The organism is Pseudomonas cremoris, from assembly GCF_014230465.1.
In genome coordinates, this window is record NZ_JAAXCY010000002.1 from 631,088 (window position 1) to 688,758 (window position 57,671).

A 57,671-nucleotide genomic window follows, 5' to 3' on the forward strand; every position below is an offset into this window, starting at 1 on the left:
CGCTAACCGGAACGAAAATTCGCTAATCCTAGCTAACATAAACCTTTGATTTCCCGGCTAATCCGCGCTAACGTGTTGATTCTAAACGTCGACTTTTAGGACTCCGAAGGCAGGGGTCGTGGGTTCGAATCCCGCCGGGTGCACCAGATACGATGAAAAAGCCCCAGGTCTAAAGACCTGGGGCTTTTTTGTGGGTGTCATTTCACTGCTGCACCAACGCCTCCAACCTCGCCGGCAAATCCTCCTCCGGGAAGCGCTCATGCAACACCAGCAGCTTTTCATCCGCCAGCCTCACCTGCCCGGCCTCACGCAGCCTCACAATCTCCTGCAACCCTTCCTCCAACGAAGGCAACGCCACCGGCGCTCGCTTGCTCAGCTTGGCGCTGGGCTGATCTGCCGTCGAGCCCATGACCTGCGCGCTCTCGGCGTGGGGAGCAACGGCAAGGCGGGCTACCGGGGCGGGAGCGGACATCATCGGCGGGGCCGGGCGGGCGGCCTCTTCGTGGAGCGCGGAGAAGGTGGCTGTGGATATCTCCGGTTGCGGCACAGGCGAGCGCGTCACTACGCCGATCATCAGTGCCAAACCGGCCACGGTGGCGAATGCCATTTGCCAGCGCGGGCGTTGGCAGGCTTGCAGCCAGCGTTGCCACACGCTCGGCTGCGGGGCCGGGGCTTCGCGGTGGGCGGTGGCGAGGATGAAGGCGTCGAGGGACGCGGGCGGTTCGCCGGTGGTGTGTTGACGATAGTGCTGAAGCAACACGTCCTCAGGATCTGGCGTATGTCGAGAGTCAGTCATGCGGGTATCTCCTCGGCCAGCAGGCGACGCAGTTTCTGCTGGGCATAACGCAGGCGGCTTTTTACGGTTTCCAGCGGGGCGCCGATGAGGGCGGCGATTTGCGGCACTTCGAGGTCGCCGTGCAAGCGCAGCAGGAAGACTTCGCGCTGGTCTTCGGGCAAGTCTTGCAGCGCGGCGTCGAGCCGCGCCTGGTCGCGGCTCAGGCTCAGTTGCTGCTCGGGGCCGGCGCTGTCATCGGGCTGGGCGTGGAGTTGCTCGTCGTAGCTGTCGTGCAGGGGGTTGTGGATGCCGTGCTTGCGCCAGTAATCGATGAGACGGTTGCGGGCAATCTGGAATAGCCACGTACGAAAACTCGCGCGGCCCTGTGGCTGGGTGGTACTGCGGATCAGGCTGAGCCAGGTCTCCTGGTAGATTTCCTCGGCCAGTTCGGCTTTGTTGCTCAGGGACACGAGGAAACGGTACAGGCCTTGGCGGTGCCTTGCGTACAAGGCTTCGAACGCGGCGCTGTCGCCGGTTCGATAGCGGGCCAGCAGCGATTCGTCGCTGGGTAGGTCATCTGGAACGGCCATGTGGGTGGCGGACTCCTTTCGGGGGATCGTTGTTGCGTTCAGCATCAGTGCTTGAGGCTCTGGGCCAGCTCCACCAGTTGCACAAACTCATTGCGCAGCCCGAACGGGTCATCACCTCGGGCCGAGCGGGCCAGTGCGGCGGTGTCGCGCAAACTCATGCTGCCAGTGTAGCGGCCATCGCTCTTGAGCTGTTGGGCGAAGGCTGCCACGGCTGCGGCAAAGCGCAGATCGTCGCTAGGTTTGCGCGTTACATCGCTGATGGGACGCTCGATCAACTGGCTGTCACCGCCCGTCGCAGGCTTGAAACGCACACGCAGCATCGCCAACTCGCCGGCTTTTTCCTCGGCCGCAGACGCGGCAGCGTAACGCAAAGGTTCCAACCACCCCTTCTCGCCCTTCGGCACGATTTCGTACAGCGCAGTGACCGTATGCCCTGCACCGATTTCACCCGCGTCGACTTTGTCGTTATTAAAATCCTCACGCTTCAATGCACGGTTTTCATAACCAAGCAGGCGATATTCACTGACCCGTGCCGGGTTGAATTCCACCTGCAACTTCACATCCCGCGCCACCACCGCCAGGGTCGAGCTGAGCTGGTCCACCAACACCTTGCGGGCTTCGCGCAGGTTGTCGATATAGGCGTAGTTGCCGTCGCCGGCATCGGCCAGCTGCTCCATCAAGTGTTCGTTGTAGTTATCCACACCGAAGCCCAGGGTCGTCAGCGATACGCCGCTTTTGCGCTGGTCCATGGCCATCTGCTTAAGGCTGTCGAAGTCGCTGACGCCCACGTTGAAGTCACCGTCGGTGGCCAGCAGGATGCGGTTGATGCCTTTGTCGATAAAGCCTTCACGGGCCATCTGGTAAGCCAGCTCGATGCCCGATGCACCTGCAGTCGAGCCGCCGGCGGTGAGTTGGTCGATGGCGTTGCGGATCTTGGTCTTGTCGCGGCCCGAGGTGGGTGTGAGCACCACTCGCGACTCACCGGCGTACACCACCAGCGAAACACGGTCCTGATCGCGCAACTGATCCACCAGCAATTTCAGCGTACTTTTCACCAGCGGCAAGCCTTCGCGACGGTCCATGGAGCCGGACACATCCACCAGGAATACCAGGTTGGCCGGCGCCAGGTCCGCCACGGCGCGGTCGGACGCCTTGATGCCGATACGCAGCAATTGGGTGTGCGGGTTCCACGGCGTAGCGGCGACTTCGGTGGTCACGCCAAAAGGCGAGCCATCGGTAGGCAACGCGTAGCTGTAGGGAAAGTAGTTGACCATTTCTTCCAGTCGCACAGCGCCCTCGGGCGGCAGGCGGCCTTGGTTGAGGAAGCGTCTTACGTTCGCGTAGCTGCCTGTGTCGACGTCGACGCTGAACGTGGACACCGGCGTTTCGGCCACGCAATGCACTGGGTTGTCGGGCAGGTTTTTGTATTGCTCACGCGGTTCGCTGCGATACGCCATGGCCGCCGATTCCTGCATCACCAGGCGCGTGGTCATCGGTGCAGGTAACGGCATGCGCTTGCTCAGCGCACCGTACACCGGTTCGCTTTGCAGCTCGGAAACTGGCGCAGCCTCGGACGGCTTGGCCACATCGCGGGAAGAAGACAGCCCACACCCGGCCAGCGCCACCAGCAAGGTAACGGCAAAGCCCTGGGCAGCAGGACGCAGGAAGAGCAAAGGACGGGACATGGCTGAACCTCGTGAATGAATAATCCGTTCACAAGGTCAGACGCAGTGGGTGGCATCTTCGGGTTAATTTGAAGGTCATGTCGGATAACCGGCTGGTGTAATTCAAATAGACGCTACAACCTCATCACCAATGCGCCTGTACCGCGGCTTTAGAAACAAATGACCCATTTCGTCAAACGCTCACCGCAAAAAGCCTTCTACAAATCTCCCGGTTGAAACACTTATCGAGAAATACTTTTGCCGTTGGCTGTGAGCACTTAACCCGACAACTTACTTCGTGCGAAGAAGAGGTTGCCCAATGTAATACCTGCAGGATAACCAATCCGAAAAAGCTGCCAGTGGATATTCGAAACATGAGGATTCAACCAGCAACACCTGTTTTTCATTCGATCCCTGAAGTCGGAATTTTGTCGCAAGACGTCCCCCCGTCTTCCCACCAACGGCCCCGCTATAAGCGGTTCATTCCACCGCGCACTAGCCACCCGTTTACACGCCCCTGGCGTCAGCCTCCGCCGCAGATTAGTCCGATGGACCAACGTACCGGCAAGACGCAACGCGATGGAAAGGGGAATGACCCTACTCAGCGCCCCGATGACCCGCATATCGCTAGAATCAATAAGCGCTCATTTGACATGCAACGCGCGATTAATCAACTCACACAAGGCGCCGGGACATGGCAAGACAGCAACAGAAACAACAAAACCGAAATTGCCTATTCGTTCAACAACGGTGGTTTCAATGAACGGCAAAAATCGGAGGCTCGCCGTTCCATTGAGTCTTGGTCTGACGTGGCTAACTTACGGTTCACCGAAAACGGTGGCCCTGCGGAAGGCCGCTTGACGTTCGCGATATCCAACCGAGAAAGGTCCGCTTACGGCACATATCCCACACCCGGCCATCACGGCGGTGGCAGAACCGTTTACAACCCGAACTTTGCACATAGACACGTCATCACCCACGAAATCGGGCACGCCCTCGGCCTGAGCCATCCTGGTCGATACAACGGCAGTGCAAGTGATGGCCAGCGTGTTTATGCACAAGATTCAAAAGCTCACACGGTGATGAGCTACTTCGAAGATAACAGCAGTGGCAAGACGCTCAATGCCACACCTAAAGCGCCAATGATGGATGACATTAGCGCAATCCAAAAGAAGTACGGCGCCAATCGCGAGATCCGCAAGGAAGATAATACCTACGGCTTTAACTCCAATACCCGTCGGGACTACTACACCCTTAACAGCGGGCGGGACAACGCCACATTCTGTGTATGGGATGGCGCCGGCAACGACACGCTGGATTTCTCCGGTTACCGTGCCAACCAGGTTATCAATCTAAGAGCCGGATCGTTTTCTGACGTTGGCGGCCTTAAAGGCAATGTTTCCATCGCCCGCGATTGCAGCATTGAAAATGCCATCGGAGGAACTGCCAATGATGTTCTGATCGGCAACGACAGCGACAATCGTCTTACCGGAGGCCTGGGCGGCGACCGGCAGCGGGGAGGACCGGGGGCAGATACTTTTGTCTACAACAGCGCCCGCGATTCGACTCCGGAAAATCCCGATGTTCTCATGGATTTCGCCAGTGGCACGGACAAGATCGATGTGGCTCGTACGATGCAAGAGGCAACAATCTCCAGCCTCGCATTCGTGAGTACCTTTACAGGCAAATCAGGGGATACGGTGCTCACCTATGACGAAAAAAGCGGCATGGGCTCCGTGGCGATTGACCTCACGGGCAGTGGCAAGGCCGACTTTCTGATCAAGACCCACGGAAAGATCAAACCAGAAGATATTGTGACCGGCTTAACAACACCCTCCCCGCGTCGCGTCACTGAAACTGTCACTCTGCCCGTCAGCCCTACAACGGAGAAGGCTCGCTTTACCTTCGAAAGCACAAGCGACTCGACCTATGACAATGCGCGCGTGTTAACAGACTTTGTCAGCGGCACCGATAAGATTGATCTCTCTGCAGTGATGAAAGAGGCCAACACCCCTTTCACTCATGTAGAGGCCTACACCGGCCGAATTGGCGACACCGTAGTGAAATATAATCAACGCAGCGGTCGCTATTTTATCGGCGTTGACCTGACAGGGAATCGCAGTACAGATTTTCTGATCAAAAGCACACGCCCAATCCGCCCTCAAGACATCGTGGGTCTCACGCACCCGCTTGGCAAATACATGCTTTGAGCAAGCAGGCCTTTGTAGACGACAGGCGTCAACAAAGGCCTTTGCTATGACCATCAACCGTCAATCGGTACCGTATTTCGGATTACGTGGACCGTACAGAATCCCGGTGCGTTGCCCTGGCGACAGCAAGCGCGCACTGGTGATGCCGGCAATCGGATGCGCCGCATCGGTGGAGCTGTTGATCACCTGCTTGACCGCCGCAGTGATCAGCATGCCGATCAGGCCGCCGCTGTTGTTGTTGCCTTCCTCGCTGGAGGCGCGCGCCGAACCGGTCCACAAGGTGGTGCCGGTACGCAGGTCGACCAGTTTGGCCGAGGCCGTCACCGCAGTGTCGCTGGAGATCAGCATGTACTTGGTGCCGTACTCGGTGACGGTGATGTACAGCGCCGCGTCCGCACCGAAGATGTCATGCAGTTTGGTCGGCGGCACGGCCTGGATGTCGTTGGCGGTGGTCAAGCCGTTTTGGCGGAAGGTTTCGTCCACCAGGGCAATCGGCAACACGTAGTAGCCGGCTTCGGCCAACGGGTAGGTCACTTGCGACACCAGGCTGTAGGACGCCTGCACTTCAGGCGATTCATTGAGCGGCGGCAATACCAGGATCGACTTTGGCCGCGCCTGTTTGTACGCGGTGTAGTCGATAGTCTTGGGCGCGGCGCAACCGCCGAGCAAGGCCAGGGCCAGCAAGGCGCCGGTGAGTTTCAATAGGCTCATTTAGTGGCGACTCCGGTCTTGGCGTTTTTCAGCAAGAAGTCCATGTACGAGGCGGACTCGGGAAACAGCGCCTTCTCGGTGCGGAACTCCTGCACCATCTGGTCATCCTTGCCCATGCTCAGGTACAGCATGCCCAGATGGGCGTGGTAGCCCGGCGGGGCCTTGCGACCACTGGCGTTGATCTTCTGCAGATCGCGCTCCAATGCCTCGACCTGCGCTTCCTTGGGCTCACCCTTGAAGTACTCATACACCTGCGGCTGGTAGCTTTCCCATTGATACAGGGGCTGGGGCGCCGTATGGCACCCGGCGACTACTGCGGTTGCTGTCAGCAACAGCGCCAACTTGACTGCCTTGCTCATCCTTGTACTGCTCCTTTAGAGGCTGCTGATCAGTTGCGCGGGTTCCAGGCGCCGGCGTTGATGCCGTCGACAAGGCGGTTGATGGCTTCGCGCATGGCCAGGTCGAGGACCTTGCCATTGAGGGTGGAGTCGTAGCTGGCGGTGCCGCCAAAGCCGACCACTTCACGGTTGGACAGCGCGTATTCACCGGCACCCTGGGTGGAATACACCACTTCAGAGGTGCTGATGTTGACGATATTCAACGCGACTTTGGCGTAGGCCACTTGGGTCTTGCCACGGCCGAGGATGCCAAACAGCTGGCGGTCGCCGGTTTCTTTGCGGCCGAACTCGGTTACGTCGCCGGTCACTACGTAGTCAGCGCCCTTGAGCTTCTGCACGGTGCCTTTGATCGCGGCTTCCTGGGAGATTTCGCCCATGTTGTCGCGGTCCAGCACGCTGAAGCGATTGGTCTGCTGCAGGTGAGTGATCAAGATGGTCTTGGCCTGGCCGCCGAGGCGGTCGACGCCGTCGGAGAAGATGCCGCGCATGTAGCTGGAGCGGTTATCGAACTTGCCCACGGCAATCGGCACGCGTACGCCCGAATAAGCCACGTTGGCGCTGGCAACTTGTTCCACCGGCAACGCGCGGTTGCTCTCCGTGGCGCAACCGGCCACGGTCAACAGCGCTGCGGCGGTGAGGCCCGACAGCAGGATTTTGGACAGTGTTTTCACGCGGTGCTCCTGGGGTGAGAGATCGGATGCAGCAGGTATCGCTAGCGGGAGGGGATATCCCGCAGGTCGTCGATGATGTAGCGGCTAAGCCCGCCAGTGAAATGTCGCTCGACACTGGCGTTGCCGGAGTTGGTGATGATGCCGCCGATGGTCCGCCATTGCTGCGCTTGGCCGGCCCAGTTGTTGGGCACCAGGCCTGAGCGGTCCTGGGCGAAGTGCAGCACTTCGGTCCCGGCTTTCTTGACCCTGACCTTGTAGCCGAAATCGATGCTTTGCAGGATGGTGCCGTCATCAATCACCAGGGTCGAGAGACCGCCGTTGGAGTCGATGATATGGCGCACATAGACGATATCTACCTCCAGCAAGTAGTCGGCGCTTTCCTTGCTGGTGGCGTAACGCTTGGCCTTGAGCAAACGGTCGACCAGATCGACACCGAGTTCTTTGCGAACCTTGTCGTCGGGCATGAAATGCTTACTTTTGCCGCCCACCTCCACATTGAACGTGTCGACCCAGTAAGTAGCCGTCTTGGGAATAGTGACCGGTGCCGGTGAGATGTAATACGCCGGCTTGGAGGCGCAGCCCGCCATGAGGCCAGCGATGAGGAATACGGCAAACGCACGCATGTCTGATTTCGTCCCTGAAAAGTATCGTGTTTTAAACAATCGCGGCATTTTACGGAGTTGAGAGGGCTTCTCAAGGGGTTTGAGGGGCCTGCCCGAATGTTTCATCTACGCCTGGCGGCGCCGGCAGCACGATAAACGCCATCAATCCGCAGCCAACCGCACCAATGAAAAACGCCGATATCAGCGGTAAGGCATTGTCAGCAAACCAAAAACCCTCACTTTTGCGCAGCACCACAGAGGCCAGCCAGGTGATCCACAAGAAAGCGACGGTCCCGCCGCTCAACGCGATAATTTTGTAAGCCCGACGGCCCTTCCTGAAGGCACACAACGTGACGAACAGTGCAAAACCCAACGCAGGCACCAAGTAAACCAACTGCGCCAGCACGGGCGTCGAGAAAAACACCATCCAGAGCTCAAGCCCGACCACCTCGCCAAGCGCGCGCGGGTTACTGAACAGTTGCGCCAGCGTGGCCACAAAGACCACCGGGCTTGCTACCACGCCCACGGCCAACGGGGTAAACCAGAAGGCGAAGAACACTTTCAGATAGGGGTATTTGCTCGGATTCATCACGCGGGGCACTTTGATTCAGCAGGCTGGATATACGTATCGAACTGGGAATATTGGCCGCGACTGTACTCCTGTGTTCTCCAGCTCGAAACCCAGCCGAGGGTGCTTTTCAAATATAAAAATGACTCGCTCAAGTTCCGCGCCAGCAGGTCGAAACAGTGACTTGGTTCGTTCAAAACGCCCCTGATTTTTGTAGTGAGCGGGCTTGCCCCGCTCACTACAGGTCAGGGAAACCGGGTGCCGATTCGCGAGCGATCTTCGGAAAACCAGATCCCCGTCACTTTGCCCACCACGTCCTCGACCGCCACTTGCCCCATGAAGCGGCTGTCGTTGCTGTTATAGCGGTTATCGCCCAGCAGATAGACATGCCCGGGTTCGACCTTGACCGGTGCAAGCGTCATGGACGCCGGGCATTCCACCCGGTCTGCGGGTGCATGGAACAACCCGAGGTTTTCGCCGTTGCGGATCAGCTCACCGTTGACGATGGCCAAGGTATCGCCGCCAACACCCGCCACACGCTTGATCGCCTCGGTACCGTTCCAGCGGTACACCACGATATCGCCAACCTGGGGCGTACCGGGCTTGAGATCGGTCACGATGTAGTCACCTACCGACACCGTCGGCGACATTGAGCCAGTCGGGATGTAGTAGTTCTTGAACCCCATCAGCGGCCCCCGCAGCACCTCCATCAAAACGAAGGTGATCACGATCAGCACACCCACGTACAGCGCATGGAAACGTTTACGCGGCACATCCGGCGGGCCGTTGTAGCGACGGGCCAACACTGCCGACACGATCGCCGACGCAAGCTTGACCGTGACAATAAACCCGAAGAGAACGTAGAGCCCGACGGGCGATGCACTCAGACCAGACACACCGAGCAGCACCACGCCGGTGTACATGAATGCAGCGACCCAAATCGCCCATTTGATGCGGCCCACGTAGACCAGGCCCCAGCCCGCCACCAGGCAGGACATCAGAAAGGCTTGCAGGGAGAGTTTTGCGGGTTTCATTGACCGTCCTTGATAAATCGATTGAAGGCCTCAGTGCATCAAGGCTGTTGTTAACACAGATCACTGATGATCCGGTTCATGTAAGGTTTTGTTTTCCCCCATACTTGCCTCGTAGGCGAATTGAGTCGTCACCTTGCCTGTTGGATCGATTGCCAACACGAATTTCTTCCAATCACCGCCGGTGTGCGACGTCATCAACCCATGCAATGTATGGACGAGGCTGGAGGCTTCATCCTCAGGGTCGTCCAGCAGTTCGCTGACAAACAAACCGTCTCGGACAAATGAAAATTTTGAGCCCACAGACCATCCACCGTCGTAGACCTCATATTCAAATTCACAGCGCATCTCGTCGTACTGCCCAGACGCTGAGTCATGCATGATTTGTGTGAGCGCGCTCAACAGTTCGACTTGTTGCTCAATACTCATGGGCCGACCTCCCTATCACCCACCAAACGCCAGAAAAAACCCCAACAGGTATATAAAAAAAGCGACCGCCGCCAGAGACGCTCGCGCCACAGCAGGGGCATCAATTGCCTTGAGCAGTCGCGCATAAGGCTTGGCGTGAAGCAATGCGTCCCCGATGACCCGCTCGGGCTCCTGGGACGCAATGACACGGTCCAGGAGAACATCCTGTCCACCCTCGCCAATCAAGGCAACCAAACGCAGCCACTGCGCGCGGGACAGAAAGAGCAAGCGCCAAACCCACCAGCCAGAAACACCAGATGTAATGGTTCACATCCGTCAGTTCGAAACGCCAGTCCCGACACGTCTGAAGCGCGTTCTCGGCGCAAAATTCATCAGCGACGGCGTTGGATAATTCCCATGCATCCAGGACACCGGGAAAATAAGCGGCCATCTCAGCAACATTGTCTCCCCGCGAGTAGGTTCTCACCGCTGCGCGCAAATTGTCTTTTGCGAAGTCGAATGCAAATTGCGCCCGATACGCAGGGTTGGCCGAAGGTTCTGCCAGGGTTTTGCTGGCACGCTCTATCCACTGCAGGTCCTTGGCCTTGCGGTCGCTCCAGTACTGCTCATCTCCCAACGTTGCGCGAATCATGGATGAACCCATTTCAAGCAGAATTTAAAGATCCAAAAACCGTTACCCGCCCGACTGAACTCACCGGATCAATTGCATCCAGTAATCATATGTTTCTCTAAGTCGACCAGCTGCCTTTGATCCATCTGCAATACCACTCGCAAAGGCATGCGCGACCCGCACGGGGTTGGTGGGAAGCTTGCCCGACTCAGAAATAACCGGCTGACCGTAATCGGCTTGTTTCTTGTTGCCTTTCAATTGATGCCAACCCAGTTGCGGGTTATTTCTAACGGCCACTTCGCCGTAGTACATGCCAACTGCCACAGCCAGGGCTTTTTCTTCGTCGGACATATCACGCACCGCTGCATCCTTTGCGGTTTGAGCGCTGTGGGATATCCGCGCCACGTCGTGAATCCGCGCGGCAAACCATTCGCCCAGCATATCCAGCGACTCTGGAGAGAAATCCGCGCTCCACTGCTCGTACCCCGGTGTCTGCCAAACCGCCTGAATCAGATCGTCAAGGCAGTAGGGTTTATTGAGCATAAACCCCTCGTAGAAGCTCTTGAGTTCCTGGGCCCCCATAGATGCAAACGCTGCGCTGACGGGCGTATAGGCCGTGGTAAATGTCATGTTCAATGCACCTTTATCTTAATGCCCGCATCGGACAACGCTTTTTCAAGTGCTGGCGCCGGGCCTACACGTCCGGTAATAGGGCTTCTGAAAAAATTCCATGTTACGTCATTGACCAAACCTCGTTGTATCAACTCCGCATCCTTGGCCACTTGCAGGGCGGTATTGGCATCGAGTGATGTGTAGCCCACCTTGGACTCATGCGCCTTGGCGCCTGGGGCCAACTGGTCGACAAACCGAGGCCCCAGACTCGTATCGAAAAAGGCTTGGGACTGGCCGCCCAACGGCTTGAGTGCATCCTCTCCAACCTTGCCTGTTGAACCAATTTCGGACGGCGGATTAGGTGAAACGATGCGCGTTGAGCGCTCTGCCGTCAGTGTGTAGTAGTTGCCATTAGCGGCCAGGTAAATCTGATTGCCAGTGGCATCCTGCGTACCGGTGGCTTTGTAGACCCCGCCACCGGGGCCAGTCACGCTGCCATCATTTGCCTGGGTATAGCCCTTGGGAACATCAAAGCTCGCGTCGTTGGCTGCCGGCTTTGTGCTTCCCACAACCTTGGTTTCCCCGGACACCAAGGCCGTCGTCGGTACTTTAGAACCGGCTCCCAAGCCCTTCAATCCATAGCCCCCGGCAAGCACCCCGACCACGGTTTGTAGTGTCATGGCCAAGTCATAGCGCTGTTCCATCTCTGCGCGCGTCAGACCAGAGCCTTCCGTCAGGTTGTTCAACACGACATCACGCAGAATGTGCTCAGCGCTCAGGCCGCGTAGGGCCGCCTCCGCATTTTTTGCATCTGCCGGGTAAAGCTCTTTGTAGAGCAAGCGCACAGCGACGGACTCGTCGTATTGAGCCAGGGCTTTCTGCGCAGGCCCGATCAGGTTGCTGCAGGCGGTACTGGACAGATTGCCGGGCGTACAGGCTGCCTTGATCGCGCTATCGCGGCTTTTGTCGGTCAGGTCTAGTTGTACGAGTTCTTCTTTTTCTGCGTCGGTGATGGTGCCCTGGGCTTGCTTGTACCGAAGCGAGAACTTGCGCTTGGCCTCCGGAACGCTCAGGTAGTTATTTTCAACTGCGTTTTTCCCGGTTTGAGCCGCTGCGACCGCATCCAACGCCCCCTTACCGCTCAACGACCCAGAAAGCCCAGCCGCCAATGTAGAGAGGCTCGAGATGGTTTGTTTTTGCGCTGGCGTCAGGTTATCGCTGCTGACATTCCCATACAGGTTCTCTTTGATCAGTCGCGCGGTTTCCTCTGCTGCCAAAGCCCCCGCCGCCCCCGCCAACGCCGAGTTTCCACCGGCACGCGCCAGCACCGCACCCAACACGGCGTGAGCCATCAGGTTGGCATTTGGATCACCCTCGGTCATCTGCTTGACGGTCTGCGCCAGATACGGCGCCGCAGCGCCCGCCATGGCTCCACCGATGCTGCCGCCCATGGCCGCTTGCACCACCGCAGTCACCGCCTGGCTGGCCTTCTGGAAGCTACTGCCAACGCCATAATCCTCTTGGGCGCGCTGGCTGATCTGGGCCTGGGTTGGGCTGGCGACGCCTTCGTCGATCAGCTTCTGCTTCGTCGCTTTGCTGATGTCGCTGTTTTCGTCGTTGGCTGCCTTGATCCGCGCTGCCGCGATGGCGTCGCCGATGCCTTTGGTCAACTCCATGGAGCTTTTGATCAGGTCCATGCGTTCCTGCATGGCTTTTTGATCGGGCTTGTCGAGATGCTCGTTGGCATTCGCCGTGTCGCGGTTCAGGCCGACCAGGTCACCGGCGCCTTCGGGGTTGCGCACCACGATCGTGCCTTCGCTGACGGCACTTCGGGTGTAGCTGTGGTCCGAGTCGTTGAGTGCCATGCCGTACAGCGCTCCCGGCGACAGGGTGCCTACACCACCGCTGTAAGTCCCGGAGACGCTCACGCCCGCCGACTGGCTCTTGATCTCGCTCTTGTTCTTGATGTCGCTGACCAACAGCCGGTCGGTCAACAGCAGGTTCTTGTCGGCCGTGGCCTCGCTGGCAATCACCGCCCCTTGCAGGGTGGTGTTCTTGGCCACATCGATGGTGTAGCCGCCGGTACCGGCAAAGAAACCGCTCTGGTCGGTGACAGCCTGGTAATCGCTGTTCATCTTCGACGCCGCAAGGTTTGCAGACGCCGAGACAGTGGAGCCGTAGCAGAACGGCGGTATGCAGATGCTTGCGCCGAAGCCCGCGCTGTCCTGCTTGCTCTTGGACGTGTCGGTGTCCTGGCGGGACAGGACAGTGAGATTGCCGCCGATATCCGCATCGATGCGATCAGCCCGTACCTGGGCGCCGGCCAGGGTAGTGTCCTGGCCGCTGCGTAACAGCAGCGAGCGGGCGTCCACGGTGGTGTTCACCTGGGTCACCGATCCGCCCGAGCCCAGGTTCTTGGCCGTTTGCGCACCAAGGTCCAGGGTGAAGCCGTTTTGCTCGCCAATGTTGAAGCTGGCACCGATGGCCGTCCTGTTGCGCGAACCATCGTTTTTGCGGTCGGTGGTGTCCTGTGCGCTTTGCATCAAGATGTTGTTTTTCGCGGACAACAGCAGGCTGTCGGCTTTCAACGAACTGCCGGTGATATTCAAGTCACCCAAGGTGCCAGGCGCGTCGCCCGCTGCCACGATCGACAGGTTTTCCCCGGCATTGAGGCTGCTCTGGTGCGCCGTCTGCGCCGTGTATTCGCTGCTGCTTTTGGTCCGGGTGTTGGCCAGTTCGGTGCCGATCTTGATCAGTGAGCCGTTACCGGCGGAGCCACCGGTCTTGTCCTTGAAGCCGGTACTCTGCTTGGCGACCTCTCCTGCCTGATTATTGAGGTTGTACAACGACAGTGCCGCCTGGGCGATTTTCACGGCCTTGAGCCGCGGGTCATCGGAGCTGCGCGCCGCCTCGGCAGCGTCGCGGATGCTGTTGGCGGTATCGACCACGGTGCCGGCGATCACACGGCCAACGGCCAGGCTTTTGGAGCTGTCCTGGCTGGTCTGGCGGGCGGTTTCCATACCGGACGTAATGGTCACGTTGGCACCGGTGAGCGCCATGTTTTTGGTGCTCACCAGATCACTGGCCACCACCGTCAACTCACGCCCCGCCGTCAGCGACACATTGCCTGCACTGGAGCCAATGGTGCTGCCGGTCAAGGTCATTTCATTGGCCGTGCCGTTGTGTTTCGAGCTGTTGATGTACAGCTTCTGATTGCCGGTAAGGTCATCCAGGCCGAGGCTGTTGCCGGTCAACACGCCAGTGAGGTCGCGGTTTTTTTCCTTGTGCATGTCGGTGCGGGCGAAGGTGTTTTGCGCCGCATCGATGGTCAGGTCGCGGCCTGCTTGCACGGCGAGGTCGCCGGTGCTGACCAACGCCGAACCGGTCACGGTGGCATCACGCTTGGCCGCCACGGTGACGGTTTCACCGGAGACCATGCTGCCCATCGCGGTGGTGCGCTTTTCGTCGACCTGGTCTTGGACCTTGCTCGACTTGAGCCCGCCCCAACTGCTTTTGCTTTCCTTGCGTTCATGGCGCGCACTGTCGGAATTGCTCACCGCCAGAATGCTCACGTCCTGGCCCGCGACCAACTGGGTCGCACCCTTGTCGGCGGTGACGGAACTGCCTGCCAGCAGCAAGTTTTCACCGGCCATCAGCGTGCTGTGGGTGCCCGCACTGACCAGGCTGCCGACATGGTTCACTGCCTCGGTTTCATCCAGGCGGAATTTCTTGCCCTGGGAGGTTTTTTTGGTCTTGCTGAAGAAGCTGTAGTCCTGGTCTGCGGCAGTCTCAAGGTTGAGGTTCTTGCCGGCCACCAGGTATGCCTCGTTGCCAGCGTTGACGTGGCTGGCCACCAGTTGCAAGTCCTGCCCGGCGCTCAGGGTGGCGTCGCCACCGGCCTTGATCACGCTGGACACTTGCTGCACGTGGTCCTCGATGATTTTGACTTTCTTCGAGTCGTACGCCGAATGCTGTTCGTTGGCGCCTGCGACAGCGTTGAGATTGCCGGTGGCAATCAACTGGATATCGCGCTTGGCTTCAACCTGGCTGGCAACAACACTGATGTCGCGTCCGGCCACCACATGCAGGTCACGACCCGCATCGATGACCGAGCCCTGCTGAGCGACAGTGGCGTAGCGGATGCTTGTGCCGACGTTACCGCTGTCCAGGGTTTTCGAGGCCGTGAGGTTGACGTCACCCGCCGCTTGGACGGTGGTGTCGGCGCCACTTTTAAGCACGCCGCCGACGTTGTTGATAGCGCCCCCGGCTTTCAGGGCCAGCGCGCTGGCTGACTCGATGCGGGCGGCGCTGTCGCCAAAGTCCTTGCGCTCGGTGCGATAGCCGCTGGCGCTCTCATGAGTGGTCACCGTGCGTTCGTTGAGCAGGTCGGCTCCGGCCGCGAGGTTGACGGCGCCGCCGGCGATCACGCCACCGGCGCGGTTGCTCAGGTTGTTGCCGGCCAACAAATCGAGGCGGTTGTCGGCTTGCATCAAGCCGCTGTTGCTCAGGTTACCGGCGACGTTCGCCAGCAGGCTGCCACTGGCGCGCAAGGTGCCGGCATTGTTGAGGTTACTGCCGGTGATCAAGTTCACATCGGTGCCGGAAATCAGCGCGCCATTGGGGCCCAGGCGATTGTTGGCCTGGGCCATGTACAGCACCGGCACCAGCACTTGTTGGCCGGCGACGGTGGCGTTTTCCAGCCACACAATGTCGTGGGTCAGGGCCGCGACCTGCTCGGCGGTGAGGCTGACGCCTACCGACAGGTTGAGGGCATCCTTGCTGCCGATGGCGTTGTCCATCAGGTGCTTGAACAGCTCGGCGTCGCTGGTCTGGCCGTCGATGAAGCGTTGGCCCGTGCGGGCGAGTACGGCCTGCTGGATCAGGCGTTGTTCGTAGAAGCCATCGCCCAAGCGACGCTGGGCGGTCTCAGGGTCGTAGCCGAGCTTGGTCAGCATGTAATCCGAGCTCAGGAACTGACGCATGTCGGTGAGCAGCGGGTTGGTCTCAATCAGGTATTTGTGTGGGTTGGCCGCAAACTGGCTGGTGGGCACACCGTTCACGCCCTTACCGTCATTGAGGTGGAACAACCCGTTCTCCCCCGTCGGCAGGTCGAAGCCGGGCAGGCTCAGTGGGTTGACTTGTTGCTGGGCCACGTCTGGCGGTAGTTGCGGGTTGAGCGCGACCTGGGTCGAATAACCCGGCGCGTTGGTGTTGGCGCCGCTGCCGACATAGGTGTAGCCCGGGCGCACGACGCTGTTATCGATCCCGGCCTGGGCCTTGACGTCCACCGCGCCGCCCGCCTGGATAACGGCGGCGTAACGTTGGTCGGAAGGTGCCAGTTCGGTGATTTTGCGCGAGCCCCACTCGCGTTCGGTCGTACCGATGAACGCTGCGAGTGCGCCTTCAAGACCGCTGAGGTTGTTGGCGTCATAACCCGCAGCGCCCATCGTATAGCGTTGGTTAAAGGCTGCTGCCAGTTGGTACCAGGCCTCCGGATGACGGTCACGTTTGGTGGCGAAAATACGCTCGCTGAGGATGTCGTGAGTGACGATGCCGATGTTGCTCAGTTGGTTGACCGCCACCGTCAGGTTGCCACCTGCAGCGATGTTACTGCTGCTGTTGAGCAACGTGTCACCGGTCAGCGTCATATGACTGGCAGAGGTGATGCTCGACGCGGACGAGGCGTCGGTGACCACAAAGCGGTCGCGCTCGCTGATAAGAAACGGCCAGGTTTCCTTGCCGCCGTCGCAGTCGCTGCCCGTCACACCGAAGATGCACGCGGTGGGGGTGATCGACGCGCTGTAGATGCCGGACTCGGTGGTGAGTACCGTGCGGATGTTTTCGATACGCCCGGCGGCCATCACCAGGCTGCCTTCGGTCTCGATGCTTGATGAGCTGTTGATGATGCTCTCGGCGCGACCGCCCTGGCCATCGCGGTCGATACGCAGGTTGCCCATCGCATAGATCGCGGCGCCGAGGTTTTTCAGGCGTTCCACACGCAGGCCCATGTCGCCGCCACTGAAGATCAGACCATGGTCATTGAGCAGGTTGGTCACCGACAGGTCTAGGCCGCCTTGGCTGGCGACGCTACCGCCGATGGTCCAATCCTCGCCTTTGCCCACCAGGCTGCGGGTGCCGAGCAGCTTGCCGGTGGCAGTCTGCTGCAGGTGGGTGACGTTGACGGTCAGCTGTCCGGCCTGGATCGCGGTGCTGTTGGTCCAGTAGGTTTTATCGAGGGTCAGGTCACCCTGGGTCACCAGGCTGCCGCCCACGTCGTCAAGGCTAATGCCGCTGAGGTCGAGCACGCCGGTGCCCACGTGCAGCACCTTGCCGCCGGTGTTCTGGAAGCGGCCAGCGGCCAGGCTCAACTGGGTGTTGGCGGTCTCCAGGCTACCGCTGTTGTTGAGCAGGCCGCCGATGGCGTAGCGGGTTTTGCCTGTGGCACCCAAGGCACGCATCTGCCCGCTGTTGGTCAGGCTTGCGGTATCAACATCCAGGGTGGTGGCGCTTTCGATCAGGCCACGGTTGACGAGGGCGCCGTGCAAGAGCACGTCAATCTGGTTAGCGGCGATCTCACCGCCGTTATCCACATTCATGCCGCGCAACAGGATGCGATCACGGGCAAACAGGTTGCCGCTGCCGTTGTTGAAGTCTGTAGCGTCAACCTGCGCATCGCCAGCTTTGGCAGCGATGCGCCCGCCGTCGTTGTCGAGCGTGCCAGCGGTGAGGGTGATGTCAGCCTTTTCACTGTGGATCAGGCCATTGGCGCCGTTCTGCAACAGGCCGGTTGTGGTAAGGGCCAGGCCATCGTTGGCGGCCAAAGTGCCGCTGTTTCGGTTATCGACACTGTTGGCGAACAGCGTCAGCAAACCTTGGCTGGCAATCTTGCCGCCCTGGTTATCCACATGGGCCGCGCGCTGGACCAGCAGGGGGCCAACACTGGCCAATTTGCCGTTGCGGTTGATCAGGTCACCGAGTAAATCCAGGGTGATGGAACTGGCGCCAGTGAGGTTGCCGGTGCTGTTGTCCAGGGTATTGCCGTGCAGGGTGAATGCGCCGGTGCTGTCGATGATGCCGCCCTGGCTGTTGTCCAGCAGGCCACTGACATTCAGGGTTTGCGTGCCGTCGCTGAGCAGTTGGCCTTTGTTTCGGTTATCGACGCTACCGGCGGTGATGTTCAGCGCCCGCCTGGCGCTCACAGTGCCGCCTTTGTTATCCACGCTTTGCGCGACGGTCGCCGTGAGGGTGCGGTTGGCGATCACTGAACCGGTGTTGGTGAGGTGCTGGCTGTCGAGCTTGACGTCGCCCCCCGCATTGCGGGTGTTATCGGCGTTGACCCCGGCTTCGATGATGCCGTTGTTGGTCAATCGACCGTTGCTGGCCAGGGTAATGCTGTCGCGGGCCGCGAGGGTCTTGTGGTTTTTCAGTTCGCCCTTGGTCTGCGCCTTCAGGGTGGTGCCCGCGTAGACCGGGCCATGGGCGTCAAGGCTCGCCGCCTTGATATCCACCGCACCGTCGGCAGAGGCCTGGGCCATGCTCAAGTGGCCGTTGGCGTCGAGTTGGATATCACCGCCACTGGCTGCCAACGTTCCGTCGAGTTTCACGCCCACGCCGGCTTCGGTGCCCACCAGTTTGATCGCGCCGGCGTACATGCCACCGAGGGCCGACGAGTCGATGGCCAACTCGGGCTTTTCGCTGCCGTCATCGGCACGCACCGTGGTTTTCAGGCTTTGGGCATCGACGTCATTGCGCCCGGCAATCACGGTCAATTGGCGCGCGTTGATCTTGGCGTTGATCTTGGCCGAGCGGGTGATGATCTCGAAACGGTCGACGTTGCTGGCGTTCAAGCCCTGGCCGTCGATGGTGACCGCCCCGCCGTCCACCTGGTAATGGTCCAGGCGCCCGACCTTGTCGATCACCGGCTTGCCGGTGGTCAGTGTCACGTTGGGGGTGTTGATAAAACCGCAGCCGTTACAGCTGATGCCGTAAGGGTTGGCCACGATCACTTTGGCCGACTGCCCCGCCACTTCGGTGTAGCCACGCAACTGGCTGGGGCTGCCGCCTTTGACCTCGTTGAGGATCACACTGGCGGCGCCGTTCTTGAGGTTGGAGTTGCCGACGATGATCCCGCCCAACTGGGTGTTTTGAAGCGCACCTGTGGCGTTGTTGAGGATCACGCCGTTGGGGCCGACGTTGTAGTCCTTGAACTGGTTGTGCGACAGACCGCTGCCATTGGGCGTGGCGATATTCACCACCGGCACGCCGTTGCCCGCCTGACCCACTGTAGTGCCTGGGCCGCTGACCACAATGCCGTCGGCGTTTGCCAGCAACGGTTGCCAGAACAACGCATTGGCCAGGATCAACGCCATGCCACGTTGGGCAAGGCTTTTCAGGGCAGAAACAGGGCGAACATCCATATTCAGAATCTCAAGGCAGCGGGCGTTGAATTACAGGTAGAAATCCAGGCGGAAATAGATCGGGGCTTCGCGCTCGGTCACCACACCTGGTCGCTCAAGGGAATGGGCAAAGGTCACGCTGGTGCTCACGTGCTTGCCCCGCGCGAACAGCTCCACGGAATTGCTCGACACGCGACCGTGCTGGTCGTCGTTGTAGCGGTCGTTGCGAATCACGCCCTGGTCGTAGCCGACACTGGCGCCGTATTCGGCGAACGCCGGGCGTAGCCAATCAACGGTCACCGGGCGCGCCCAGCGCACTTCGTTGCGCCAGTAGCCACCACTGTCACCGGACAATTGCTGGTCCTTGAAACCACGTACCGAGTACGAACCGCCCAAGCTCATGCGTTGGGCCGGGTACAGCACGTCTTCACTGCGCTGCCCGGTGGCCAGGCTGGAAAAACTCAGCGACTCGCCCCACAGCGTGAAAGGCTGCAGGTAGCTCATCGTGGCGGTGTATTTGCGATAGCGCGGGGTGGGCGTGAGAATGCCGCGAATGCGCTCTTGCTCGTCTTTTTGCGCGTCGAAGGCACCGGTGCCGTTCTGCATGCCCACGTCCAGGTTGACGAAAGCACTCCCGATGCGTCGCCCGTGGTTGATGCCGACTTGGAATTCGCTGAGACGGTTGCTGCTGACGTCCAGGCGCTCATCGTTGAAGTAGTTGTTGGTGCGCAAATGCGTCAGCCCGACGTTGACCGAGGTCTTGCTCAGGTCGTCGCGATGAATCACCCGTTCGGCACGCAATTGGTGGTTCTGGCTGTCGCCGGTTTGCTTGTACTTGAAACCTTGGAGGTCGCCTGGCGTGCGGTAATCGCTCTCGCTGTAGGTGTAACTGAAGTTCCACCAGCCCCACGGCACGTTGTAGTAGAGCATGCTGTTTTTCGAGGTTTTCTGGTGGTCGCTGATGGCGTCGTGGCCGCCGCGCAGGATCAGTTGATCGGCAAGGCCCAGCGGACTATCCCACTCTAGGCCGGCGCCCCATTGCTGTTCGCCGGTGCTTTTCTGGCCATCGTTATTGCGTGACAAGCTCGCACGCCAAGGCTTTTGCGCAACGTTCTTGACCACCACTTCACTGCCGCCGATCTGGCTGCCGGGGGTCAGTTCCATCTGTGCCTGCTTGGAAGGCAAGCGGCTCAGTTGATCCACCAGTTGCTCGACTTCCCGCAGGTTCAGCGCCTCGCCCACCTTGCCGGGAAACGCCATGGCCAGCTCGCGATCAGTGACAGTGCTGCCTTGGGCGCCCTTCAAGGCTTCGAGCTTGCCCTCCACCACCAGCACCTGCAGGTGGCCGCTGGACAGGTCTTGCTGCGGCAAGTACGCACGGCTGGTCACACGGCCGTTGTCGATGTAGTGATCGGTGATGGCCTTGAGCAGTTGATTGAGTTGCGCAACGCCCAGGCATTGGCCGATGTAAGGTTTGAGCAGACGCGCGCGGTCGGCAGCAGAAAGGCTGTCGGCGCCCTTGAGTTCGATGTCCTGGATGGGAAAGCAGCGGGTGTCCGCAGGCAATGCCGGGGCCTGGGGCTTGGTGTCTTTACCGGGCAGATCCTGCAGCTCTTCGAGACGCCGACGCTGTTCTTCAAGGAGGCGGTTCTGACGGTCACGGATCAGGTCTTGATCCCCTGGCGTGGGGGCCGCAGCGGCGCTGTTCAGGCTCAAGTAAGCGAGCAGGAAAGTGCACAGAAAATACCGAGTCCGTGGTAATAACAAAGACATGTTCGATCCATCGAAAATCAAGGGGCGGCAAACTAACATCGAACTTGGACCAATCCAAGAAACTGGATTAGTTGGACATTCGTACTAATTAACCGACTAACACATTGATTAGTAACAACAAAAAAATATCAAAAAGATAAGCCACCCACTTCGAAAACTATTATTCCGACAAGTGGTAACCATTTTGATAGCGATTCGTCGGACAACTTGAAACTTGCCATTATTTGGCCATCAAGTTAGTGCCGAGATAAGTTAGTACCGAAAAAAGCAGAAAAGTTCGCGCACGTTTTGTGAATTGGATCCCACTTATCGGTATTCAACAAGATCGCTCCCACATTGCATGGGAACGATCATCCGCAGGCCAACTTAACTGGCGTCTTTGTTTTGGTCTTTGCCAGGCACCAATGTCAGGCCCGGTTTTTCCACATCACGGGAGACATGGGATTTGACTTGCGCCACGCCACCTTCCTCGTCGTTATGGATCACCAGCACCCCAGGCCGACGCAACTGCTCAAGGTCGCCTTCACCCAAGCTGAAACTCTCGCTCAGGTTCTTGTCGCTCAAGGCGTTGGCTTGCGCGCGACGCTGGGCAAACTTGCGCCCCTTGCGTTGCTGGTAACGCGCCCAGCTCACGAGAATCACCGCGTTGAACAATGCAATCCACAGGTAAACCTGCAGCGTATTGAGCGCCGCGAAAATCGGTGCTTCCAGGCGCGGGCCGCCATGGGTCTCCAACATCGAGTTGATCCCGCGGGCCAACAGCCAGATCAACCCGGCCCAGGCCATCAGGGTCAACAGCACGTCGATAAGCCACATCACCTTACGTTGGCGAGTTCTGACCAGTTTCATGATCACGCCTCCTCTTCAGCAGGGCTGATACCGCGATCCGGGCTGACCCAGCGCGCGCGTTTCTGATGCTGGTTGAACAGCACCTTGGGAAAACTGACCAGGGTGGTAAACAAGCTGACCAGCCAGAACACCATCGGGTACCACACGGTCCAGAACAGGGTTTTCCACAGGTCTTTTTCGTAGCGCCGGTCGATCAGGATGCTCACCGCAAACTGCACCAGGCAGACCATCGCCAGCACCAGGCCGGTAAAGGCCGGCGGCACCAGGGAGTCCACGGTAATGGCCGGTGGTAGCACCATGAATTTACCCAGCACGTAGAAGAACACCGACAACATGAAGGTGAACGCCCACCCGGTGGACAGGCAGTATTCGAACAGCAGCGGCCACAGGTAACGATGACGCCATTGCCAGATGCCACGGATATTCTTGAACAACACCTCGGCACCGCCCTGGGCCCAGCGCAGACGCTGCTTCCATAGGCCGCCGACGGTTTCGGGCATCAAGATCCAGCACAGGGCGCGGGGTTCATAGAAGATGGCCCAGTGATCGAGTTGCAGCTTCCAACTGACATCGATGTCCTCGGTGATCATGTCGGTGCTCCAGTAGTCGATGCGGTCCAGCGCCTTTTTACGGAACGCTACCACCACACCCGACACCGTGAAGATCCGGCCAAACACTCGCTGCGTGCGCTTGATCAAACCGATGATCGAGGAGAACTCGCCTACCTGCACCCGACCGATCAAGGTCGAGCGCGTGCGGATCCGTGGGTTGCCGGTGACCGCCCCCAGGCGCGGGTTGTCGAGCATCGGTGCAACCATGTAGGCCGCCGCGTTTTTATCCAGCAACGCGTCGCCATCGATGCACACCAGGTATTCACTGCGCGCCGCCACCGCGCCCATGCGCAGGGCCACCGCCTTGCCTTGGTTCTGCGCCAGGTGCAGTACCCGCAGGCGTGGGTTTTCCAGCGCCAGCGCGTCGAGTACCGCGGCGGTGTTGTCCTTGGAGCCATCGTTGACCGCGATGACTTCGATATTCGAATACACCTGGGCCAACGCGGCATGGATGGTATCGGCGGCGTTATCGCCCTCGTTGTAGCAAGGGATGATGATCGAGATCAGCGGGTTGCCAGCCAGGACCGGCGCCGGGGTGTCCTCCTTCCACGGCCAGTGCCGCTCCCAATGCAGCCAGAAGTACAAGCCACCGGCGATCCACAGCGCCGACATGAACAGCGGGTAGAAGAACACGAAGTCCATCAGGAACTGCCCGGTGACCAGGAAGATCAGGCCCAACGGCACGCCCAATACCAGCGCCAACACGAATAAAGCCAGGATTCTGTCGAACATGGTCAAGGATTCCATTGATTGGAAAGGGCCGGACGCACTGTCTTCAAATCCGGGGAATTTTCCAGGAAGTTATCCGGGTAGTAACCGAAGCTCGTGACACCCTGGCGCTTGAGTACACCCATCCATTCAGCCATCTGCTTGCCGTCGATATCTGGCGCGGCCTTGGTGCGCCAGTCTTTGGCTTGCAGTTCAAACACGGTTTTCTGCATCGCGCCAGGGCGCGCCTTGACCGTGGCTACCAGTTTTTCCAACCAGGCATTGGAAGTCTTGTACTCCTGGCCCTCCATCAGCGGCATGGCCATGGGCGCGGTCCAGTCATAGGTCTGGAGGAAGTCATCAAGGTTCTGCGCGAACCAGGCTTCGCTCTGTGGGTTGAGCATCGGCTCGGCGAAGATATTGCGCGCGGTCTGCACCTGCGGCCCACCAATGGCGCGGACCTTGGCGGTCAGCTCGTTGGTGAAGTCGATCAGGTAACGGCTCTTGAAGCGGGTCCAGCGCTGCATCACCGCTGGGTCAGCGCGCAGCGCCTGGATGGTGCCCGGCAGGCCGTTGGCAGCATAAGCCTTGAGCGCGGCGGGGCTGGCGTCTTCGAAATCGTTGAGCACCGCATCGTCGTGGTACAGCACGCCGTCGATGGCATTGTTGCGCGCCAGGTCTTCGTAGATCTCGCCGATGATCTTGCGCACTTGCGGGTCAAACGGCGACAGGCGTTTGTATTGGTCCGGGTCGAGGCCGATCTTGCCGGTTTCCGGGTCCCAACGTGTCACACGAGGCAGTTTGGGATCGAGGGCGAAACTGAGCACCGGCATCCAGGCATACACACTGGCATGCGCTCGGGTATGCAGTTGCCAGGAAACGCGGTTGAACAGGTCCGCGCGCACGGGCAAATGGCGGTTGGGGAAGTACAGTTCGTGCACCAGGCCGTCGCCCTTGGGATCGGCGAACGCTTGCAGGAACACAGTGCCCGCGCCCATGTCCACGACCCGTTGGACCAGTTGGTCGAGGTTGCGTGCTTGTTGCGCCGGGTCCGGGTCGTAGACGTTGTCCAGGTCCACATGCAACACCCGCAGAGGCGCCTGGGTTTGCACCGCCACGATGCTGTTGGCGAAATGTTCGCCATCCGGGTCGGACGCCACCAGGAAGCGTGGGCTGTTCATCAAGTCATTGGAGCTGTCGAGACCGTCCTCCAGGGTGAGCGCCATCTGGTAGCCCTGTTCGCCGACGATTGCCAGCGAAGTCCCTTTCGCGGCACCGTACGGCCAGACCCACACGCGAGGTTTCTTGCCGGTGACACTTTGGATCTTGTGGGTGATCGCCGTCACGTCGGCGCGCATCCGTGCATCGAATTGCGCTTGGCTTTCATAGCGCCCCGTGGCGGGATCGAAGCGTAGCGAAGTCGCCGCCGGCTCCAGGTTGCCCTGGGGGTTGGCCAGGATGCCGGTGTGGCTGGCATCCGTGTGCGCGGCGATTTCCACCAGGCCGGACTGAGACACTTCGCGAATCTGCTGCCAGGTAAGAAACTCGCCACGCGGCCGCGGTTGTCCGGCAAAGTCCACCGGTTTGTTTTGCGGCGTGTCGATCCAGTAGCCCACAGGCGCCAGTACCGCTGGCCAGTGATAGGCGCGCAGGATCGGCATCACCCGCGTGTAAAAGCTGGAGTAACCATCGTCGAAGCTGAGCATGATGGCCTTGGGCGGCAACGCGGGCCCGCCGTTACGGGCCGCCAGGATCTGGTCGACGCTGACCGCCTGATAGCCGTTCTCCCGTAGCCAGGCCAACTGCTCGATCAAGCGCTCGGTGCGCACCGCCACCACAGCCTGATCGGGGTCGCGATCCTCAACGTCGTGGTAGGCAATGCCCAGGAAATGGTTCTTCGGCCACGGCGCTTCATTAGCCGGTGTCGGCCGCTCGGCGGGTGGAGTGAATGGCGCGGGTTGCTGGGCACAGGCACTGGCCAGCAATACGCCCAGGATCAACAAGCAACGGCTGAGGACGGTCATGGTCAGGCTCTTCTAGAAACGGTAAGTGAGGTCGACGAGCAGACGCAGATCGCGTTCGCGATCACCGTCGTAAGGTCGGCTGATCAGGCTCAGGTTGGCGCCGGCCTCCAGAACATCGTTCCAACGATAACGTTGGCCGTAGCCGACCAGACCAATGCCACCGGTGGAATAGTCCTGTTGGCTGTAGGTACCCGCACCGATCTGGAACTGCTGACTCCACTGGGTCTCGTAGCGGTGATAGAGCACATGGTTGATGTTGATGACGGGCAATACGGTGAAGTCAGACTTCGGGTTGAAGTAGATCGTGTCTTCCTTGCTATTGCGGCTGGCGCCGACTTCCAGGCCCAGGTCCACTTGCACCCGAGGTGAGCTGTAGAGGCCTTCGCGGCCACTGAGCAAGGCTTCGAAACGGTCGTTGCCATCGCTGAAGTGAGAGGGGCTGAGGGTCAGTTTCCATTCGCGACTTTCGTTGGCGCGCCAGCGAATAAAACCGCTGCCGCCGTTGGCGGTGATACCGGCATTCAGCGCCCGCAATGGCGTGGTAGACAGGAGGTAGCCGAGGCTACCGCCGTATTGCCAGTTATCGTTGATATCGCGGGCAATCGACACCGCAGCACCTTGCTTGGAACCATCGCCGTAGGAGTGGTTGGAGACCTCGGCTTCCAGCGTCATATCGCGAGTACGCCGTTCTACCCCGACCGTCTGCCAACGGTGCTGGCCGGTGCCTTCTTCGAAATCGGCGCGGGCATAGCCAGCGCCAGCGAACAAGCGCCAGTCTTCGTCGATAGGCGGCGTATAGATACGGCTTTCAATACCCCAGTCGCGACTACCCGATACGGCGCCGGCCTCGTTGTCACTGCCGCCGCCGAAGCTTTTACCGGTGTAAGCCTCCACACGCAGCTCGGCCATGTCGTGTACATCGCGCAGACGGCTCAGGCGCTGCACTTGGCGGTTGTCCGGGTTGCGCGCCAGCACGTCATCGGTGAGCACGTCGAGTTGGCGCCACTCCTGCAGGTCCATCGCGGTGTAGGCCTGGCTGACTTCCAGGCCAATGTCACGCGGGGCCTGGGCTTCGGTTTCCTTGAGTACGCCTTCGGCGCGGCGTGGCAAGTCCCGGGCGCGATACATGTCGGCCTGGGCCAGGCGCAGGCCGACGTTGCCGGGGGCCTTGGCCACCAACGCCTCAAGCCCTGCTTCGCTGCCCGGCAGGTCGCCGCCGTAGACGCCGGCCTGGGCCGAGAGTTGCTGCGCGTCCATCCAGGCATCGTTGGGGTTGCCGATGGGCAAGCCCTTGAGTTCGACCCGAGGCTTCTGGCTGTTGGCGAGGCTGTTGGCGACTTCGCGGGCGTCTTCGCCTTTGTTGCTTTCCTGCAGGGCATAAAACAGTGCGGAGGTATCTTCGACCCGATCATCCGGCTCGGCATCCGGCGCACTCAACGCCTGGCGATACAGCGGCTCGGCCTTTTCCGGCTGGCGTTGATCGAGGTACGAAGCGGCCACCCAACGCACGGCATACGTGGGCAATTGCACACCTTCACCCTGGAGGGTTTCGTATTCGCGGATCACTTCTGCGGTGCGCGCCCGAGCCTTGAGGGCACCCAGGCGGTCGATGCGCCAGCGCACCACATCGTCGTGAGCACTGGCGTCGGGTGTCCAGCGAGTGAGCAGTTTGTCGTAGTCCGCCAGCGCGCGGTCGGCGACCACATAGCGTTCTTTTTCGGAGCGGGTAGCGAACTCGGCCATGCGCACGCGCTCGGCGGCGAGGTCACCTTCCAAGCGACGCTGAGTCACCGGGTCCAGCAAGCCGGGACGCTTGGCCGACAGGCGCAGTGCCGGCTCCGGCAAGCGCGCTTTTTGCAGGGCGACAATATATTCGCGGGCGACTTCCGGTTTGTCCCCGGCGCGGATGAACGCCTGGTCGAACTCAAACAGAGCGTCGTACTGCAAGCCTGCACGGGTCAACGCGTAGCCCAGCGCCATGCGTCGATTGGGGTCATCGGGCTTGGCAGCCACCAGCGCACGGGTGCGTTGCACGGCCTCGCTGGCTTGGCCACCGTCGGCCTGCGTGAGGGCCTGGCCCAGTTGCAGGTCGACATTATCGGGTTCACGCACCAACGCCTGGCGATAGACCTCAGAGGCTTGCGCCCACTGCTTTTGATTGCGGTACGTGCGCGCAACCGTCGCCAGTGCCTGGGTGGTCAGGTTGCGATGCTTGCCCTGAGCCTCATATACCTTCAGCACTTCGGCATCCTGCCCGGCCCAGCCGGCGATCACGATATGGTCGCTGGTCTGGCCAGGGGTCTGGCGTTCGGCAGGTAGCTGGCGCAGCTGGGTAAGGGCGGGTGTGAAGTTGCCGTTGCGCGCCTGGATGATCAGGGCGTCATAGGCAGGATCTGCCATGGCAAACGCAGGCATCAGCAGTTGGCCGCATAAGGCTGCACCGATCAGCAATCGCAACCGGCCTGATGCACTGAATGGTAGGTTTCGCAGCATATCGTGAGCTTCCTTACACACGGAAAGCTGTAACGATAGGTGGTCCTGAGCAATTTGCATCAGGGTGTCGGCGTCTAGTGACCCGACCTAGCTTTCCTGTACGAACTATCCCCGACGCCTGTATCAAAAAGGACAAGTCATAACAATTGTTCAGAATTGGCCACTAATCTGAAATATGAATGGGGGAGCGAACTTGCCTGCGCTAAGGGGCTACCAGTCGACTGGAGTGTCGATTGTTTGACCCTTATCGCGGGCAATCCCGCTCCCCCATTATTTATTTCTGGGCGATGGCGAAATTCTTACTGCGCCTGGCTCACGGCACCGACCTTGGCCATGACAAAACCAATGAACTGCTCGACGGTCATCTTCTGGCCGTTGAAGGTCACTTCATTGTTGGCGTAATGCAGCTTGGAAACGACGTCAGTACCCACCAGTGTTGCCAGTTGTGTGCCAACGGCCAGGCCGCTGACCATCTCGGCAGCCATCTGGGATTGTTGCTCGATGGCTTGAGGATCGGTCAGGCCGCCGATCTGCGCTTGCAGGGCTGAAACGTCGGCGATCATCGGCTTGGACAGGGTCAGGTTGGCGTCCAGCAGGGCGACCATCTGCTTGCCCAATTCAACCGGTGGCAGCTCCATGGACGCAGGCTTGGCCAAGTCCAGCAGCAGGGTTAACTTGCTTTCACCGTGAGTGGTTTTCAGCGACAGGTTTTCCACCGCCACTTGTGGCTTGGCGGCCAGTACCTGGTTGACGTTGGCTTCGGCCAAGGCTTGCTCGGCGTCGGTCAGTTGCAGCTCGGGAACCGGCTGGTCGGCGGCGGCAGCGGCTTGTACCGGTTGCATCTTGTCTTGATACAGCTTGGTCAGCACCAGCATCGCCGGGATATCGACGTTCTTCATGCTCAGGGCCATGGCGGCCGAACCAACGGGTTTGCCTTGGTAACCGATCTCGTCGATCTTGTAGTCGACACGGCCGGCCAGGTTGTTGTCTTTGGTTTCGCTGGTGTCTTTTTGTTCAAAGCCCTTGAGGGTCAGCACGGCTTTCTGTGGGCCGAAGGTCACCTTGGTGTCGGTCAGCTCGACGGTGTTCTGCCCGGTGTAGAAACCAAAGGAGGACTTCTCCAGGTTGCTCGCCACGGTCAGGCCGGCCAGTTCGGCTTCGAACGGTTCGCCATTGGCATCGATCACGGCGACCTTGAGGCTGTTCATGTAGCCATCAAGCTTGACCTTCTGGCCTTCGGCGGTGCTGTCGAAGTCCAGGTTGGCGCCGGAGAAGCTCACCGACGACTTGTCATCCTTGAGCTCCAAGGGCAGCAATTCGACATTGCCCGTCACCGAGCGGTTGTAGCCGATATTGGCCACGCCCTTGAGCGGCGACACGTCTTTGCTGGCGGCGAACCATTTTTCGGTGGTGGCGTTCTTTTCCAGCGCGTAGTGACTGGTGGCCATGACCGGCAACCATTTCAGTGACACCAGGCGCGAGAATGGCAGCGGACCGTGCTCGATGTGGTCGACGAACAGCAACTCGGGGTTAGGGTTCTCTTCACCGAACACCGAACCTTGCCCCTTCAGGCGGTAATGCGCGGTGCTGCTGAACAGGCCACGGTCCAGGGACACCAGCTCCAGCGTCGCAGTGCCATCGACGCCGGCCATGGAGGTCTGCAGTTCCTTGTTGGCGTTCTGGATCGCGGTTTGCAGTACCGGCTCCAGTTGTTTACCGGTGTACCAGGCGCCGCCTGCACTGACGACGCCAACGGCGACAACGAAACCCAAAAGAACAACTGCTGGCTTATTCATGAAGTGACCTGATCAAATCCTGTGAGAAGTGGGCTGTCTTCCTTGAACCCGTGTGGGTTGGCTCAAGCCCGCCGAAAACGGGGGAAGATTAGCACTGGCGGCCGCGAACGGCCCAGTTTTCTCAGAGGGGTCAGGCCAGCAGATGGTTCACCCGGTCGTTAAGGAATACTCCTGGTCGATCTCGTCCAACTGGTGGTCGAAGCTCTTCAAGCGCGCCGTCCAGGTGTACACCAACACCTCAAACTCGCGGTGTATCACGGCGTTGCCCGGCGTGTCGGCCTTGGGGTCGCAGAAGTCCAGTTGGTAGCGCTCACGGGCCATTTGCGTGGCGACGTCAGACAATTCCCGCGCGTTATTCAGCCAGTGCCTACCGTCGGCGACTTGTTGGTCCAGGGCGACGCATTGTTTTTTGAGGGCTTCGAGGCTTTTTTCCAGCGGGGTGCCGGTCAGCTCGCCCATCACTTCCTGAAAGGTGCGCCCAGGTTGCCAGTAGCTGCCCCAGAAATAGCGGTCGAACACGGTTTCGACACGGCGCAGCGCGACCTTGGTGTCCCAGATCGCCACGCGCGTCTTACCCTGTTCGAGCAGTCTTCGCTTCACCCGTTGGTTTTGGTAGGAAGCCCAGGCGACCACGCCAATCGACAAGGTGCCGATCACCAGGCAGGCGCTGTCGAGAAACACCATGGCCTTGTCAATTTGATGGGCAAGCATGACGCCATAGAAATAAGCAGCCGATAACAACACCAGTGCGAAGAACACGCACCAGAAAGCGGGAGCATAAGGGTTTTTCATTATTGGAATCCCCATGAGCAAACGCGAGCTATGACCTGCGGGTCATCACGGAGACCCGCCTGTCAAAGCATAGCTATTTGCTCAGGGTTTGCTGACCGGTGCAGCGTGCGTTCGTCCGCTTTCCCAGCCGCCGCCAAGGGCCAGGAACAAGTCGATCTGGCTCATGGCAACCTGGGTGTTGGCCGCCGCCAGTTGCGCCCGCACGTCGGTGTAGGTGCGGGTGGCTTGCAGGTCGGCCAGGAACGACGCGCGGCCGGCCTGGAAGAAGCGATGGGTCTGCCCCGCCGCTTCCTTGGCCGACTCGCCGGCTTCGTTGAGGGCGTCGCGACGTTGCAGTTGCGCGGTGTATTGCGCCAGGCCCGTCTGGGTTTCACGGATGGCGTTGAGCACGACGCCGTCGAAGTGCGCCAGGGCGCCCTGGGTCGCGGCTTCCGCTTCATGGATGCGGGCGCGGGCGCCGTTGGTCGGTACCGACCAACTGATCAGCGGGCCAAAGCCCCAACGGTTGGTAGGTGCGGTACCCAGGTCATCCAGGATCCCCACGGTGCCGATCGTGGCGCCAATGCTGATGTCTGGGTACAACGCGCCGGTGGCCACGCCGATGCGCGCGGTGGCGGCCGCCAACTGGCGCTCAGCCTGACGCACGTCGGGACGGCGCTTGAGCAGCGCAGCACCGTCGCCCACCGGCAACAACTGGGCGATGTGCGGTAGCTCGGCGCAAGTGCCGGTGCCTGCCGGCAACTGGTCTACCGGCTTGGCCAGCAGCATCGACAGGCGGAACAAACCGGCCTGGCGTGCCGCTTCGTAGCGCGGCATGTCGGCGCGCAAGGATTTGTATTGGGTTTGCGAACGGGTCACCTGGGTTTCATCGCCGCGCCCGGCATCACGCAGGCGTTGGGTCAGCTCGGTACTCTGGCGTTGCAGGTCCAGGGATTCGTTGGCGATGGCCAGCTCTTCGTTGGCGGCGCACACCTGGGTGTAGGAACGCACCACATCTGCCACCAGGGTGATACGGGCGATATCGGCGGCGGCTTGCGCGGCGTCGGCACTGGCCTGGGCGCTTTCAATGCCGCGTTGCAAGGTGCCCCACAGGTCGAACTGATACGAGGTACTGATGCCTACACTGCCGATGTTGGCCACCGGGACTTTTTCCGTCAGCAAAAACGCTTCACCGGACTCCTGCAAGCGCTGCGCCTCGGCCTTGACGCCGGCATTCCAACCGCCGGCGGACTCAGCTTGCTGCACCTGATAGCGCGAGCGCTGCAGGTTGGCGGCTGCCACGCGCAGGTCGGTATTGGACGCCATGGCCTGGCGCACCAGTTCATCCAGGCGTCGGTCGTTGTAAAGCTTCCACCAATCCGCCGGAACCGGCGCCGACACCACGTTGCTGCCCTCGCCCGCGATCTGCCCTTGCAGGTCGCCACGTTTGACGGCGGCTTGATCCGGCAACGTGTAGTCCGGCCCGACCATTTGGCAGGCCGACAGCAACAACCCTAGCGCAGCGGTTGCCAGGAGCCGGTTCATGGCTTGTCTCCGTCTTTCACCTTGTCGCCGATGATCGACACCGTCGCCGTACGCCCGGCGATCATGCGAAAGTCTGCCGGCACATCATCAAAGGCGATGCGCACCGGAATCCGCTGGGCCAGGCGCACCCAGCTGAACGCCGGGTTGACGTTGGGCAGCAGGTTGGAGCCGCTGGTGCGGTCGCGGTCTTCGATGCCGGCGACGATGCTCTGCACATGGCCGCGCAGACGGGCGTTGTCGCCGATCACGCGGATATCCACTGCCATGCCAACGTGAATGCCGTCGAGCTTGGTCTCTTCGAAATAGCCGTCGATGTGGAAGGAATTGCTGTCCACCACCGACAACACCGGGCGCCCGGCGGTGACGAACTCCTGGGTACGCGGCGCACGGTCGTTGACGTAGCCGTCCACCGGGCTGCGGATCACCGAACGATCCAGGTTGAGCTGGGCCGAATCTACCGTTACCTGCGCTTCGGCCAGGGCCGATTGAGCGCGGGCCACGCGGGACTGGCTTTCTTCCAACTGCTCGCTGGGCACCAGGTTGCCGAGGCCACGATTACGCTTGTACTCGCGGTTGGCCTGGGCCAGGGTTTCCTGGCGGTCAGCCACGGCGGCCTGGGCTTGGCGCAGGGCCAGCTTGAAGCGGTCCTGGTCGACGGCAAACAGCACTTGGCCCTTGGTCACCAACTGGTTGTCGCGCACGTCCACTTGCTGGATCAAGCCGGACACGTCCGGGGCGATCTGCACGATGTCGGCACGGATGTGCCCGTCACGGGTCCAGGGCGCAAACATGTAGTACATGACCATGCGCCATACAACGACGACCGCGAAACTCACGATCAACAATGTCAGGACTACACGGCCGATGGTCAAAAAAGGTTTTTTCATGTCATCAGGTATCGACTGAGTGAGTCCACCGCGCCCAGCAACAGCGCATAGAGCCCCACATTGAACAATGCCCGGTGCCAGACCAGGCGATAGAAGTGGAGGCGGGTCAACAGCCCGTGCACCACCAGGAACAACACGTACGTAATGCCCATCAGCACCAGCAGCGTGGGCAGGAACACCCCGCTGATATCCAGATCACCGATCATAAAGGCGCTCCATCGGGTAGCGGCGCTTCCACCTCGGTGCCGCCAATGAATTCCACACCCGGCAACAACGCCAGGCGCAGGCCAGCCAGCGCGTGCAGCAAGTGCACACGGGTGTCGTCTTCGTCTTGCAGGCCCTGGCCGTTGAGGGCGCGGCGCGTGCGGTCGAGGGTCATCAGCAGACCGCTCGGCGCGGGCAAGCGTTCACCGGCCTTCAGGCAAGCCTTGAAGTAACCACCAACGCCTTCGACCACCTGGTTGAGCAACACCCGTGGCACGCCAAGGATGCGTGGCGAATAGGCCAGCAGGTCGAGCAGGTTCAGCGCCACGCGCAGGTCACGCAGGGCGATGCCGGTGTCCTGGTTGGTCAGCGCCAGGCGCGGCAGATGCTGCATCAGGCGGTCGAGCATTTGCGCGGCCATGTGCCGGTGCTCGGCGAGGGTGGCGGGTTCTGTCATGCCGACGATGTCGCGCCAGCTGAAACGGGTCAGGCGCTTGGCCGCCAGTTCCGCGCCGAAAGGGCGTGCGATCAGCGTCCAGACAAAGGCGAATAACAGCCCCACCGGCCCGGCCAGGTTGACGTTGGTGAAGTTGAGAAAGTCCGCGTCATAAGCGCCCTGAATGCTGATGAAGGACGAGGTGTTCACCAGCGTCAGCAACATGCCCAGGTAGAAACGCGGCTGAACCGTGAGCGTGCCAATGCAGATAAACGGCACGGCAAACGCCAGCACCAGCATGGGGAAATCGTGCAGGTTGGGCAGCACCAAAAACAGATAAAGGCTGGCGAACAGCACCGACATGGCCGTCCAGAAAAAGAACCGGTAGATCTGCGGCGCCGGGTCATCCATCGAGGCGAAGAAGCTGCAGGCCACGGCGGCCAGGATCACTGCACTGCCGCCGTCGGTCCAACCCAGCAAGATCCACAGCACCGAGGCGACGATGATCGCGCTGACGGTGGAAAACGCAGAGTAGAACATCAGGCCACGGTCGAGGAACGGCGTGAGCCGTCCCAGGCGCCAGTGGCGATAGACGGCGCGCCAGGTGTCCTGGCTTTCACATTCGATGGCAGCTTGCAGGCTGCGGCAGTCCTGCCACAGGTCGATCCACTCAGCCAAACGGTACAGGGCGTTGGAGAACAACAGCGTGTGCCGGTCGTCCAGCGTTTCGCCCGTGGGTTGCAGGGCGTCGACCTGATCACGCAGGGCGCGCCAGCTGTCCAGCGAGGCGTTTTTCTGACTGCGCTCCAGCCACTCATTGGCCGCTTGCAGCAACGGCGTGAGTTTCTCCAGGAACTGCGGCGCACGATGTTCGACGGCGTACAGCGCATCATCGAGTTCTTCCACCACCGGCAGCAGGTGAATCATGCGCCCACGCAGTTCCTTGGTGTTGCGTACCGTCTGCGGCCGAGCGCCTTCGTGGGGCAATTGGCCGATCATCAATTCCAGGGTGTTGAACGTGGCAACCATGCCGCCGCGCAGGTTGCTGACTTCTTCCGGGTTCACGTTGCGCGTCAGGAAGCGCTGGCTGTAGACCTGGGCGTCGGCAAACCACTTGGCCACCGAACCATCGAACACAGGCATCAGTCGGCGCGGCCAGAACATCGCACCCACCACCGCCGCTACCGCGATACCGAGGAAGATTTCTTCGGTACGCGCCTCAGCCACATCCCACACCGCCAAGGGGTTATCCACCACCGGCAGAGCGATCAGCGGCAAGGTGTAGCCAGCCAGCATCAGGGCGTAGTTATTCGCGGTGCGCAGGTGCATGGAAAGGAACAGCAAAATCCCCGTCCACAGCGCAATCACCACCACCAGCACATACGGCGACTGCACGAACATCGGCACAAAAAACACCGCTGCCGCCGCGCCCATGAAGGTGCCGATGGCGCGGTACAGCGCCTTGGAACTGGTAGGGCCGACAAACGGACTGGAGACGATGTACACCGTGGCCATCGCCCAATACGGACGCGGCATTTGCATGAGCATGGCGATGTACAGCGCGATCATCGAGGCGGCGAAGGTACGCACGCCGTAGAACCAGTCGCGTGCGGGCGGAAAGCCGGCAAAAAATCCGTTCAAAGTGTCGCCGCCTCAAAGGCGCGCAACACCCGCAAGGCGGCCGCCATATCGTCGGGAGCGATATCCGCCAGCACTTCTTTGCGCAGGCGTACCAATTGCACTTCCACCGCTTGCACCAGCTCACGGCCACGCTCGGTAAGGCTCAGTGCCTTGGCGCGACGGTCGTGGATATCTTCGGTGCGGCACACATAGCCGCCGTTGCACAACTGGTCGAGCAGACGCACCAGCGACGGGCTTTCCATCCCGGAAGCCTGGGCGACCTTGACCTGGTGCACACCGTCGCCCAACCGGCCGATCATCAAGAGCGGCACGGCGCAGGCTTCGGAAATACCGTAGCTCACCAGCGTGGTCTGGCAGATTTTGCGCCAATTACGGGCGCCCACCACCATGCTACTGCTGAGGCTCATCTGGAGTTGTTCGAGGGATTGAGGCACTGGATTGTTCGCATACAGTTAGTTTGCTAACTATCAATATGGTGGATGGAACTGAAGCCGTCAAGTTTTGATACAAATTGGTGATGGATGGTGGGAGGGTGTTGGGTAAGTAAAGCGGGTTAAGCAATTGCTGCAACACAGGGTTGTGGTGAGCGGGCTTGCCCCGCGCTGGGCGGCGAAGCGGCCCCAAAACAAGGGACCTGGGTTGCACGTGGAAAAATGGATTGGCCGGATCAGGGCCGCTTCGCAGCCCAGCGCGGGGCAAGCCCGCTCACTACAAGAATGTGGCCGCCGTCTGTACCGGGCGAACCCTTTTCCACATCGAAGTCGGTGTTGGCTTCAGCGCTTTTCGGCACGGTCATAAACATCTCTTCTTTCACGCTTGCCCACCGCAACGACCGACACTACCACTCGCGCCTCGATCACCTGATAAACCAGGCGGTACCCCGAAGCTTTAAGTTTGATCTTGTAACAGTCAGGCATGCCATGCAGTGCATCGGATGGGACGCGCGGCAACATAAGTCGCTCCGCCAACTTCTTTTTAAACTGCTCGCGCAACGTGTGTCCAAGCTTGTCCCACTCTTTGCGAGCGGAAGGAAGGAATTCGAGGTTATAGGTCATCCAAGCTTACCGGGACAGGCGTCTCGTGGCTCCGCGAGCGGATAAGCTCAGCCAACTCCAGGTCATCCAACCTTTCCACCATCGCTTCGAATACGTGCGCCGGGACCATATAGCCCATCACCCGGTTATGATTAAGCACAGCTACAGGTCCACCATGAGCGCCACTCATCACTGCAGAAGGGTTTTTTTTCAATTCGGAAACGCTGACGGCCATATCGGCCAAAACATTTTGCATGATAAAGACCTCAATTAAGGTCTTTATTCTGGTCTATTTTTGCTCGGAGAAGCAACTTGCAATGCGTGTTACACCCTCCGCCCCTTCCTCAACAACACATCCAACTCATCCACCACCTCCGCCCAATCCGCGTCCACCAGAATTTGCTCTCGCAAAAATGCCTTTTGGCTATCGGTCCAGAAAAATGCGTCGGGGAGCAGAAGGTCCGCCTTAAGCGGTGAATGAACCGCCACAAACTTATCAATACTCACCGGGTCATCCGGCAAACCCAGCTGTTTGAAGAGTGACGGCAAGCTGTGCACTGGCGGTTCCATGGCGGGCTCCTGTTGAGGGGTGGTCTAACCGAGTCTAGCGGCAGCCCTCGGGTTGCGCCGACGCAACGTTGCACAGCACAAACAACCGCGCCCGCGCACCGCCGCCGTCCTGGCGGCCGAGTTCGCGCCAGCCGTCGGGCAGCGGCGCAAAATCATCCGGCGCTTCGTTGCTGCTGATCAGCCACACACGCCGGGTTTCAGCAGGCAATGCCGACAGACGGTCAAGGTAGATGCGCCCGCCGTCCTGGTCCACTAGGGTGCCGAACCCGTAGGCGTTTGGCCGGGTCGGTGTGCCGTCGGGCTTGGGCGGGGTGTAGAGCTGCAGCTGGGCATCGGTCTGGTCGTAATAGACATAGCTGAGGTACCACATCATGTCGCTGAGGACGATGCGGTCGTCTTCCTGGTAATTGCGATTGACGAACTCCACGGGCACGTTGAACTGGTCGTGCTCGTCGACGGTGAAGTTGTTCTTCAACCCCACCAGTTCCACCCCGACAAACAGCACGAACAACCCCGCCCCCAACAACGACAGGCGTGATGGCAGGCGGTCGATGGCCAGGGCGATGATGATCGGCAAACTCAACGCATACACCGTCAGGTAGCGTTCGATAAACACCGGGGAAATAAACGACACCGCGTATACCAGCAGCAGCGGTAGCAGGAAAAACAACGCCAGCAGGCAGGCCGGACGGTAGCGCTCGCGGTCCTGCCAGGCGGTGGCGATCACGATCCCGACCAGCAACAACGGGAACAACCAGAACAGCGGCTGCCAGAAGCCAATGCCTTCGTCCTGGAGTACGAACTGCCAGACCATCGACGGGACGGAGAACAGGTTGACCGGGTCTTCCCATCCAATGTCACCGCCCACCTTGAGCTGTTCGACGTGTTGCACCAAGTCCAGCAGGTTCGGCAACCAGGGCAGGTACAGCAACACAATCAAGGCATTTGCCACCCACCATGCCGGGCGCGCCAGCAAGCGCTCGCCTCGCGGCTGGGCGCCATACAACGTCCCCAAGTAAGCCCAGTGCACCAGCACGCACAGCGCAGTGAAGTAGTGGGTATAGAAACCGGCGCTCATCAGCACCACATACGCCGCCAGATAACGTGTGCGCTCCGGCGAACGCACCCAATACACCAGCGCCAGCGTGGCGCCCAGCAGCCATACGCCCAGCAGCGAATACATCCGCACTTCCTGGCTGTAGCGCACGGCAGTCGGCAGCAGCGCCAGCAGGATTCCCGCCAGCACCGCGGCGCGGCGGGTGGACAACTGCCGCGCCAGCCAGATACCCAGGCCCACGGCGGCGACACCGGGGATTGCACTCATGCTGCGAATCGACCAGATGCTGTCACCGAACAGCTCGATCCAGCCCCGCAGCAAGAAAAAATACAACGGCGGATGCACATCGTGCGCGGCGTGAAACCACAGGTCAGTCGCGGCGTATTCGCTAAGCAACAGGCTTGACCCTTCGTCGCCCCAGATCGCCGCCGACGTCAGCCCGTAAAAACGCAGGGCCATGGCCAGCGCCAAAATGGGTACCCACCAAAGACGACTGATCCAACCGGCACCTTCCCAGGTCCCCGTAAGGCGATTGAATGCGGGCAAGGCCCCAACCTTTTCATCTTGCTCTACCACAGACCTTCGCACCTCGATTCCCCTACCCTTGCCCTTTTGGCCGGCAAATATTGCCCATGCATCAATAACCGCCACTCTAGGACAAAAGCCCCGGATTCGCTGCTTGAATCGGATGAATCTTCTATTTGTGTGGGGCTTTACCGAAGCAATAGTAGGAACAAGCTATGATTGGCACCTTTCAAGGACTCAGGATCAAGGACTCGTCATGCGTATCGGTTTTCTGTCACCCCTGGCGCTGGCACTGCTTGCCGGCGTCTCTCTCCAAGCCCAGGCCAGCGGCGACGATTCGTGCTACCCCGACTGGCGGGTCGCGCGTGACAGCCTTGATGCCTGCAGCAACCTGCCTTTCCTGAGCCCCGGCAATGACAGTCGGGTCAACCTGCGCTTACTGCTGGCCGACAAGAAAACCAAACCGCTAACGCCCGACGCCTTGAACGACGATGACTTGGCCCAGGGTTTCGGCCCGGTGCCGTTTCCGGTGTATCGCCTGACACCTCGTACAGACGCGAGCGCCGAGCCCGATACCAAACCCGACGATTCACGCACCGCCGAACTCGACACGTTGCTCGAACCGTTGGGCCTCAAGCGTGAAGAATATAAAACCGCCGGCGCGGCCTTCCTCAACGGCGAAGGCAGCCGCTGCCGCAGTAACGATGACGACAGTGCCACGGCGTTTATCAGCCAAGTGATCAAAGCCGACATGCCCGCCGCCGAGCGGACCTCACTGGCCAAGGCGCGCCTGCAACTGCTCGCCACTTGCGAGTGGGAGGGCCCGGTGTTGGCCGACCCGCAGCAGATCCAGTCCGCCGACGGCCAGCTATTTCGCACCTACCTGCAGGCCGCCGCCGACTTCTATAGCGGGCGCTTTGCCGAGGCTGAGTCTGGTTTTATGGCCCTCGCCAGCGCCAGCTCACCGTGGCTGAAAGAAACCGCGCTGTACATGACCGCACGCACGGCGCTGAACCAGGCCCAGGCCAATACGTATGACGAGTACGGGGTGCCCCACCTCGACCGCGTGGACAAGGCCGCGCTGGCAAAGGCCGAGCAAGGCTTTGACGCCTACGTAAAGGCTTATCCACAGGGCGCATATAGCGCTTCCGCACGCGGCCTGTTGCGGCGGGTGTATTGGCTGGCGGACGACAACAACAAGCTCGCCGCAGCGTTAGCCTGGGAACTGACCCAAGCGACTGACACGCAGCGCAATGTGACCGTGGATGAGCTGGTGACAGAGGCTGACAACAAACTGCTCATGGTCACCCGCGACACCGTCAACACGCCGATGATGCAACTGGTCAGCGACCTGATGATGATGCGTGCCCACACCCCGCCGACCCTGAGTCGCGAAGACCTCGACAAACAAAAAGCGGTGTTTGCCAACAAGCCCGCGCTCTACGACTACCTGCTCGCGACCTACGCACTCTACGTTGAGCACCAGCCGGACAGTGCCCTGAAGCGCTTGCCCCAGGAGGTGCCATCGAACCTGGACTATTTCGCCTTCAGCCAACAGACCCTGCGCGCACTGGCCCTGGAAGACAAAAAAGACTGGCAAGGCGCCCAAGCGCTATGGCTGAAACTGCTGCCTCTGGCCAAGTTGCCATTGCAGCGTGACCAGCTGGAACTGGCCCTGGCCATGAACTACGAACGCAGCGGCCAGTTGGCCAAGGTGTTCGCGGCCGACTCGCCGATCAGTGCCAAGCAAGTTCGCTACATCCTGCTGCGCAGCGTTGCCGGCCCCGAGTTGCTGCGCCAGCAGATCGCCCAGGCCAGCGACCCGTTGGAGCGCGAGACCGCACAGTTCGTGTTGCTCTACAAAAACCTGCTGCGCGGCCAGTTCGCCACCTTCCTCGACGACCTCAAGCAACTGCCGACACCAGCCCCAGAGGACAAGCTCGGTACCAGCCTGGGCTATGTCTACAGCGCCAGCCAGACCTTGAAGCTGTTCCAGTGGAACGGTGACAAAGCCGAGTCCGGTTACGCCTGTCCAAGCATCGCGCAAACCGCAGCGACCTTGCAGGGCGACGCAAAAAACCCGCAAGGCCTGAACTGCCTCGGTGAGTTCATCCTGCGCAACAACCTGGACGGCATGCCTCTGGAACAGGCCCGCGCCGCCGGCAGCCTGGGGAGCACCGCCTCGGACTTCAAGGGTGAAACCTTCTCGCGACTCGAAGGCTACAAGCGTGTGATCGCCGACGCCAAGGCGCCGAAAAACGAAAAGGCGTATGCCCTGTTCCGCGCCATCAACTGCTACGCACCCGCCGGCTACAACAGCTGCGGCGGCCAGGACGTAACACCGGCCGTGCGCAAGGCCTGGTTCCGCCAGTTGAAAAGCAGCTTTGCCGACACCCAGTGGGGCAAATCCCTGCAGTACTACTGGTGAAGTCGCTGTGGCTTGGCTTGCTGTTGCTGGCGAGCCCGGCCTTCGGCGCGGTCGACGCCCGGGACTATGACGCCTTCTGGCTGTGGAGCGGCGTCACCCCTCAGCCAGTACTCAAGCAGGCCAAGACGCTGTACATCCTCCAGGGCCAGATCAATTCCACCCGCCGCGCGCCCCAACGCGGCGTGCAAATGATCGCCCAGGGCATGAGCGTGCCACGCATCACCAAAGGCGAGGTCTGGGTGGTGTACCGCGCCCACACCCTGCACTGGCCCGAACCGGTCTACACCCAGCTGCTTGGCCAAGTACAGCGCTGGCGCGATGCGGGTAACCCGGTAGTCGGGGTCCAGATCGACTTCGACGCCCGCACCCAATACCTGCACGAATACGCCGACTTCCTGCGCGACCTGCGCCAACGCCTGCCTTCTGATCTGCGCCTGAGCATCACCGGCCTGATGGACTGGAGCAGCAACGCCGACCCCGCGGCCATTGCCCAGCTCAAAGGCGTGGTAGATGAAGTGGTGGTGCAGACTTATCAGGGACGGCACAGCATCCCGGATTACGCAGCGTATTTGCCGCGCCTGAACCGGATGGGGTTGCCGTTCAAGGTGGGGTTGATCCAGGGCGGGGAGTGGGAGGCACCGGGGTATTTGAAGGGGAATGAGTGGTTTCGGGGGTATGTGGTTTTTCTGCAAAACCCTTAGCGCCCATGTGCCCCCGCTCACTACACGATTATCCATGGGGAATGTCGGAAGGTTCGCCTTTTAAAGACAGGCACTTCCCTAACGTGTTTTGCAGGCTGGTGCCCTTGGGCCAAGCCATCTGAGTTGAGCATCACATCCCAGGTCGATACCACTCTGGTGGTTGAAGCGCAGTTTGCAACGGATACACCGATTCCCAACCCCCACCCAGTGCTTTGTACAGCCCAACCATGGCCAGCGAAACACCTGTGGAGCTCTCCACCCACTGCTCCTGCGTGGCCAATAGCGCACTTTGCACGGTGAGCACGTTGACGAAATCCACCACGCCTTCGACGTACTGATGCTGCGCCGTCGCCAGGGCGATCTGGTTCTGGCGCACGGCTTCGGCGAGGCTGTCGCGGCGCAGTTGGCTGGCATTGTAGCGGGTCAGTTGGTCGTCGATTTCATGCCAGGCACGCAGCACGGTTTGCTGATAGGCCAAGGCCGCTTCCTGTTGCTGGGCTTCGCGCAGGTTCAACATGCCTTGCAAGCGCCCGCCATTGAACAGCGGCAGGCTGAATTGCGGGCCGAAGGCAAAGGCTCGGGAGCCCCACGAGCCGAAGTCCGACAGTTGCATGGCTTGGGAACCCAGGCTGCCCGACAGGGTGATGCGTGGGTAGAAGTCGCCCTTGGCCACGCCGATGCTGGCGGTGGCTGCATGCAAACGGGCTTCGGCCTGGCGAATGTCCGGGCGGCGCTCAGCCAACTCGGATGGCAGACCAATGGCGACTTGGCGCTGGGTCTGCGGTACTGCGGCGTCTTTGGACAGTTGCGCGTGCAGGGCTTGCGGCGGCTCGCCCATCAGCAGGCTCAGGGCATTGATCAACTGGTCTTGGCGCTGCTGTAAGTCTGGCAGGCGCGCTTCGATGGCGGCGACCTGGGCGGCGGCTTCGGCCACATCCAGGTCCGTTGCCACGCCGTCGGCCAGGCGCAGTTGCGAGAGCTTGAGGCTGTGGCGCGCGACGTCGAGGTTTTGCTCGGTGACGGCGCGGGTGTTTTGCACGCCGCGCAGCTGGATGTAGTCCTGGGCGGTTTCGGCCAGCACTGAAAGCAACACCGCGCGACGGTCGTTTTCGGCGACTTGCAAGGTGGCGTCGGCGGCTTCGGTCTCGCGTTTGACGCGGCCCCAGAAATCCAGCTCCCAGGAGGCCGAGAAACCCATGTCCCACTGGTTGAAGGCAGAGCGCCCATTGTTGCCGGAGGGATCGCTCAAGCCTTTTGCGCTGTTGCGTTGACGCTGGTAATCACCCGTGGCGCTGACGTTGGGATAGCGTTCGGCGGTGGTCACCTGGCGCACAGCGCGGCTTTGCTGGAGGCGGCTGCTGGCCAGTTTCAGGTCGAGGTTGTCGGTAAGCGCACGACGCGTGAGGGCCGACAGTTGCTCGTCGTGGAACACGTCCCACCAACGCTCCTGCAGCGGATCGCTGACCGCACGGCTGGCGGCTTGCCGGCCTTGGGGCTCACTCCATTGGGTGACTGGCGGGCTTTGAGGCTTCTGGAAGTCTGGGCCGACGGTGCAGGCGCTCAGGCTGATAAGGCTCAGGGTGAGCCAGGCGACTCGTTTCATTGCTGGGCCACCTCGCGCTGTTTCGCGACTGGCTGGGTGTCGACGCTGGCTTCCACCGACATACCGACCCGCAGGCGTTCGGTATGCGCCTGGCCCGGCTCAAGCACAATTTTCACCGGAATACGCTGCACTACCTTGGTGAAGTTACCGGTGGCGTTGTCCGGTTTGACCGAGGCGAAGGTCACGCCGGTAGCAGGCGCCAGGCTTTCCAGATGGCCGTTGAGCAACTCGCCGTCGAGGCTGTCGACACGCACCTGCACGGCTTGGCCGGCGTGCATGTGGGACAGTTGGGTTTCCTGGAAGTTGGCCACCACGTACGCCTCCTCCAGCGGTACAACCGCGAGGATCTTGCTACCCGGCGTCACGTACGCGCCAACCCGCACCGCGCGCTCGCCGACCATGCCGTCCACCGGCGCGACGATGCGCGTGTAGGACAGTTGATAACTGGCCAATTCCAATGCGGCCTGCGCACGTTTAAGCCCACCTTCAGCGGCATCGCGCTGGGCCGTGAGGATTTCCACCTGCTTGCGCTCGGCCGCCAGCACCGCCGTGGCATTGGCCAGGCGCGCGGTGGCCTGGTCGATGCGGGTCTTGGCTTGCTGGGCGTTCTGCACGGTACCCGCGCCGACGCCCGCGAGGTGGTTGTAGCGGTTCAATTCGTGTTCGGCGAAGGCCACTTCGGCCCGGTCTGCCGCAACGGTGGCCTGGGCCTGGGCGATCACCGAGCTTTGGCGCTCCAAAGTAGCGGTGGCGTTTTTCAGTTGGGCCTGAGCGACGAGGGTGTCGGCGTCGGCAGCCTGGGCGGCGGCGCGAAAATCGCGGTCGTCGATTAGCGCCAGCAGCTGCCCGGCTTTGACACGCTGGTTGTCTTCCACCAGCACGTCTTTGATGAAACCGGCCACGCGAGGCGCCACCAGGGTGAAGTCGGCGGCGACGAAGGCGTCGTTGGTGGTCTGGCGCTTGCTGCCAAGCACGCCCGGCGCGACCAGATACACCAGCACGCCAACGGCAAATACGGCGATAACGGAGACGGCAATTTTATCTTTGCGTTTCATGAACAGTCCTTTCAATCAAGTCGGTGCGCGGGGCGGGAAGATCCGCGTGGGCATCCAGAAAATCAGCAGGATCAACGCCACCGCGACGGCGGCCATGACGTAATAGAGATCCGAGGAAGTCAGCACCACAGCCTGTTCGTGCAGGCGGTGCGCCAGGCCCGGTGCGTCGCCATCGGCCAGGGGCGAGTTGCCCAGACCGTCCACCAACATGGTCGAGTGGAAATGCAGGCGCTGGGTGGTCAGCGCGTCCAGCACGCCGGTGGCGACCACGGCAGCCAGACCTTTAACGGTATTGAACCAGGCCGAGGCGAACGGGCCATCCATGGGCTGGATGCTGCCGGTGGAGAGCATCAGCAGTGGTAGCACCGCCATCGGTTGCCCGAAGATTTGCAGCAGGTACAGGCCGTAAAAATCATCGCGAATCCACTCTGACGTCAGGTGAGCACTGCCCACGCAGCACAGCACCAGCATGCCCAGGCCAATCCCGAGCACCCAACGGCAATCGACCCAGCGCAGGTTGCACAACGCAGCTACCAACGGCAGTGCGATCAGCTGCGGCAGCGCCATCAACAGCATCACGGGTGCGGTCTGCAGCGGGCGATAACCCTGGACCTGGGCGAGGAAACTCGACGGAATGATGATCACCGAGGTCAGCACCATCAGCACCCCGGCCAGCACGATCAAGGCAAACGCCAAGTTGCGCAGGCCAAGCATCTGCAACTTGAAAAATGGCAGCGGGTGCGACCATTCATTCACCATGAACAGCACCAGCAACACCGTACCGCCGCAGAGCAGGAAGGTGATCAGGCCCGACTCGAACCAGTCCAGGCGATTGCCTTGCAGAATGCCGATCACCAGCATGCAGATCGCCGGAAAACCCAGCAGCAAACCACGCCAGTTGAACTGCTTGAAGCGCTCCAGGCGCAGCGGGTCTTGTGGCAAGCCGTAGGCCACGGCGGCCATCGCCAGCAGGCACGGCCCGACGATTTGCCAGAACGCCCATTGCCAACCGACGTATTCGGTCCACAACGCCGCCAGCGGCGTACCGAGGCTGGGCCCGAACGTGGCGGTGAGCGCGTAGCCGGCCAGGCCATACAACTTGACGTTGGCCGGCAGGAAACGCAGCGCCACGGTCATCAGCATCGGCGGCAATGCACCGCCGGCCAGGCCTTGTAGGGTGCGCAGCACCAGCAGGCTTTCATAGTTCGGCGCAAACGGGCACAGGATGCCGAGTACGGTGAACAAGCCGATGGCGCACAGGGTGAAACGGCGCAGGGAAAACGTCACCGAACACCAGGGCGCAAAAGCCATGGCGGCGACGGAGGTGGCGGTATAGGCAGCGACCAACCAGGTACCTTCGTCGAAGCCGATGTACAACGCACCGCGAATATCGGCGAGCGCGACCTTGGTGACCATCTCGTTGAGACCGGATACCAGCACCGCGAGCAACACGCCGACCAGGCCGATGATGATGCGCGGGCCGAATACCGGCGGGCTCATTGCAGTGGGTTTGGCTGCGGCCGCCAGGGTGGGAGCAGCGAGGGAAGTCATGAACAGGCAACTCGGAATGATCAATACCCGAGCAGTTTAATCAGGCACACACATGACAAAAAGTTACATGTCGGCAGGATATAAGTGCACCAGACGCAACCCTCGAACCCAAAATAGATCCCTGTGGAAGCGGGCTTGCTCGCGAATGCGGTGGATCATTGAAAAATATTCAAGATGACACACTGCTTTCGCGAGCAAGCCCGCTCCCACACTTTGAACCGAGTTCACTTTAGGTCGGCTGCGCTTCCAGCCAGGTCGCGTGGCAGCTTTCGCGCATGGTCTCGCGCAGCCATTTGTGCGCGGGGTCTTTGTCGAAACGCGGGTGCCAGGACTGGGCCAATACCAGCGTCGGCAGCGAGATCGGCAGGGCAAATGCGCGCAACGGCAGCTTCAGGCGATTGGCGCTGAGCAGCGCTTCCTTGGGCACCGGCAGGATCAGGTCGGAGTCGGGCAACATAAACATCGCGCCATGGAAACCCGGGGCGATCATCGCCACGCGGCGCTCCAGGCCCTGGGCATTCAATGCCGTGTCGATGGGCCCGCGCGCGATGCCGCGCCGCGAGATGCTGATGTGGGAATAGCTGGCGAAACGCGCAGCGGTGATTTCTTCATCGAACAACGGATGGTCTTCCCGCGCCAGGCCAACAAAGGTGGTGGAGAACAGGTTCTGCACCTTCACTTCGGGGCTGATGGGCATGGTGTTGCTCACCCGCAGGTCTAGCCGGCCTTCACGCAACGCCTCGTCGTCGGTGTCGCCTTCGGGCACGAAGCACAGCTCGCACAGCGGGGCCATGCGCTCCATGGTGTCGAACAGACGACCGCCATACACGCCGATAAAAAAGTCATTGGCGCGCACGCTGAAGCGCCGACGCAGCGTGCTCAGGTCCACTTCATCCGCCGAACGAAACACCAGCGCCGCCTGCTCCACCACGCTGCGCACCTGGGCTTGCAACTGCAGTGCCTTGGGCGTCGGCACCAGGCCACGACCAGCGCGCACCAGGATCGGATCGCCCACCGCCTCGCGAATGCGCGTGAGGGTGCGGCTCATGGCGGCGGGACTGAGGTTCATGCGGCGCGCGGCGCCTACCACGCTACCCTCGTCGAGCAGGGCGTCGAGGGCGACCAGCAGGTTCATGTCCGGTAGTTGCATGCCAAGCACTCGTGGTCGGTGGGGAGTGAACTGGGCGCAATCCTAACAGGGTTTACAGGTAAAGCCGTACGCCACGCGGCAGGTAATCGGCGTAAGTGGCCTTGGGACGAGCCTGGCACTTGCGCACGATTTCCGGCAGGGCGTTTTCGAGTTTATCGGCCATGGTCAGTGCGGCGTCGTAGTCACTTTTACCGCTGAACGCGGAGAACATCACCGCCACACGGGTGATCGCAAAGCTCTTCATGGCAATCAGAGGGCGAGTAGGATGGTCGCGGCGGAACTGGCTGACTTCATCATTTAGCGCGCTGCAGGATTGATAGGTGGTTTGGGTAAATGTCAGTTGAACAGGTTCACCGTTTTCGGGCACGGGTGAAAAAATCATGTCGTTATGCGCGTCAATAACCGCTGGCCGATCGGCACTCACCGTCCAGGGTTTGAAACGCCATTGCTCGACTGCTTTTACGGCAGCCTCGCCGAACTGCGGCTTGGTCGCGGAGAGCGCTTTTACATCGCTGACCGTACCGTCACTGTGGATTTTCAGGCTGATGCGCGCGTGCCCTTGAACGCCGGAAACGCTTTGGGGGTAGCGCGGCTTGGGCATGGACACCGCTTCGGGCGCGAACTCGGCAAACGCTGTGGTCGACAGGAAAATGGCTGCTGCCAATACAACAAAACGCATAGGGGTAAATCCTTCTACCGGTCATAGCTGACGCCAGCGTGGCGTCAGGTGCGGGCGGCATTATCGGACTACGCACATTCAAAGAGCAACGATTCCTATTTGTAAGGGAAGGTTCCTACAGGCTTATGGGATCAGCGCTGCATCCCCCACCGCTTCACGGTGAGCCGCTCGAAGGTGTCGAACACCAGGTTCTCCACCAACAGGCCGATCAGGATCACCACGGCCAGGCCGGCAAACACCTTGTCGGTGTACAGCTCATTGCGATTCTGGAAGATGTACCAACCCAGGCCGCCCTTGCCGCTGGTTGCACCGAATACCAACTCGGCGGCGATCAGCGTGCGCCAGGCGAACGCCCAGCCAATCTTGAGGCCCGCGAGGATCGATGGCAGTGCCGCCGGGATCAAGATGAACAGCACGAAACGCATGCCCTTGAGGCCGTAGTTGCGACCCGCCATGCGCAGGGTTTCGGACACGCCGAGAAACCCCGAATAGGTGTTGAGCGCCAGCGCCCACAGCACTGAATGCACCAGCACAAAGATCAGGCTGTTCTGCCCCAGGCCGAACCACAACAATGCCAGCGGCAGCAGTGCGATGGCGGGCAACGGGTTGAACATCGAGGTCAGGGTGCTAAGCAGATCGCGGCCCAATTGGGTCGACACGGCCAGGGTGGTCAGGGCAAACGCCAGCACGATGCCGATCAGGTAGCCCTTGATCAGCACCACCAGCGAGATGCTGACTTTGCTCAGCAATTCGCCGCTGAGCAGACCGTCATAGAGCGCATGCGAAGTCTGTAGGAAGCTCGGCAGCAGCAGGTCATTGTTCTGGTAGCGCGCAACGGCTTCCCAGAGGATTGCGAGCACAATCAGGATCAGGCCCTTGCGCAGCCAGCCTTGTTGCCAGAGGCGCTGGCGCAGGGGGAGTTCGCGTTCCACGGGAACGCTGAGCAGCGGTTCGAGTTGTATTTCGTATTCCTGGCGCATGGGTTGTCCCTCAATAAGCGATGCGGATATCAGCGAAGCCCAACTCTTGTTCGGCCTCGGGTGCTTCATCAAATAACAGACGATGAATCCGCCGTGCCGACGCCTGGAATTCCACACCGCCGAGGCTGTGCAGGTCGTATTGATGGCTGTGGATTTCCGCGCGCACACGTCCCGGATGTGGCGACAGCAACAGGATGCGATTGCCCACCACCAGCGCTTCTTCGATGGAATGGGTGACGAACAACAGGGTAAAGCGCACCTCTTCCCACAACAGCAGCAACTCTTCCTGCATCTTGCGTCGGGTCAGGGCATCGAGGGCGGCGAAGGGTTCGTCCATCAGTAGGATTTTCGGCTGCATGGCCAACGCACGGGCGATGGCTACGCGGGCTTTCATGCCGCCGGAAAGGGTATGTGGATAAGCATCGGCGAAGGCGCTGAGGCCCACTTTGTCGAGGTAGTGCAGTGCACGCTCCTCGGCTTCATGGCGCTTGAGCGTTTTGGACGCCAGCAGCGGGAACATCACGTTCTGCTTGACGGTTTTCCACGGCGGCAGTTGGTCGAACTCCTGGAACACCACGATGCGGTCCGGACCTGGTTGTTCGACCTTATGCCCCAACAGGCGAATCTCGCCTTCGCAGGGTTTGATAAAGCCCGCGATGGACTTGAGCAACGTGGATTTGCCGCAACCCGACGGGCCGAGCAGCACGTAGCGGTCGGCCGGGTCGATCTCGAAACTGACCTGGTGGGTGGCCCGCACCACGCGCTCAGGAGTGCGGTATTCCAGGCTGACGTTATCCACCGCCAGCAACGGCGCGGTGGTGTGCAGGTTGCTGGCCTCGTGGCCTTGCAAGGGCGCGTTCATCTCAACTTCCTTGCAGGGGCTTGGCGTCCTGGAAGAAGTAGTCCTTCCACGATTCAGGCTTGTTCTTGATGGCGCCGACGCGGTAGAGGAATTCCGCCAGCGGGTAGGTGTTTTTCGGGGTAACGGTGAATTCAAACTGCGGGTTGTCGATGATTTTCAGCAGCTCTGCACGGTCGATCTTGGACTTGGTGACGCGGATGTAGGTATCGGCCGCAGCGCCTTTGTCGTTCTGCGCGAATTGCGCGGCTTCGGTCAATGCTTCAACGAACGCCTTGTAGGTTTTCGGGTTGTCATTGCGGAATTTTTCGGTGGCAAACAGAACGGTCGGCGAGTTCGGTCCGAACAGGTCATAGGTGTTCAGCACCACGTGTACGTTGGGGTTGGCCAGGGCTTGTTCCTGGAACGGCGGGTTGGAGAAGTGCCCGGTCAGTTCGGTGCCGCCGGCGATCAGTGCAGCGGTGGCATCAGGGTGCGGGACGGCGACGGTGTACTTGTCGAGGCGATTGAATTCCTTGTCGCCCCATTGCTTGGCAGCGGCGTATTGCAAGAAGCGCGACTGTACCGACACACCGACCGCAGGCACCGCAATGCGGTCTTTTTCGGTGAAATCGGCAATGGTCTTGACCTTGGGATTGTTGCTCACCAAGTAGTAAGGGAAGTTGCCCAGGGATGCCACGGCCTTGACGTTCTGCTTGCCACGAGTGCGGTCCCAGATAGTCAGTAGAGGGCCAGTGCCGGCACCGGCGATATCGATGGAGCCAGACAGCAACGCGTCGTTGACGGCTGCGCCGCCGGACAGTTGGGTCCAGTCGACTTTAATATCGATGCCTTCCTGCTTGCCGTATTTTTCGATCAGGTTCTGGTCGCGCACCACGTTGAGCAACAGGTAGACGATGCCGAACTGCTCGGCAATGCGGATCTCGCCTTCGGCCTGCGCAGCCGTGGGTGCAACCAGGCTGCCAGCCAGCAGGCTGACGCCGAGGCCGACGGTCGCGGCGAGCCGTGCGAATGGAATTTTCCTGGACATGGTCATGCTCCGAATCAGAAAGGCGCGTCGCCCTGGATGGTGGTGCGAAACAGCTTGCGGCGCAGGTGGCTTGGGCAACCGGCGGCCAGGTGGATCAGCGAGCGGTTGTCCCAGAACACCAGGTCGTGGGGCTGCCACTGGTGGCGATAGATGTTTTCCGGCAGCACGCTGTGAGCGTAGAGCTGGGCCAGCAGGTCGCGGCTTTCGTCTTCTGGCAAGCCAACGATGCGGGTGGTGAAGCCTTCGCTGACAAACAGCGCCTTGCGGCCGTTTTCCGGGTGGGTACGCACGATGGGATGCACCACTTCTGCCACTTGTGCCAACTGTTCGGGCGTCAGCGTCGGGCGCCAGTTGCCTTCGAATTTGGTTTCGCTGTAACGCGCGGTGTAGGAATGCGCTGCGCTGCGGCCCTCAACGGCTTTGCGCAGGTGATCAGGCAGTTGCTCCCAGGCCTTGTGCATATCGGCGAACAAGGTGTCGCCGCCTTCGGAAGGTAATTCCTGGGCGTGCAGCATCGAACCCAAACTCGGCAGCTCTTTATACGACAGGTCCGAATGCCAGAATTTTCCAGCGTCCCCCAGGCCGATGGATTGGCCATTTTCGATGATGTTGGAGACGATCAGGATTTCCGGATGGTTGGCCAACAGGAACTGTTTGAGCACGTGGATCTGCAACACACCGAAGCGGCGGCTGAAGGCAATCTGTTGTTCAGGGGTGATGCGTTGATCGCGGAAGACCACTACATGGTGGTCCAGATGCGCTCCGTGGATGCGCGCGAAATCTTCGTCGTTGAGCGGTCGAGACAGGTCCAGGCCGATGATTTCTGCACCGACACTGCCGGGCAGTGGGCGAATCTCGAACGCTTGGGCGGTTGGGGTCGCTGTTGGAACAGTAGAGGTGGCGGACATGAGGTCACTCCCGGTCAGACAGGGGAGTAACTTTATAGATATAAGAACGTCAGTTTAAATACCGATAGTGAATATCGATAGACAGGAATGTAAGACGCAGGAAACACGCAATGTGGGCGCCGGGAGTACGATGTTGAAGCACTTACAAGCCGAAACCGTGCCCGTTTGACAAGCATGAGGGCAGTCTCTAGTGTGCATTGGATCCAATTAGCCACCCCATTCCGACAAGGAGGATAGCGTAACCGTGACGCAGAAGCCGAGCCCTTTGAACAGCATCAAGATCAGCGGTCCTATTCCCGCCCATCTCGCTCGCTCCGTGATTGAAGAAACCTTGCGCAACGCCATCCTCGATGGCCGCTTGCCCTGCGGTACAGCCATGCGCCAGCAGGAGCTGGCCAGTTTGTTTGGGGTCAGTCGCATGCCGGTGCGTGAAGCCTTGCGCCAGTTGGAGGCGCAGTCACTTTTGCATGTGGTGACGCACAAGGGCGCCGTGGTTGCACCGTTGATCGAGGACAATTCGGCAGAGACTTATGGGCTGCGGATGTTGCTGGAGTCTGAAGCGTTACGCTTGTCGATTCCCTTGCTCACCGAAGCCGATATTGCCGAGGCGGATGCCCTGATTGACGCGCTGGAGCGCGAAAAAGACTACACCGAAATTGGTCGCCTCAATCGACTGTTCCACATGGCCCTCTACGGCAAGGCCCCCAACCAGCGCCTGCTCAAGTTAGTGGAGCATGGGCTAAACGAGGAAGAGCGCTTTCTGCGTTTCAACCTTGAGGCAATGGGGCTGGGCGAGACCTCCCAGGAAGACCACCGTGAGTTGCTGAACCTGGTGGCACAAAAGAAAACCGAGGAAAGCATCCTGACACTGCGCAATCACTTGATGCGGGGGATGGAAGTGATCACGACGTACCTCAGCGGGCTGGACGCCGCCGGCAAGAAAAACACGTAATCGAATGATTAAAAGGCTGTGGGGCAGCGCTACTCACTGTAGTAACGTCCCGCACTTAAGAAACTTCCCACCGCAATCGACGTCATCAACTTACATTTAATATTATTTAGAAAAACATCTAATACATTCATATGTTCGCCGAACTGTTTAACCCGCTTATTATCTTCCCGCACTAAACCAGACACCTCTTTTATCGCACACCCACACGCTTGAGCGCCCTTGTGCCCTCTGACGGGTTTACGACCCCTTATCTTTCTTGCCGATCACAAAAGCTCATCGCTGTATTTACAGCAGACGCAACAACTTATAGGCATCAACCATGCACCACACGCTACTTAAACAAAAGCAACTGCAGTTATGCGGCCATCCGTTATTTAATGAAATAACCTCTATTAGCAAGTTACAACTTTTCATGGAAAGCCATGTATTTGCTGTCTGGGATTTCATGACACTCACCAAACGCCTGCAACAGGACCTGACCTGCACGCAGCTTCCCTGGCTCCCCCCCGCTGACCCGCACGCCGCACGGCTGATCAACGAGATCGTGCTGGGTGAAGAATCGGACGAGCACCCCCGGCAAGGCTATTGCAGCCACTTCGAGTTGTACCTCGAAGCCATGGCCGAAGTCGGTGCGAACACCGGCGCGATCAACCACTTCATTACCCTGCAACGCCAGGGCCTGGACGCAAGCGCAGCCTTGCAGGAAGTGGCTGCCCCCCCTGGCGTGGCCCGTTTCGTCAGCGCCACCTTGCACATTGCATTGAGCGCCCCGACCCATTGCGTCGCCGCGGCATTCTTGCATGGCCGCGAGCACGTCATCCCGGCGATGTTCAAGCAGATCCTGCAATCTGATGAGCTTATCCAGCACCAAGCGCCTACGTTGTACGGTTACCTCGCACGCCATATCGAATTGGACACAGACGATCACGCGCCGGCTGCGCAGTTGTTGCTTGAACGCCTGGTCAGCGAGGACCCGACATACCCTTCTCAGGCTCACGATACCGCCCTCGCCGCTGTGGAAAGCCGCATCACCTTCTGGAACCAGGTGCGAGCCGCACTGCAAGAGGTGCGCCCATGAGCATCGCGCAATACCAGAGCATTGCCGAAGACTGGGAGCGCCGCGCAACCATTCGTACACGCCCTCGCCGCTTACTGGAAAACGATGACAAGTTGATCTACCCGCTATGCCGTCAGCCTCTGGTGCTCAGCGCGGCCTTCCTGGAGCACTGCCCGCAGTACCGCGACTTCGTGCTGGCGCAAAGCTTCTACAAATTTCTTAACGATGTGGTGATATTCGAAACTGAAATCGTCGACAGGACCGCGCGCAGCATCGCCAAGAATCGTTTCTCGCTGCCCTTTCCTCTCGCCTGTCGCTACGACGCGATGACTGTCGTGGTGGACGAGGATTATCACGCGTTAGTCGCACTGGACTTCCTGCAACAGACCATCGCCCTGACCGGTATCCAACCGCTCGACCTGCCTGGGCAAATCGAACTGAGCCACGCCCTGCCAGCAGCGCAGGCGCAGGTGCCCGCGCACCTGCATGACGCGATGGAGTTGATTGGCGTGGCCATCGCCGAAAATACCGTGACCCAAGAGGTGGCGGCATTTTCCAAGGATGACAGCATCAAGGCCTCCATCCGTGGCTTGATGGCCGACCACCTGTTTGATGAAGGCCGTCACGCGCAATTCTGGACACGGCTGGTACGCCTGTACTGGCAAACCGCGCCCTCGGATGACCGCGATTACATCGCTCAAGCACTGCCGACCTTCCTTGCGCATTACCTGACCAACGACTTGCAGAAAAACTTCGACTTGCTCCTGATCGAAAACCTCGACCTCAGTGCAAGTTCACGTCGCGCTCTGAGCGACGAAGTGACGGCGCTGGCATTCCCCATCACTCACCAACATCCGTTGCTGGCCAATGTCTTGGGCTTTCTGCAACACAGTGGGTTGCTGCAAACCCCGAGCGTGGCACAGGCACTGAGTGCCTACTTGCCGATGCCGGGGAGGTCCGCATGAGGCGCCTGACGATTGGATGGAACGGTAGCAGCAACGCTATAGGCAACCTCAGGCAGAAGCTGGAGCAGTACGGACATGCTTGTGGCGCAGCGGCCGTCGACCTGTGGGTTGACGACGGTAGCCAACCGCTGACGAATGACCCTGAGCAAGCCCCACGGATAAGCTTGCGCCTGGGTGTTGGCCCAGTATCCAACTGCGGGCTGCCTGCGCTGCAACTGCGTGCTTACGACGCATATCGACGTTTATATGCGGTGCTGGATATCGCTGAAGAAACCAGCGGAAACGGCCAGCGGCTGCGCCTGCGGGTGACGAATACGCTGGTGGAATGGGTGGCGCTGCACGTCAGCGGCTTCGCGCGTGACCCTGGGTTTTTCTCGACAGGCGCGGTGGCCAACGACTGGCCGGAGAAGGATTTACGCGAGCTTGAAGTGCTTGCGTTCCTGCATCGATTCAACGGCACGGCGAACCCCGAATTGATGCGGGAAGCCCAGGTACCTGTGATCGAACGGTTGCAGGCGAGCCTAACGATCTTCGCTGATCGACCGGCGCTGAACATCGACGGCAACGAGGTGACCTACGATCAGCTGCGGGGGCTTGCCCTGGCGATTCAGGCGCGTTTACGTCCGCTACTCGGACCCGCTGAAACGCCGCCGGTGGTTGGCGTATGCCTGGAAAAATCCATCGAGTTGTATGCAAGCATCCTCGCGGTGCTGGGCTGTGGCGCAGTGTATCTGCCATTAGGGTCGGACCATCCCCCTCAGCGCCATCAGGCCATGCTCGAAAGCGCCGGCGCCCACGTGTTGCTGGACGCTGGCCAGCACCCAATGCGGGAGCATTTCATTGCCCTGGATGTGAGCGCTGTGGACGTGCGCGCCACCGAGATCACCGAAGGTCTGATGCACCATCGCCCGCCATCTGACGCGCCGTGCATGGCGCTCTTTACCTCGGGCTCCACCGGTCAGCCTAAAGGTGTGTTGCTCAGCCAGGGCAATTTGGCGCATTTCACGGCGTGGTTTCGATCCTGTATGGCGTTGGATGAGCGGAGCCGCGTCCTGCAATTTTCGCCGTTGGGTTTTGACTCGTCGCTGATCGATATTTTCCCCTCCCTGCTCGCAGGTGCCGTGCTGATCGTCCCGAACGAAGTGCAACAGCGCGATCCCCGGCAGTTGCAGGATCTGCTGCACCAGCAGCGCGTCACCCATGCGTTTGTGCCGCCCGCACTGCTCAGTATCTTGCCGCTGGATCAACCGCTGGGGCTTACGCACCTGCTGACCGGTGGCGATGTGTGCGAACCCCATGTCATCGATCGACTTGCAGGACAGTGCCGGTTTCACAACCTCTACGGGCCCACGGAGGCCACGGTGCTGATTACCCATCGGACGTTGCGCCCCGGTGACGGCAACCGCAACCTCGGACAGCCTATTGCCAACAGCCGGGTACTGATCCTCGATGAGGATCTACAACCGGTGGACGAACAGGTGATGGGCGAGATGTACCTCGCCGGTCCTGGCGTGAGTCTGGGGTACATCAACGCGCCACCGCAGCGCGAAAGCCCGTTCGTCGAGCTCACTCTGCCCGGCGGCGAGACCTTGCGAGCCTTGCGCAGCGGTGACATGGCGAAATGGACCGCCGATGGAATCGTGCTAGGCGGACGTCGCGATGATCAGGTGAAAATCCGTGGCTTTCGTGTCGAACCCCAGGAAATTGAACAGTGCCTGCGCAACAGCCGGCTGTTCCGCCAGGTGGCAGTGGTGATCGACCAGGAATGTCGGATTCGCAGCTTTGTCGCCCGGCCCGAACCGGGGGCTGCCTTGACGGCGCTGCAGCAGCATGCACGGCAGCGTTTACCGGGTTATATGCAGCCCGGTTACTGGGTCGAACTGGCAGACATGCCGTACTCCAGCAACGGCAAGATCGACCGGCAAGCATTGTTGGCGTTGCCGTTGCAGTCCAATTCGAAGGCGACTGGCAGCGGCGCACAAACACCGCTTCAAACGCGATTGAACAGCCTGTGGGGCGAGCTGCTAGGGCTGACCGTTGATGAGCTGTCGATTGATGACAGTTTTTTCGACCTGGGTGGCCATTCGATTTTGCTGTCGACCTTGTTGCTGCGGGTTCGCGAGCAATTTGGTCGCAGCTTCGCTTTGAGCCGTTTCATTGAAGCGCCGACCATTCGCACGCTCGCCACCCTGATTGAAGACCGAGAGCCCTGCGGCGCACCCTCCAGCCAAGCCGTGCAGGATGCACAACGTCCATGGGTGATCGAGACGCTGCCCGAGGACCGCGCGGGCGATCCGCATAAAGTGATCGTGACGGGAGCCAACAGCTTTGTCGGTGTCCATATTGTCGAAGCGCTGCTGGCCAATGGTGCAACAACGGTGGCATGCCTGGTGCGTGAAGAGCCTGGGCAATCAGCGATGTCACGGTTTACCCAGGCATTGCGCGAATACCGTCTGGAACACCTGGACGTGAGCCGGGTGCAGGTATACGCCGCCGATATCAGCCTGGCGCGCCTGGGTTTGACCTGTGAAGCGTATGCCTATCTCGCCGAAAACTTTGGCGTACTGATACACAACGCAGCGCGGGTCAACCATGTGCTGGACTACGCATCGCTGGCCAGGGATAACGTCGACCCGCTCGTTGAATGCCTGAAGTTGTGCGAAAGCCAGCGTAAGAAAGTGCTCAATTTTATCTCGACACTGTCGGCTTCAAGCAGCATCGACGCCCTGGGAAATGTCCTCGAAACCCCCGCCTCAGGCACGTTGCCGCTGTACATCAAGAATGGTTACAACCTGTCCAAATGGGTCGCCGAACGGTTGCTGGAGCGGGCGGTAGAACAAGGTGCTTGGGTGAATATTCATCGCCCCGGCAATATCAGCTTCAACCGCCACAACGGCGTGTGCCAGCCGCAAAAAAACCGCTTGATGCTGATGCTCAAGGGCTCACTGCAATTGGGTCTGGTGTCTCGGCTGGAGGTGAACTTCGATCTGATGCCGGTGGATTTCCTGGCGCGCTTTATCGCGTTTCATTGCGGCGCGTTCCACGCTGATCGACGGGTATTCAACCTGCACAATCCAGAACCCTTGAGCTGGGAGCATTACCTGGACGCGTTCAGCCGGGCGGGCCACAAGTTTGAGCGGATAAGTGTTGCGCAGTGGCAGCGGGCGCTGCGAACGGTGAGCCAGGACAATGCGTTGTTTGGCGTACTTGGGTTTTACCTCGGCCGGCTGGATGAAGACATTGGCGACACCTCGATGATTCGTCATGACAACGCACGCTATGGCGTTCGTGCGATGGGGGAGCAGTACCCCGAAAAAAACCTGGCGCTGTTAAGCAAAGGCTGTGATTACCTCAAGACCATCGGCTTTCTTTGAAACGCCTCAGGACCACCTCATGAAAACGCTGCAACCCGATACGTTAATTCGCAACCCCAGCGGTGCTCCAATCGTCGCCTGTGTAACAGTCAACTGCTCTGCCGCGTGCCTGTGGCAACTGGTGGGGCAGTTTAGTGGCTTTGATGCCTTCATCCCGCAAATGACGCACACCGAAATGACCGGCACCG

At 60.3% G+C, this 57,671-nt stretch carries 46 protein-coding genes (1 of these 46 cut by a window edge); 8 read left to right on the forward strand and 38 right to left on the reverse strand.

Annotation, left to right across the window (positions count from 1 at the left end; genetic code table 11):
- Window positions 1–202: 202 nt before the first annotated feature.
- Genes HF257_RS06420 through HF257_RS06430 form a run of 3 tightly spaced genes read right to left on the reverse strand, consistent with a single transcriptional unit; the run spans window position 203 to window position 3,050 of the window.
- Window positions 203–796, reverse strand: coding sequence for a hypothetical protein (locus HF257_RS06420; RefSeq protein WP_185704484.1), 594 nt, complete (start codon window positions 794–796; stop codon window positions 203–205).
- On the reverse strand, window positions 793–1,365 hold the full coding sequence (locus tag HF257_RS06425; protein ID WP_185704482.1) for an RNA polymerase sigma factor: 573 nt from the start codon (window positions 1,363–1,365) through the stop codon (window positions 793–795). Before HF257_RS06425 ends, HF257_RS06420 begins: the two co-directional genes overlap by 4 nt.
- Before the next feature lie 44 nt (window positions 1,366–1,409).
- Window positions 1,410–3,050: a vWA domain-containing protein gene (locus HF257_RS06430; RefSeq protein WP_185704480.1), complete on the reverse strand. Its 1,641-nt coding sequence runs from the start codon at window positions 3,048–3,050 to the stop codon at window positions 1,410–1,412.
- A gap of 527 nt (window positions 3,051–3,577) precedes the next feature.
- On the opposite strand from HF257_RS06430, the gene HF257_RS06435 reads away from it, so the two are divergent.
- Complete coding sequence (locus HF257_RS06435; RefSeq protein ID WP_185704478.1) at window positions 3,578–5,239, forward strand: M57 family metalloprotease; 1,662 nt, start codon at window positions 3,578–3,580, stop codon at window positions 5,237–5,239.
- Between the two features lie 60 nt (window positions 5,240–5,299).
- Here the strand turns inward: HF257_RS06435 and HF257_RS06440 are convergent, their stop codons facing one another.
- The 26 genes from HF257_RS06440 to HF257_RS06565 all read right to left on the reverse strand — a co-directional run bounded on the left by HF257_RS06440 (window position 5,300) and on the right by HF257_RS06565 (window position 38,254).
- Entirely contained in the window at window positions 5,300–5,950 is a 651-nt protein-coding gene (locus HF257_RS06440) for a DUF799 domain-containing protein (RefSeq protein WP_185704476.1), read from the reverse strand.
- Complete coding sequence (locus HF257_RS06445) at window positions 5,947–6,309, reverse strand: DUF4810 domain-containing protein (RefSeq protein ID WP_185704474.1); 363 nt, start codon at window positions 6,307–6,309, stop codon at window positions 5,947–5,949. The genes HF257_RS06440 and HF257_RS06445 overlap by 4 nt, the downstream gene beginning before the upstream one ends.
- A gap of 29 nt (window positions 6,310–6,338) precedes the next feature.
- Entirely contained in the window at window positions 6,339–7,019 is a 681-nt protein-coding gene (locus tag HF257_RS06450; RefSeq protein WP_185704472.1) for a CsgG/HfaB family protein, read from the reverse strand.
- 41 nt (window positions 7,020–7,060) lie between these two features.
- A complete protein-coding gene (locus tag HF257_RS06455; RefSeq protein WP_185704470.1) occupies window positions 7,061–7,642 on the reverse strand; it encodes a hypothetical protein in 582 nt (193 codons plus the stop codon).
- A gap of 70 nt (window positions 7,643–7,712) precedes the next feature.
- Window positions 7,713–8,210 (reverse strand): hypothetical protein, encoded by a 498-nt coding sequence (locus HF257_RS06460; protein WP_185704468.1) that lies wholly within the window; start codon window positions 8,208–8,210, stop codon window positions 7,713–7,715.
- A 224-nt stretch (window positions 8,211–8,434) separates the two neighbouring features.
- Window positions 8,435–9,223, reverse strand: a complete 789-nt coding sequence (gene lepB / locus HF257_RS06465) for a signal peptidase I (RefSeq protein WP_185712071.1) — start codon at window positions 9,221–9,223, stop codon at window positions 8,435–8,437.
- 60 nt (window positions 9,224–9,283) lie between these two features.
- The gene (locus HF257_RS06470) at window positions 9,284–9,649 is read right to left on the reverse strand and encodes a hypothetical protein (protein ID WP_185704464.1); all 366 of its coding nucleotides are present in this window, start codon (window positions 9,647–9,649) and stop codon (window positions 9,284–9,286) included.
- Window positions 9,650–9,749: 100 nt separating this feature from the next.
- Window positions 9,750–10,280 carry a PoNe immunity protein domain-containing protein gene (locus HF257_RS06475; protein WP_233081252.1) on the reverse strand — a complete coding sequence of 177 codons (531 nt, stop codon included), beginning with the start codon at window positions 10,278–10,280 and terminating at the stop codon, window positions 9,750–9,752.
- Window positions 10,281–10,340: 60 nt separating this feature from the next.
- Entirely contained in the window at window positions 10,341–10,889 is a 549-nt protein-coding gene (locus tag HF257_RS06480; RefSeq protein WP_185704461.1) for a hypothetical protein, read from the reverse strand.
- Window positions 10,890–10,891: 2 nt separating this feature from the next.
- Window positions 10,892–19,288, reverse strand: coding sequence for a hemagglutinin repeat-containing protein (locus HF257_RS06485; RefSeq protein WP_233081250.1), 8,397 nt, complete (start codon window positions 19,286–19,288; stop codon window positions 10,892–10,894).
- Between the two features lie 30 nt (window positions 19,289–19,318).
- Window positions 19,319–21,040 carry a ShlB/FhaC/HecB family hemolysin secretion/activation protein gene (locus HF257_RS06490; protein ID WP_233081248.1) on the reverse strand — a complete coding sequence of 574 codons (1,722 nt, stop codon included), beginning with the start codon at window positions 21,038–21,040 and terminating at the stop codon, window positions 19,319–19,321.
- 366 nt (window positions 21,041–21,406) lie between these two features.
- Entirely contained in the window at window positions 21,407–21,889 is a 483-nt protein-coding gene (gene pgaD, locus HF257_RS06495) for a poly-beta-1,6-N-acetyl-D-glucosamine biosynthesis protein PgaD (RefSeq protein ID WP_185704458.1), read from the reverse strand.
- 2 nt (window positions 21,890–21,891) lie between these two features.
- Window positions 21,892–23,232, reverse strand: a complete 1,341-nt coding sequence (gene pgaC / locus HF257_RS06500) for a poly-beta-1,6-N-acetyl-D-glucosamine synthase (RefSeq protein ID WP_185704456.1) — start codon at window positions 23,230–23,232, stop codon at window positions 21,892–21,894.
- Window positions 23,233–23,234: 2 nt separating this feature from the next.
- Complete coding sequence (gene pgaB / locus HF257_RS06505) at window positions 23,235–25,232, reverse strand: poly-beta-1,6-N-acetyl-D-glucosamine N-deacetylase PgaB (RefSeq protein WP_185704454.1); 1,998 nt, start codon at window positions 25,230–25,232, stop codon at window positions 23,235–23,237.
- Between the two features lie 12 nt (window positions 25,233–25,244).
- Window positions 25,245–27,725 (reverse strand): poly-beta-1,6 N-acetyl-D-glucosamine export porin PgaA, encoded by a 2,481-nt coding sequence (gene pgaA / locus HF257_RS06510; RefSeq protein ID WP_185704452.1) that lies wholly within the window; start codon window positions 27,723–27,725, stop codon window positions 25,245–25,247.
- Window positions 27,726–28,024: 299 nt separating this feature from the next.
- Window positions 28,025–29,521, reverse strand: a complete 1,497-nt coding sequence (locus tag HF257_RS06515) for a YdgA family protein (RefSeq protein WP_185704450.1) — start codon at window positions 29,519–29,521, stop codon at window positions 28,025–28,027.
- A gap of 147 nt (window positions 29,522–29,668) precedes the next feature.
- A complete protein-coding gene (locus tag HF257_RS06520; RefSeq protein ID WP_185704448.1) occupies window positions 29,669–30,313 on the reverse strand; it encodes an NADH:ubiquinone oxidoreductase subunit N in 645 nt (214 codons plus the stop codon).
- An 81-nt stretch (window positions 30,314–30,394) separates the two neighbouring features.
- Window positions 30,395–31,837, reverse strand: coding sequence for an efflux transporter outer membrane subunit (locus HF257_RS06525; RefSeq protein WP_185704446.1), 1,443 nt, complete (start codon window positions 31,835–31,837; stop codon window positions 30,395–30,397).
- Window positions 31,834–32,724, reverse strand: a complete 891-nt coding sequence (locus HF257_RS06530) for an efflux RND transporter periplasmic adaptor subunit (protein ID WP_185704444.1) — start codon at window positions 32,722–32,724, stop codon at window positions 31,834–31,836. The genes HF257_RS06525 and HF257_RS06530 overlap by 4 nt, the downstream gene beginning before the upstream one ends.
- Window positions 32,721–32,930, reverse strand: coding sequence for a DUF1656 domain-containing protein (locus tag HF257_RS06535; protein ID WP_010214247.1), 210 nt, complete (start codon window positions 32,928–32,930; stop codon window positions 32,721–32,723). The genes HF257_RS06530 and HF257_RS06535 overlap by 4 nt, the downstream gene beginning before the upstream one ends.
- Window positions 32,927–35,005 (reverse strand): FUSC family protein, encoded by a 2,079-nt coding sequence (locus HF257_RS06540; protein ID WP_185704442.1) that lies wholly within the window; start codon window positions 35,003–35,005, stop codon window positions 32,927–32,929. Before HF257_RS06540 ends, HF257_RS06535 begins: the two co-directional genes overlap by 4 nt.
- On the reverse strand, window positions 35,002–35,412 hold the full coding sequence (locus tag HF257_RS06545; RefSeq protein ID WP_185704440.1) for a MarR family winged helix-turn-helix transcriptional regulator: 411 nt from the start codon (window positions 35,410–35,412) through the stop codon (window positions 35,002–35,004). Before HF257_RS06545 ends, HF257_RS06540 begins: the two co-directional genes overlap by 4 nt.
- 366 nt (window positions 35,413–35,778) lie before the next feature.
- Window positions 35,779–36,060, reverse strand: coding sequence for a type II toxin-antitoxin system RelE family toxin (locus HF257_RS06550; protein WP_185704438.1), 282 nt, complete (start codon window positions 36,058–36,060; stop codon window positions 35,779–35,781).
- Window positions 36,050–36,295 carry a type II toxin-antitoxin system Phd/YefM family antitoxin gene (locus tag HF257_RS06555; RefSeq protein ID WP_185704436.1) on the reverse strand — a complete coding sequence of 82 codons (246 nt, stop codon included), beginning with the start codon at window positions 36,293–36,295 and terminating at the stop codon, window positions 36,050–36,052. Before HF257_RS06555 ends, HF257_RS06550 begins: the two co-directional genes overlap by 11 nt.
- Window positions 36,296–36,363: 68 nt before the next feature.
- Entirely contained in the window at window positions 36,364–36,609 is a 246-nt protein-coding gene (locus tag HF257_RS06560) for a DUF2789 domain-containing protein (protein WP_185704434.1), read from the reverse strand.
- A 34-nt stretch (window positions 36,610–36,643) separates the two neighbouring features.
- Entirely contained in the window at window positions 36,644–38,254 is a 1,611-nt protein-coding gene (locus HF257_RS06565; protein WP_185704432.1) for a glycosyltransferase family 39 protein, read from the reverse strand.
- 193 nt (window positions 38,255–38,447) lie between these two features.
- Between HF257_RS06565 and HF257_RS06570 the strand changes: the two genes are divergently transcribed.
- Window positions 38,448–40,619: an outer membrane assembly lipoprotein YfiO gene (locus HF257_RS06570; protein ID WP_185704430.1), complete on the forward strand. Its 2,172-nt coding sequence runs from the start codon at window positions 38,448–38,450 to the stop codon at window positions 40,617–40,619.
- On the forward strand, window positions 40,616–41,320 hold the full coding sequence (locus HF257_RS06575) for a DUF3142 domain-containing protein (protein WP_185704429.1): 705 nt from the start codon (window positions 40,616–40,618) through the stop codon (window positions 41,318–41,320). Before HF257_RS06570 ends, HF257_RS06575 begins: the two co-directional genes overlap by 4 nt.
- A 130-nt stretch (window positions 41,321–41,450) precedes the next feature.
- On the opposite strand, the gene HF257_RS06580 is transcribed toward HF257_RS06575, so the two are convergent.
- From HF257_RS06580 to HF257_RS06620, 9 genes are all read right to left on the reverse strand, one after another.
- Window positions 41,451–42,923 carry an efflux transporter outer membrane subunit gene (locus tag HF257_RS06580; protein WP_185704427.1) on the reverse strand — a complete coding sequence of 491 codons (1,473 nt, stop codon included), beginning with the start codon at window positions 42,921–42,923 and terminating at the stop codon, window positions 41,451–41,453.
- Window positions 42,920–43,978 carry an HlyD family secretion protein gene (locus HF257_RS06585; protein WP_185704425.1) on the reverse strand — a complete coding sequence of 353 codons (1,059 nt, stop codon included), beginning with the start codon at window positions 43,976–43,978 and terminating at the stop codon, window positions 42,920–42,922. The genes HF257_RS06580 and HF257_RS06585 overlap by 4 nt, the downstream gene beginning before the upstream one ends.
- Before the next feature lie 15 nt (window positions 43,979–43,993).
- The gene (locus HF257_RS06590) at window positions 43,994–45,529 is read right to left on the reverse strand and encodes an MFS transporter (RefSeq protein WP_185704423.1); all 1,536 of its coding nucleotides are present in this window, start codon (window positions 45,527–45,529) and stop codon (window positions 43,994–43,996) included.
- Between the two features lie 229 nt (window positions 45,530–45,758).
- A complete protein-coding gene (locus HF257_RS06595) occupies window positions 45,759–46,679 on the reverse strand; it encodes a LysR family transcriptional regulator (RefSeq protein WP_185704421.1) in 921 nt (306 codons plus the stop codon).
- Between the two features lie 52 nt (window positions 46,680–46,731).
- A complete protein-coding gene (locus tag HF257_RS06600; RefSeq protein ID WP_185704419.1) occupies window positions 46,732–47,358 on the reverse strand; it encodes a TonB family protein in 627 nt (208 codons plus the stop codon).
- 131 nt (window positions 47,359–47,489) lie between these two features.
- Window positions 47,490–48,338, reverse strand: a complete 849-nt coding sequence (locus HF257_RS06605; protein WP_135290068.1) for an ABC transporter permease — start codon at window positions 48,336–48,338, stop codon at window positions 47,490–47,492.
- A 10-nt stretch (window positions 48,339–48,348) separates the two neighbouring features.
- On the reverse strand, window positions 48,349–49,200 hold the full coding sequence (locus HF257_RS06610; RefSeq protein ID WP_185704417.1) for an ABC transporter ATP-binding protein: 852 nt from the start codon (window positions 49,198–49,200) through the stop codon (window positions 48,349–48,351).
- A gap of 1 nt (window position 49,201) precedes the next feature.
- Window positions 49,202–50,227 carry an ABC transporter substrate-binding protein gene (locus HF257_RS06615; protein WP_185704415.1) on the reverse strand — a complete coding sequence of 342 codons (1,026 nt, stop codon included), beginning with the start codon at window positions 50,225–50,227 and terminating at the stop codon, window positions 49,202–49,204.
- Between the two features lie 14 nt (window positions 50,228–50,241).
- Window positions 50,242–51,135: a TauD/TfdA dioxygenase family protein gene (locus tag HF257_RS06620; RefSeq protein ID WP_185704413.1), complete on the reverse strand. Its 894-nt coding sequence runs from the start codon at window positions 51,133–51,135 to the stop codon at window positions 50,242–50,244.
- 244 nt (window positions 51,136–51,379) lie between these two features.
- Between HF257_RS06620 and HF257_RS06625 the strand changes: the two genes are divergently transcribed.
- The 5 genes from HF257_RS06625 to HF257_RS06645 all read left to right on the forward strand — a co-directional run.
- Window positions 51,380–52,087, forward strand: coding sequence for a GntR family transcriptional regulator (locus tag HF257_RS06625; RefSeq protein WP_185704411.1), 708 nt, complete (start codon window positions 51,380–51,382; stop codon window positions 52,085–52,087).
- Window positions 52,088–52,406: 319 nt separating this feature from the next.
- On the forward strand, window positions 52,407–53,165 hold the full coding sequence (locus HF257_RS06630) for a DUF3050 domain-containing protein (RefSeq protein ID WP_185704409.1): 759 nt from the start codon (window positions 52,407–52,409) through the stop codon (window positions 53,163–53,165).
- On the forward strand, window positions 53,162–54,109 hold the full coding sequence (locus HF257_RS06635; RefSeq protein ID WP_185704407.1) for a diiron oxygenase: 948 nt from the start codon (window positions 53,162–53,164) through the stop codon (window positions 54,107–54,109). The genes HF257_RS06630 and HF257_RS06635 overlap by 4 nt, the downstream gene beginning before the upstream one ends.
- A complete protein-coding gene (locus tag HF257_RS06640) occupies window positions 54,106–57,483 on the forward strand; it encodes an amino acid adenylation domain-containing protein (RefSeq protein ID WP_185712072.1) in 3,378 nt (1,125 codons plus the stop codon). Before HF257_RS06635 ends, HF257_RS06640 begins: the two co-directional genes overlap by 4 nt.
- Before the next feature lie 19 nt (window positions 57,484–57,502).
- A protein-coding gene (locus HF257_RS06645; protein ID WP_185704404.1) for an SRPBCC family protein crosses the window boundary here: on the forward strand, window positions 57,503–57,671 show its beginning. It continues 290 nt past the right edge of the window; 169 of the gene's 459 nt are visible here — the first part of the coding sequence; the start codon lies at window positions 57,503–57,505; its stop codon lies beyond the right edge, outside the window.

Excerpts from the sequence above, each read along its gene's own strand:
- HF257_RS06480 (WP_185704461.1), bottom strand. The coding sequence starts at position 10,889 with ATGACATTTACCACGGCCTATACGCCCGTCAGCGCAGCGTTTGCATCT.
- HF257_RS06620 (WP_185704413.1), bottom strand. The coding sequence starts at position 51,135 with ATGTCCGCCACCTCTACTGTTCCAACAGCGACCCCAACCGCCCAAGCG.
- HF257_RS06610 (WP_185704417.1), bottom strand. The coding sequence starts at position 49,200 with ATGAACGCGCCCTTGCAAGGCCACGAGGCCAGCAACCTGCACACCACC.
- HF257_RS06515 (WP_185704450.1), bottom strand. The coding sequence starts at position 29,521 with ATGAATAAGCCAGCAGTTGTTCTTTTGGGTTTCGTTGTCGCCGTTGGC.
- pgaB (WP_185704454.1), bottom strand. The coding sequence starts at position 25,232 with ATGACCGTCCTCAGCCGTTGCTTGTTGATCCTGGGCGTATTGCTGGCC.
- HF257_RS06550 (WP_185704438.1), bottom strand. The coding sequence starts at position 36,060 with ATGACCTATAACCTCGAATTCCTTCCTTCCGCTCGCAAAGAGTGGGAC.
- HF257_RS06555 (WP_185704436.1), bottom strand. The coding sequence starts at position 36,295 with ATGCAAAATGTTTTGGCCGATATGGCCGTCAGCGTTTCCGAATTGAAA.
- HF257_RS06520 (WP_185704448.1), bottom strand. The coding sequence starts at position 30,313 with ATGAAAAACCCTTATGCTCCCGCTTTCTGGTGCGTGTTCTTCGCACTG.
- HF257_RS06490 (WP_233081248.1), bottom strand. The coding sequence starts at position 21,040 with ATGTCTTTGTTATTACCACGGACTCGGTATTTTCTGTGCACTTTCCTG.
- HF257_RS06425 (WP_185704482.1), bottom strand. The coding sequence starts at position 1,365 with ATGGCCGTTCCAGATGACCTACCCAGCGACGAATCGCTGCTGGCCCGC.
- HF257_RS06570 (WP_185704430.1), top strand. The coding sequence starts at position 38,448 with ATGCGTATCGGTTTTCTGTCACCCCTGGCGCTGGCACTGCTTGCCGGC.
- HF257_RS06430 (WP_185704480.1), bottom strand. The coding sequence starts at position 3,050 with ATGTCCCGTCCTTTGCTCTTCCTGCGTCCTGCTGCCCAGGGCTTTGCC.
- HF257_RS06530 (WP_185704444.1), bottom strand. The coding sequence starts at position 32,724 with ATGAAAAAACCTTTTTTGACCATCGGCCGTGTAGTCCTGACATTGTTG.
- HF257_RS06560 (WP_185704434.1), bottom strand. The coding sequence starts at position 36,609 with ATGGAACCGCCAGTGCACAGCTTGCCGTCACTCTTCAAACAGCTGGGT.
- HF257_RS06630 (WP_185704409.1), top strand. The coding sequence starts at position 52,407 with ATGCACCACACGCTACTTAAACAAAAGCAACTGCAGTTATGCGGCCAT.
- HF257_RS06440 (WP_185704476.1), bottom strand. The coding sequence starts at position 5,950 with ATGAGCCTATTGAAACTCACCGGCGCCTTGCTGGCCCTGGCCTTGCTC.
- HF257_RS06470 (WP_185704464.1), bottom strand. The coding sequence starts at position 9,649 with ATGAGTATTGAGCAACAAGTCGAACTGTTGAGCGCGCTCACACAAATC.
- HF257_RS06585 (WP_185704425.1), bottom strand. The coding sequence starts at position 43,978 with ATGAAACGCAAAGATAAAATTGCCGTCTCCGTTATCGCCGTATTTGCC.
- HF257_RS06605 (WP_135290068.1), bottom strand. The coding sequence starts at position 48,338 with ATGCGCCAGGAATACGAAATACAACTCGAACCGCTGCTCAGCGTTCCC.
- HF257_RS06460 (WP_185704468.1), bottom strand. The coding sequence starts at position 8,210 with ATGAATCCGAGCAAATACCCCTATCTGAAAGTGTTCTTCGCCTTCTGG.
- HF257_RS06545 (WP_185704440.1), bottom strand. The coding sequence starts at position 35,412 with ATGAGCCTCAGCAGTAGCATGGTGGTGGGCGCCCGTAATTGGCGCAAA.
- pgaD (WP_185704458.1), bottom strand. The coding sequence starts at position 21,889 with ATGAAACTGGTCAGAACTCGCCAACGTAAGGTGATGTGGCTTATCGAC.
- HF257_RS06580 (WP_185704427.1), bottom strand. The coding sequence starts at position 42,923 with ATGAAACGAGTCGCCTGGCTCACCCTGAGCCTTATCAGCCTGAGCGCC.
- HF257_RS06535 (WP_010214247.1), bottom strand. The coding sequence starts at position 32,930 with ATGATCGGTGATCTGGATATCAGCGGGGTGTTCCTGCCCACGCTGCTG.
- lepB (WP_185712071.1), bottom strand. The coding sequence starts at position 9,223 with ATGAAACCCGCAAAACTCTCCCTGCAAGCCTTTCTGATGTCCTGCCTG.
- HF257_RS06475 (WP_233081252.1), bottom strand. The coding sequence starts at position 10,280 with ATGATTCGCGCAACGTTGGGAGATGAGCAGTACTGGAGCGACCGCAAG.
- HF257_RS06525 (WP_185704446.1), bottom strand. The coding sequence starts at position 31,837 with ATGAACCGGCTCCTGGCAACCGCTGCGCTAGGGTTGTTGCTGTCGGCC.
- HF257_RS06455 (WP_185704470.1), bottom strand. The coding sequence starts at position 7,642 with ATGCGTGCGTTTGCCGTATTCCTCATCGCTGGCCTCATGGCGGGCTGC.
- HF257_RS06445 (WP_185704474.1), bottom strand. The coding sequence starts at position 6,309 with ATGAGCAAGGCAGTCAAGTTGGCGCTGTTGCTGACAGCAACCGCAGTA.
- HF257_RS06600 (WP_185704419.1), bottom strand. The coding sequence starts at position 47,358 with ATGCGTTTTGTTGTATTGGCAGCAGCCATTTTCCTGTCGACCACAGCG.
- HF257_RS06435 (WP_185704478.1), top strand. The coding sequence starts at position 3,578 with ATGGACCAACGTACCGGCAAGACGCAACGCGATGGAAAGGGGAATGAC.
- HF257_RS06485 (WP_233081250.1), bottom strand. The coding sequence starts at position 19,288 with ATGGATGTTCGCCCTGTTTCTGCCCTGAAAAGCCTTGCCCAACGTGGC.
- HF257_RS06595 (WP_185704421.1), bottom strand. The coding sequence starts at position 46,679 with ATGCAACTACCGGACATGAACCTGCTGGTCGCCCTCGACGCCCTGCTC.
- HF257_RS06640 (WP_185712072.1), top strand. The coding sequence starts at position 54,106 with ATGAGGCGCCTGACGATTGGATGGAACGGTAGCAGCAACGCTATAGGC.
- HF257_RS06615 (WP_185704415.1), bottom strand. The coding sequence starts at position 50,227 with ATGTCCAGGAAAATTCCATTCGCACGGCTCGCCGCGACCGTCGGCCTC.
- HF257_RS06420 (WP_185704484.1), bottom strand. The coding sequence starts at position 796 with ATGACTGACTCTCGACATACGCCAGATCCTGAGGACGTGTTGCTTCAG.
- pgaC (WP_185704456.1), bottom strand. The coding sequence starts at position 23,232 with ATGTTCGACAGAATCCTGGCTTTATTCGTGTTGGCGCTGGTATTGGGC.
- pgaA (WP_185704452.1), bottom strand. The coding sequence starts at position 27,725 with ATGCTGCGAAACCTACCATTCAGTGCATCAGGCCGGTTGCGATTGCTG.
- HF257_RS06635 (WP_185704407.1), top strand. The coding sequence starts at position 53,162 with ATGAGCATCGCGCAATACCAGAGCATTGCCGAAGACTGGGAGCGCCGC.
- HF257_RS06590 (WP_185704423.1), bottom strand. The coding sequence starts at position 45,529 with ATGACTTCCCTCGCTGCTCCCACCCTGGCGGCCGCAGCCAAACCCACT.